This window comes from Micromonospora sp. NPDC047134 (genome assembly GCF_040643455.1).
Lineage (GTDB): Bacteria > Actinomycetota > Actinomycetes > Mycobacteriales > Micromonosporaceae > Micromonospora.
In genome coordinates, this window is record NZ_JBEYUI010000002.1 from 121,415 (window position 1) to 178,317 (window position 56,903).

Annotated in this window: 53 protein-coding genes (1 of these 53 cut by a window edge); 34 read left to right on the top strand and 19 right to left on the bottom strand. The window is 71.2% G+C overall.

The genetic code is table 11. The features are described 5' to 3' along the window. Positions 1 to 32: 32 nt before the first annotated feature. The 4 genes from ABZ795_RS03400 (at position 33) to ABZ795_RS03415 (ending at position 2,152) form a co-directional block, all read left to right on the top strand. Positions 33 to 152, top strand: coding sequence for a hypothetical protein (locus ABZ795_RS03400; RefSeq protein WP_357529003.1), 120 nt, complete (start codon positions 33 to 35; stop codon positions 150 to 152). Continuing rightward, positions 149 to 568, top strand: a complete 420-nt coding sequence (locus tag ABZ795_RS03405) for a DUF4331 family protein (protein WP_357528478.1) — start codon at positions 149 to 151, stop codon at positions 566 to 568. Before ABZ795_RS03400 ends, ABZ795_RS03405 begins: the two co-directional genes overlap by 4 nt. Further along, positions 459 to 1,142 (top strand): DUF4331 domain-containing protein, encoded by a 684-nt coding sequence (locus ABZ795_RS03410; protein ID WP_357528480.1) that lies wholly within the window; start codon positions 459 to 461, stop codon positions 1,140 to 1,142. Before ABZ795_RS03405 ends, ABZ795_RS03410 begins: the two co-directional genes overlap by 110 nt. A gap of 752 nt (positions 1,143 to 1,894) precedes the next feature. Then, a complete protein-coding gene (locus ABZ795_RS03415) occupies positions 1,895 to 2,152 on the top strand; it encodes a WhiB family transcriptional regulator (protein WP_013731688.1) in 258 nt (85 codons plus the stop codon). Between the two features lie 95 nt (positions 2,153 to 2,247). Here the strand turns inward: ABZ795_RS03415 and ABZ795_RS03420 are convergent, their stop codons facing one another. Further along, a complete protein-coding gene (locus ABZ795_RS03420) occupies positions 2,248 to 2,697 on the bottom strand; it encodes a metallopeptidase family protein (RefSeq protein ID WP_357528482.1) in 450 nt (149 codons plus the stop codon). Between the two features lie 151 nt (positions 2,698 to 2,848). Here ABZ795_RS03420 and ABZ795_RS03425 point away from each other — a divergent pair, with 151 nt between their 5' ends. Next, a complete protein-coding gene (locus ABZ795_RS03425) occupies positions 2,849 to 3,223 on the top strand; it encodes a DUF3499 domain-containing protein (RefSeq protein WP_357528484.1) in 375 nt (124 codons plus the stop codon). Between the two features lie 139 nt (positions 3,224 to 3,362). Here the strand turns inward: ABZ795_RS03425 and ABZ795_RS03430 are convergent, their stop codons facing one another. After that, positions 3,363 to 4,739, bottom strand: coding sequence for an FAD-binding oxidoreductase (locus ABZ795_RS03430; protein WP_357528486.1), 1,377 nt, complete (start codon positions 4,737 to 4,739; stop codon positions 3,363 to 3,365). Positions 4,740 to 4,765: 26 nt separating this feature from the next. Continuing rightward, the gene (locus ABZ795_RS03435) at positions 4,766 to 6,112 is read right to left on the bottom strand and encodes an aspartate aminotransferase family protein (protein WP_357528488.1); all 1,347 of its coding nucleotides are present in this window, start codon (positions 6,110 to 6,112) and stop codon (positions 4,766 to 4,768) included. Between the two features lie 300 nt (positions 6,113 to 6,412). Between ABZ795_RS03435 and ABZ795_RS03440 the strand changes: the two genes are divergently transcribed. Further along, positions 6,413 to 7,033: a DUF5753 domain-containing protein gene (locus tag ABZ795_RS03440; RefSeq protein ID WP_357528490.1), complete on the top strand. Its 621-nt coding sequence runs from the start codon at positions 6,413 to 6,415 to the stop codon at positions 7,031 to 7,033. After that, positions 7,024 to 7,221: a DUF397 domain-containing protein gene (locus ABZ795_RS03445; protein WP_357528492.1), complete on the top strand. Its 198-nt coding sequence runs from the start codon at positions 7,024 to 7,026 to the stop codon at positions 7,219 to 7,221. The genes ABZ795_RS03440 and ABZ795_RS03445 overlap by 10 nt, the downstream gene beginning before the upstream one ends. A gap of 69 nt (positions 7,222 to 7,290) precedes the next feature. Here the strand turns inward: ABZ795_RS03445 and ABZ795_RS03450 are convergent, their stop codons facing one another. Further along, a complete protein-coding gene (locus ABZ795_RS03450) occupies positions 7,291 to 7,803 on the bottom strand; it encodes an Lrp/AsnC family transcriptional regulator (RefSeq protein ID WP_327022632.1) in 513 nt (170 codons plus the stop codon). A 201-nt stretch (positions 7,804 to 8,004) separates the two neighbouring features. On the opposite strand from ABZ795_RS03450, the gene ABZ795_RS03455 reads away from it, so the two are divergent. The 6 genes from ABZ795_RS03455 (at position 8,005) to ABZ795_RS03480 (ending at position 14,669) form a co-directional block, all read left to right on the top strand. Beyond that, the gene (locus tag ABZ795_RS03455) at positions 8,005 to 9,189 is read left to right on the top strand and encodes a spermidine/putrescine ABC transporter substrate-binding protein (protein ID WP_357528495.1); all 1,185 of its coding nucleotides are present in this window, start codon (positions 8,005 to 8,007) and stop codon (positions 9,187 to 9,189) included. Between the two features lie 2 nt (positions 9,190 to 9,191). Next, entirely contained in the window at positions 9,192 to 10,343 is a 1,152-nt protein-coding gene (locus ABZ795_RS03460) for an ABC transporter ATP-binding protein (RefSeq protein ID WP_357528497.1), read from the top strand. Beyond that, positions 10,340 to 11,254 carry an ABC transporter permease gene (locus ABZ795_RS03465; protein ID WP_357528499.1) on the top strand — a complete coding sequence of 305 codons (915 nt, stop codon included), beginning with the start codon at positions 10,340 to 10,342 and terminating at the stop codon, positions 11,252 to 11,254. Before ABZ795_RS03460 ends, ABZ795_RS03465 begins: the two co-directional genes overlap by 4 nt. A 55-nt stretch (positions 11,255 to 11,309) precedes the next feature. Beyond that, the gene (locus ABZ795_RS03470; RefSeq protein ID WP_327022628.1) at positions 11,310 to 12,152 is read left to right on the top strand and encodes an ABC transporter permease; all 843 of its coding nucleotides are present in this window, start codon (positions 11,310 to 11,312) and stop codon (positions 12,150 to 12,152) included. Continuing rightward, on the top strand, positions 12,149 to 13,567 hold the full coding sequence (locus ABZ795_RS03475) for an FAD-dependent oxidoreductase (RefSeq protein ID WP_357528501.1): 1,419 nt from the start codon (positions 12,149 to 12,151) through the stop codon (positions 13,565 to 13,567). The genes ABZ795_RS03470 and ABZ795_RS03475 overlap by 4 nt, the downstream gene beginning before the upstream one ends. A 289-nt stretch (positions 13,568 to 13,856) precedes the next feature. After that, positions 13,857 to 14,669, top strand: coding sequence for a DUF559 domain-containing protein (locus tag ABZ795_RS03480; protein WP_357528503.1), 813 nt, complete (start codon positions 13,857 to 13,859; stop codon positions 14,667 to 14,669). 212 nt (positions 14,670 to 14,881) lie between these two features. Here the strand turns inward: ABZ795_RS03480 and gabT are convergent, their stop codons facing one another. Together gabT and ABZ795_RS03490 are read right to left on the bottom strand one after the other, a co-directional pair. Beyond that, on the bottom strand, positions 14,882 to 16,153 hold the full coding sequence (gene gabT / locus ABZ795_RS03485) for a 4-aminobutyrate--2-oxoglutarate transaminase (protein WP_357528505.1): 1,272 nt from the start codon (positions 16,151 to 16,153) through the stop codon (positions 14,882 to 14,884). Positions 16,154 to 16,220: 67 nt separating this feature from the next. After that, entirely contained in the window at positions 16,221 to 17,657 is a 1,437-nt protein-coding gene (locus tag ABZ795_RS03490) for a gamma-aminobutyraldehyde dehydrogenase (RefSeq protein WP_357528507.1), read from the bottom strand. A 141-nt stretch (positions 17,658 to 17,798) separates the two neighbouring features. Here ABZ795_RS03490 and ABZ795_RS03495 point away from each other — a divergent pair, with 141 nt between their 5' ends. Continuing rightward, positions 17,799 to 19,238 carry an aldehyde dehydrogenase family protein gene (locus ABZ795_RS03495; protein WP_357528509.1) on the top strand — a complete coding sequence of 480 codons (1,440 nt, stop codon included), beginning with the start codon at positions 17,799 to 17,801 and terminating at the stop codon, positions 19,236 to 19,238. Between the two features lie 61 nt (positions 19,239 to 19,299). Here the strand turns inward: ABZ795_RS03495 and ABZ795_RS03500 are convergent, their stop codons facing one another. Beyond that, positions 19,300 to 20,532: an SUKH-3 domain-containing protein gene (locus ABZ795_RS03500; RefSeq protein ID WP_357528511.1), complete on the bottom strand. Its 1,233-nt coding sequence runs from the start codon at positions 20,530 to 20,532 to the stop codon at positions 19,300 to 19,302. A 73-nt stretch (positions 20,533 to 20,605) separates the two neighbouring features. On the opposite strand from ABZ795_RS03500, the gene ABZ795_RS03505 reads away from it, so the two are divergent. The 10 genes from ABZ795_RS03505 (at position 20,606) to ahcY (ending at position 32,708) form a co-directional block, all read left to right on the top strand. Next, positions 20,606 to 21,025 (top strand): YbaB/EbfC family nucleoid-associated protein, encoded by a 420-nt coding sequence (locus ABZ795_RS03505; protein WP_327022621.1) that lies wholly within the window; start codon positions 20,606 to 20,608, stop codon positions 21,023 to 21,025. Then, positions 21,025 to 21,363: a hypothetical protein gene (locus ABZ795_RS03510; protein WP_327022620.1), complete on the top strand. Its 339-nt coding sequence runs from the start codon at positions 21,025 to 21,027 to the stop codon at positions 21,361 to 21,363. The genes ABZ795_RS03505 and ABZ795_RS03510 overlap by 1 nt, the downstream gene beginning before the upstream one ends. Positions 21,364 to 21,383: 20 nt before the next feature. Further along, positions 21,384 to 24,554 (top strand): toxin glutamine deamidase domain-containing protein, encoded by a 3,171-nt coding sequence (locus ABZ795_RS03515; protein WP_357528514.1) that lies wholly within the window; start codon positions 21,384 to 21,386, stop codon positions 24,552 to 24,554. Between the two features lie 200 nt (positions 24,555 to 24,754). Beyond that, positions 24,755 to 25,879, top strand: a complete 1,125-nt coding sequence (locus ABZ795_RS03520) for a hypothetical protein (protein ID WP_357528516.1) — start codon at positions 24,755 to 24,757, stop codon at positions 25,877 to 25,879. A gap of 69 nt (positions 25,880 to 25,948) precedes the next feature. After that, positions 25,949 to 27,328 (top strand): phosphomannomutase/phosphoglucomutase, encoded by a 1,380-nt coding sequence (locus ABZ795_RS03525; protein ID WP_327022617.1) that lies wholly within the window; start codon positions 25,949 to 25,951, stop codon positions 27,326 to 27,328. A gap of 62 nt (positions 27,329 to 27,390) precedes the next feature. After that, positions 27,391 to 27,573, top strand: a complete 183-nt coding sequence (locus ABZ795_RS03530; protein ID WP_089001904.1) for a Trm112 family protein — start codon at positions 27,391 to 27,393, stop codon at positions 27,571 to 27,573. Then, the gene (locus tag ABZ795_RS03535; protein WP_357528519.1) at positions 27,570 to 28,766 is read left to right on the top strand and encodes an SIS domain-containing protein; all 1,197 of its coding nucleotides are present in this window, start codon (positions 27,570 to 27,572) and stop codon (positions 28,764 to 28,766) included. Before ABZ795_RS03530 ends, ABZ795_RS03535 begins: the two co-directional genes overlap by 4 nt. 16 nt (positions 28,767 to 28,782) lie before the next feature. Beyond that, positions 28,783 to 29,736 (top strand): cation diffusion facilitator family transporter, encoded by a 954-nt coding sequence (locus ABZ795_RS03540; protein WP_357528521.1) that lies wholly within the window; start codon positions 28,783 to 28,785, stop codon positions 29,734 to 29,736. Between the two features lie 3 nt (positions 29,737 to 29,739). Further along, the gene (gene manA / locus ABZ795_RS03545) at positions 29,740 to 30,903 is read left to right on the top strand and encodes a mannose-6-phosphate isomerase, class I (protein WP_357528523.1); all 1,164 of its coding nucleotides are present in this window, start codon (positions 29,740 to 29,742) and stop codon (positions 30,901 to 30,903) included. A 287-nt stretch (positions 30,904 to 31,190) separates the two neighbouring features. After that, a complete protein-coding gene (gene ahcY / locus ABZ795_RS03550) occupies positions 31,191 to 32,708 on the top strand; it encodes an adenosylhomocysteinase (RefSeq protein ID WP_357528525.1) in 1,518 nt (505 codons plus the stop codon). A gap of 70 nt (positions 32,709 to 32,778) precedes the next feature. On the opposite strand, the gene ABZ795_RS03555 is transcribed toward ahcY, so the two are convergent. Together ABZ795_RS03555 and ABZ795_RS03560 are read right to left on the bottom strand one after the other, a co-directional pair. Next, positions 32,779 to 32,934: a hypothetical protein gene (locus ABZ795_RS03555; protein ID WP_357528527.1), complete on the bottom strand. Its 156-nt coding sequence runs from the start codon at positions 32,932 to 32,934 to the stop codon at positions 32,779 to 32,781. 49 nt (positions 32,935 to 32,983) lie between these two features. After that, positions 32,984 to 33,991 (bottom strand): RDD family protein, encoded by a 1,008-nt coding sequence (locus tag ABZ795_RS03560; RefSeq protein WP_357528529.1) that lies wholly within the window; start codon positions 33,989 to 33,991, stop codon positions 32,984 to 32,986. Positions 33,992 to 34,035: 44 nt separating this feature from the next. Between ABZ795_RS03560 and ABZ795_RS03565 the strand changes: the two genes are divergently transcribed. Next, entirely contained in the window at positions 34,036 to 34,986 is a 951-nt protein-coding gene (locus ABZ795_RS03565) for a stage II sporulation protein M (protein WP_327022610.1), read from the top strand. Positions 34,987 to 35,005: 19 nt separating this feature from the next. Here ABZ795_RS03565 and ABZ795_RS03570 read toward each other — a convergent pair whose 3' ends face one another. From ABZ795_RS03570 to ABZ795_RS03590, 5 genes are read right to left on the bottom strand one after another with little or no spacing between them, the layout of a single operon-like run. Continuing rightward, positions 35,006 to 36,316 (bottom strand): DUF58 domain-containing protein, encoded by a 1,311-nt coding sequence (locus ABZ795_RS03570; RefSeq protein ID WP_357528532.1) that lies wholly within the window; start codon positions 36,314 to 36,316, stop codon positions 35,006 to 35,008. Then, complete coding sequence (locus tag ABZ795_RS03575) at positions 36,313 to 37,299, bottom strand: MoxR family ATPase (RefSeq protein WP_327022608.1); 987 nt, start codon at positions 37,297 to 37,299, stop codon at positions 36,313 to 36,315. The genes ABZ795_RS03570 and ABZ795_RS03575 overlap by 4 nt, the downstream gene beginning before the upstream one ends. After that, positions 37,296 to 38,651, bottom strand: coding sequence for a DUF4350 domain-containing protein (locus ABZ795_RS03580; protein ID WP_357528534.1), 1,356 nt, complete (start codon positions 38,649 to 38,651; stop codon positions 37,296 to 37,298). Before ABZ795_RS03580 ends, ABZ795_RS03575 begins: the two co-directional genes overlap by 4 nt. Then, positions 38,648 to 39,301, bottom strand: coding sequence for a DUF4129 domain-containing protein (locus ABZ795_RS03585; protein WP_357528535.1), 654 nt, complete (start codon positions 39,299 to 39,301; stop codon positions 38,648 to 38,650). The genes ABZ795_RS03580 and ABZ795_RS03585 overlap by 4 nt, the downstream gene beginning before the upstream one ends. Then, positions 39,298 to 40,143, bottom strand: a complete 846-nt coding sequence (locus ABZ795_RS03590; protein ID WP_357528537.1) for a hypothetical protein — start codon at positions 40,141 to 40,143, stop codon at positions 39,298 to 39,300. Before ABZ795_RS03590 ends, ABZ795_RS03585 begins: the two co-directional genes overlap by 4 nt. 214 nt (positions 40,144 to 40,357) lie before the next feature. Between ABZ795_RS03590 and mtrA the strand changes: the two genes are divergently transcribed. From mtrA to raiA, 5 genes are all read left to right on the top strand, one after another. Beyond that, on the top strand, positions 40,358 to 41,047 hold the full coding sequence (gene mtrA, locus ABZ795_RS03595; protein ID WP_013731734.1) for an MtrAB system response regulator MtrA: 690 nt from the start codon (positions 40,358 to 40,360) through the stop codon (positions 41,045 to 41,047). A 12-nt stretch (positions 41,048 to 41,059) separates the two neighbouring features. Next, positions 41,060 to 42,820, top strand: coding sequence for an MtrAB system histidine kinase MtrB (mtrB, locus tag ABZ795_RS03600; protein ID WP_357528540.1), 1,761 nt, complete (start codon positions 41,060 to 41,062; stop codon positions 42,818 to 42,820). Beyond that, positions 42,817 to 44,601, top strand: a complete 1,785-nt coding sequence (locus ABZ795_RS03605; protein WP_357528542.1) for an LpqB family beta-propeller domain-containing protein — start codon at positions 42,817 to 42,819, stop codon at positions 44,599 to 44,601. Before mtrB ends, ABZ795_RS03605 begins: the two co-directional genes overlap by 4 nt. A 7-nt stretch (positions 44,602 to 44,608) precedes the next feature. Next, a complete protein-coding gene (locus tag ABZ795_RS03610) occupies positions 44,609 to 45,307 on the top strand; it encodes a ComF family protein (protein WP_327022603.1) in 699 nt (232 codons plus the stop codon). A 246-nt stretch (positions 45,308 to 45,553) separates the two neighbouring features. Continuing rightward, positions 45,554 to 46,174 carry a ribosome-associated translation inhibitor RaiA gene (gene raiA, locus ABZ795_RS03615; RefSeq protein WP_327022602.1) on the top strand — a complete coding sequence of 207 codons (621 nt, stop codon included), beginning with the start codon at positions 45,554 to 45,556 and terminating at the stop codon, positions 46,172 to 46,174. A 53-nt stretch (positions 46,175 to 46,227) separates the two neighbouring features. On the opposite strand, the gene ABZ795_RS03620 is transcribed toward raiA, so the two are convergent. Beyond that, positions 46,228 to 47,337: a GNAT family N-acetyltransferase gene (locus ABZ795_RS03620; RefSeq protein WP_357528545.1), complete on the bottom strand. Its 1,110-nt coding sequence runs from the start codon at positions 47,335 to 47,337 to the stop codon at positions 46,228 to 46,230. Further along, positions 47,334 to 48,530 carry a GNAT family N-acetyltransferase gene (locus ABZ795_RS03625; RefSeq protein ID WP_357528547.1) on the bottom strand — a complete coding sequence of 399 codons (1,197 nt, stop codon included), beginning with the start codon at positions 48,528 to 48,530 and terminating at the stop codon, positions 47,334 to 47,336. The genes ABZ795_RS03620 and ABZ795_RS03625 overlap by 4 nt, the downstream gene beginning before the upstream one ends. Positions 48,531 to 48,701: 171 nt before the next feature. Here ABZ795_RS03625 and secA point away from each other — a divergent pair, with 171 nt between their 5' ends. After that, entirely contained in the window at positions 48,702 to 51,629 is a 2,928-nt protein-coding gene (gene secA, locus ABZ795_RS03630) for a preprotein translocase subunit SecA (RefSeq protein WP_357528549.1), read from the top strand. A 70-nt stretch (positions 51,630 to 51,699) separates the two neighbouring features. Here secA and ABZ795_RS03635 read toward each other — a convergent pair whose 3' ends face one another. Next, the gene (locus ABZ795_RS03635) at positions 51,700 to 52,311 is read right to left on the bottom strand and encodes an Rv3235 family protein (protein ID WP_327022598.1); all 612 of its coding nucleotides are present in this window, start codon (positions 52,309 to 52,311) and stop codon (positions 51,700 to 51,702) included. A 115-nt stretch (positions 52,312 to 52,426) separates the two neighbouring features. Further along, the gene (locus tag ABZ795_RS03640) at positions 52,427 to 52,654 is read right to left on the bottom strand and encodes a helix-turn-helix domain-containing protein (RefSeq protein ID WP_327022597.1); all 228 of its coding nucleotides are present in this window, start codon (positions 52,652 to 52,654) and stop codon (positions 52,427 to 52,429) included. A gap of 217 nt (positions 52,655 to 52,871) precedes the next feature. Here ABZ795_RS03640 and ABZ795_RS03645 point away from each other — a divergent pair, with 217 nt between their 5' ends. Then, positions 52,872 to 53,390, top strand: coding sequence for a hypothetical protein (locus ABZ795_RS03645; RefSeq protein ID WP_327022596.1), 519 nt, complete (start codon positions 52,872 to 52,874; stop codon positions 53,388 to 53,390). Positions 53,391 to 53,393: 3 nt separating this feature from the next. Here ABZ795_RS03645 and ABZ795_RS03650 read toward each other — a convergent pair whose 3' ends face one another. Beyond that, positions 53,394 to 54,419, bottom strand: a complete 1,026-nt coding sequence (locus tag ABZ795_RS03650) for a hypothetical protein (RefSeq protein ID WP_357528552.1) — start codon at positions 54,417 to 54,419, stop codon at positions 53,394 to 53,396. A 302-nt stretch (positions 54,420 to 54,721) separates the two neighbouring features. Between ABZ795_RS03650 and pruA the strand changes: the two genes are divergently transcribed. Together pruA and ABZ795_RS03660 are read left to right on the top strand one after the other, a co-directional pair. Then, the gene (gene pruA, locus ABZ795_RS03655; protein ID WP_357528554.1) at positions 54,722 to 56,350 is read left to right on the top strand and encodes an L-glutamate gamma-semialdehyde dehydrogenase; all 1,629 of its coding nucleotides are present in this window, start codon (positions 54,722 to 54,724) and stop codon (positions 56,348 to 56,350) included. Between the two features lie 208 nt (positions 56,351 to 56,558). Continuing rightward, positions 56,559 to 56,903, top strand: the 5' portion of a protein-coding gene (locus ABZ795_RS03660; protein WP_327022593.1) for a PadR family transcriptional regulator. It continues 174 nt past the right edge of the window; only the first 345 of its 519 coding nucleotides appear in the window; its start codon is at positions 56,559 to 56,561; its stop codon lies beyond the right edge, outside the window.

Here is a 56,903-nt window from a genome sequence, read left to right on the forward strand (position 1 = left end):
ACGCCTTCGTCACCCCGGACCGTCCGGACACGGTGACCCTGATCGCCAACTACGTGCCGCTGCAACTGCCCTCCGGGGGACCGAACTTCTTCGAGTCGCCGACTCCAGCGACCTGTACGCCTTCGTCACCCCGGACCGTCCGGACACGGTGACCCTGATCGCCAACTACGTGCCGCTGCAACTGCCCTCCGGGGGACCGAACTTCTTCGAGTTCGGTGACGACGTGCGGTACGAGATCCATGTGGACAACGACGGCGACGGTCGCCCGGACATCACCTACCGCTTCGAATTCAGCACCGAGATCACCAACCCGAACAGTTTTCTCTACAACACCGGCCCGATCGAGGCCCTGGACAGCGAGAACTGGAACCGGCGGCAGTTCTACCGGCTGACCCGGATCGCCGGTGGAGAAGGTGCGTCGACGGGCCAGCCGGTACCACTGGCAGGAGCCGGCCTCGGTGATCGGGGTGTGGACCTCGGCCTCCCGGCGTCAGGTCAGGGTGCTCGGGGAACGCGCCGCCGCCGACACCAACGCCGGCCCGTTCACCCAGGTGTCCAGGTTGGGTAACCCGTTGTTCAACGAGGTCATCGTGCCGATGGCGCAGAAGGACCTGTGGAACACCCTGCCGCCCTCGGAGGACAAGCGGTTCGCGCAGTTCGTCGAGCAACCCGAACTGGCCGCCCTGCTGCCGGTGCTCTACCCGGGTGTCTTTCCGAACCTGGAGCGGCTGAACAAGTCGAAGAAGGCGCGGGCGGACCTGGTAGCCATCCTGCTGACCGGCATACCAGAGGGGTTGATCAAGGGCTTCACCAACGCCACCGGCGACACCCGGGCCGACCTGCTGCGGCTGAACACCGCGATCGCGCCGGCCCGCCGACCTAACCGGTTGGGGGTGCTCGGCGGCGATCTGGCGGGTTACCCGAACGGCCGGCGGGTCACCGACGACGTGGTGACCATCGCCCTGCGGGCCATCGCCGGGCTGACCGTGCCGTTGGTGGACCGGAAGTTCACCCCGGACGAGGCCGCCGCCGCGGTGACCCCGGGGCTCACCGAGGCCGACGTGACCGCACCCTTCCTGCGCAAGTTCCCATTCCTCGGTACGCCGTACGACGGGTTGAACAACCTGCTGGTACGAGCCTGATTCGGCACCGGTGCCCTGATCATTCACACCGGACGTGGACTGCTCGGCCGGGAGATCGAGATCAGCCTGGCCGACGGGGGTGGTCAGCGGCGGACCCATGCGGCCGTACGGGAGCGGCAGGTCCTGGACGGCACCTTCCACAGTGCGGTCTACCCGGATCTTCCCTCCGGCCTGTATACCGTCTGGTGGGACGAAACGAAGCCGGCCGGTGCGGTCACCGTAACCGGTGGGGCGGTGGCCGAGTTCGTCTGGCCCACCAGCATTTCTCCTCCCGCTGACTGATTCTGTACGCCCAGCCGACGGCCGCGTTGGTCCACGATGTGGACTCAGCACGGCCGTCGCGCTTGTGGTCGACGGGCAGGGTGGACGAAGTCGGGATAACCTTGCTTCCCAAGATCAATCGTTGTCGTGGCTGGTCTGCCGGAAGCGCTCGCAGATGGCCGGAGGGGGTCGACCGTGGGGCGGACGCCACGGGAGAAAACTCGGGCAACTCGCCGGGAGGGGCGTTACTCGGCCGGGGTCTGAATCGATAGGGCAGGGCGAGGCCGGGTGGTCCGCAGGGCCGTCCGGGAGCGTGTCGGGAGGGCGACTCCATTATCAAGTTTGGCTTGACGGCGCACGCATTACACGCGTGTAATTTGAATGGGGTTGTTCACTCGGAACGCAACAAAACGGGGCCGGACGGACAAACACGCCTTTCGCGTGGGGGGTTGCAGCGGCGATGACGCCGGTGCGCGACAAGGAGGCAACTGATGGACGGCCAACTCGAGGCGGCCGACCTGCTCGGAAACGCGCCGGAGTGGCAGGAGCGGGCGTTGTGCTCGCAGACCGACCCGGAGGCGTTCTTCCCCGAGAAGGGCGGCTCGACCCGCGAGGCGAAGCGGATCTGCTCGCGGTGCGAGGTCAAGACCGAGTGCCTCGAATACGCTCTCGGACACGACGAGCGGTTCGGGATCTGGGGCGGACTCTCCGAGCGGGAGCGTCGCAAGCTCAAGCGACGCGCCGCCTGATCCGTACTCGGGCCGGGGCGGTTGGGGACCGCCCCGCCCGGAGGCTTTGTCGTCCCGGACGGCCTGTCGCGGTGGGGGCCGCGACAGGGTGAGCGTCAGGCCAGCTCGTCCGGGTCGACACCGAGCAGGTTAGCCACCTGCTCGATGATCACATCGTGGACCAGGTCGGCCAGGTCCTCCCGGTCCATCGCCCGGAACTCCAGCGGCCGTCGGTACAACACGATCCGGGGTGGCACCTCCTGGCGACCGGGCCGTCCCGGCAACAGCCGAGCCAGCGGGACCTCGCCATCCTCCAGCACATCGGAGTCGTAGACGTTGAGCTCGGGTGGGACGTCCTCCACGGCGAACTCGACCCCGGCCAGTTCCTTGGCGAACCGGCGTTCCAGGGTCTCGACCGTGTCCAGCACCAGTTCGTCGAAGATCTCCGCCTTGGTACGGGCCAGCGGCACGGTGGCCCGTACGAGCCGTCCGCGCAGGCCACGACCATGCCGGTCGCGGTGGCCCCGCCGGCTGGCGCCGGGGCGGCGGTTCTCCGGGCTCGTCATGAGCCAAAGGGTAGCCCCCGCCTCTGGCCGGCCACAGCTACGCCGACACCGTGGCGTGCCGGGTCGATGTGTGGGAAATGTGATCACCAAGTCGGGCGTGTCGTAACGCGAAGCAGTGCGCCGGACCCGGTAATGGAGATACCCTGCGCCGGTGAGGTCACCACGGCGCTGCTCCCGCAACGGCTGCCCCCGGCAAGCAGTCGCCACGCTGACCTATGTCTACAACGAGTCGACAGCCGTGGTCGGCCCCCTGGCCGCGTTCGCCGAGCCGCACACCTACGACCTCTGCGAGCCGCACGCCCGCAGCCTCACCGCCCCCCGGGGCTGGGAGGTGGTCCGGCACGAGGGCGAGTTCGAGCCCCCGCCGCCGACCACGGACGACCTGGTCGCCCTGGCCGAGGCGGTACGCGAAGCCGCCCGCCCCGCCCCCCGCCCTCCGTCGGACGCGCAGACCCAGAACGCCCACCCGACCCCACCCCCCACCTCCCGCCGCGGCCACCTCCGCGTAATCCCCCCAACCCACTAACCACCCCACCCGCGCCCGCACCCCCTGCCAGGCGCGTTGATCATGAGGTTAGCGGCGGTCGTCGATCTCCAAACCGCCGCTAACCTCATGATCAACGCGGCAGGAGCGGGTGGGGAGGGGGAGTGGCCGGGGGTGGGGGTTAGTTGCCCAGCAGGCGGGAGAAGGCGTCCGCTCGGCGGGAGGGGTGGCCGGTGCGGGACTCGGCTTCGTCGGCGGAGAACATGATCCGCAGGCCGGCGTTGACGGCCAGCCAGCGTAGGGGCTCGGGCTCCCAGTGGGGGGAACGGTGGTTGACCCAGGGTAGGGCGGTCAGGTCGGTTCGCTCTCCGCGGATCAGGTCGGCCAGGGTGCGTCCGGCCAGGTTGCTGGTGCCGACCCCGTCGCCCACGTACCCACCGGCCCAGGCCAGCCCGTCGGCCGGCTGGTAACCGACCGAGGCGGCCCAGTCCCGGGCCACCCCCAGCGGCCCACCCCAGGTGTGTGACACCGGCACCTCGGCCCCCAGCACCGGGAACAGGTCCCCGAGGGTACGACGCAGCGCCGCGAAGACCCGGGGTTCCCGGTCGTACGCGGTCCGGACCCGGGAGCCGAAATGGTACGGAGCACCCCGCCCGCCGAAGGCGAGTCGACCGTCGGCGGTGCGTTGGCCGTAGACGATGACATGCCGAAAATCGGTGAAGGTCTCCCGCTCGGCCAGGCCGATCCGGGCCCAGGTGGCCGGTGGCAGCGGTTCGGTGGCGAGCATCAGCGAGTAGACCGGAGCGATGGCCCGCCGCTGACCGGGCAACCCCGGGGTGTACCCCTCGGTGGCCCGCACCACCACCGGTGCCCGTACGGTCCCGTGCGGGGTCACCGCCGCACCCCGACGGATCCGGGTGACCGGGGTCCGTTCGTGGATCGTCACTCCGCGTCGCTCCACCGCCCTGGCCAGCCCTCGGACCAGCCGGGCCGGGTGCACGGTCGCGCAGTGCGGGGTGTACGTGCCACCCCGTACCCCCTCGGCGGCGCACCGGGCCTCGGCCTCGTCCGGACCGAGCAGGGCTAGATCCTCGGCGCCGAACCCGAACTCCCGGGCCTCCAGGACGCTCGCGTGGGCCCGCTGAAGTTGCGGTGCGCTGCGGGCCAGCGTGATCGTGCCCGCGTACGACCAGTGGCAGTCGATGTCCTCGGCCGCGACCACCCGACCGACCTCGCGCACGGTGTCGTACATGGCCCGTTGCATGGCGATCGCGGGGTCCCGACCGTGCCGCCGGGCCAGCCCGGTCAGTGAGGTGGGCAGCAGGGCCGAACACCAGCCCCCGTTGCGCCCGGAGGCACCGAAACCGGCCACCTGACGCTCCAGCACCACGATGCGCAACCCCGGGTCGGCCTGCGCCAGGTAGTACGCCGTCCACAACCCGGTGTAGCCCGCCCCGACGATCACCACATCGGCATCGGTGTCACCGGCCAGCCCCGCCCGCGGAGTCAGCGGCTCATCGACTGTGGACAGCCAGTACGACAGGTCGTGGTAGGACACGGCGCCTCCTGATGCTGCCGGCGTCGTCAGAGGCGGGACCAGGCCTCGGTGAGCACGGTGCGCAGGATCTGCTCGATCTCGTCGAACTGCTGCTGTCCGGCGATCAGCGGCGGAGCCAGCTGCACCACCGGGTCACCCCGGTCGTCGGCACGGCAGTAGAGCCCGGCGTCGAACAAGGCGGTGGAGAGGAAGCCGCGCAGCAGCCGCTCCGACTCCGCCTCGTTGAAGGTCTCCCGGGTCGTCTTGTCCTTGACCAGCTCGATGCCGTAGAAGTAGCCGTCGCCCCGCACGTCGCCGACGATCGGCAGGTCGTGCAGCTTCTCCAGGGTGGCGCGGAAGGCGCCCTCGTTGGCCCGTACGTGCCCGATGAGATCCTCCCGGGCGAAGACCTCCAGGTTGGCCAGGGCGACCGCGCAGGAGACCGGATGACCGCCGAAGGTCACCCCGTGGGCGAACATGCCGGTCTCGGTCAGGAACGGCTCCATCAGCCGGTCGCTGGCGATTATCGCACCGAGGGGGGCGTACCCGGAGGTGATGCCCTTGGCGGTGGTGATGATGTCCGGCTGGTAGCCGTAGCGGACCGCACCGAAGTACTCGCCGAGCCGCCCCCACGAGCAGATCACCTCGTCGCTGACCAGCAACACGTCGTACGCGTCGCAGATCTCCCGGACCCGCTCGAAGTAGCCCGGCGGCGGCGGGAAGCACCCCCCGGAGTTCTGCACCGGCTCCAGGAAGACCGCCGCCACCGTGTCCGGCCCCTCCCGTTCGATGGCCCGACCGATCTCCTCGGCGGCCCACCGGCCGAACGCCACCGGATCGTCACCGTGCTCCGGCGCCCGGTAGAAGTTCGTGTTCGGCACCTTGATGCCGCCGGGCACCAGGGGCTCGAAGTCGGTCTTGATGCCGGGCAGACCGGTGATCGACAGGGCGCCCATGGAGGTGCCGTGATACGCGATGTACCGGCTGACCACCTTGTGCTTGGTCGGCTTGCCGACCCGCTTGAAGTACGCCCGGGCCAGCTTCCAGGCCGCCTCGACCGCCTCCGAGCCGCCGGTGGTGAAGAAGACCCGGTTCAGGTCGCCCGGGGTCAGGGTGGAGATCCGCTCCGCCAACTCGACCGCGGTCGGATGCGCGTACGACCAGAGGGGGAAGTAGGCCAGCTCCCCGGCCTGCTTCGCGGCGGCCTCCGCCAACTCGGTGCGCCCGTGGCCGGCGTTGACGACGAAGAGGCCCGCGAGCCCGTCCAGGTAGCGGCGGCCCTGCGCATCCCAGACGTACGCTCCCTCGCCGCGAACGATGGTCGGCACCTCGCCGGCGGAGTAGCTCGCCATCCGGGTGAAATGCATCCAGAGGTGGTCGGTGGCGTTGGCCATGTCAGCCCCATCGGTCTCGGGCCGGTCAGGGGTCACCGGCCGCTCTGCCCACGGTTATCCCACAGTCAAGCGCCGAAAGGCAAGTGCAATCGGTTGACCAGGCGGCCCATAGCAACGAATTCAGCGAGACAGAGTGAGATGGGCAACGGAATCCGCATCTCCGCGGGGAGGTGGGCGAGGTAGCGGGGTGCGGGTTGGGTGAGGTGGTCGGCGGGACTCTTCTGGGGCGTTTTGGGGGCGGTTCGGTGGGTCGCGGACGGGCGGATTCCGCATCCACGGACCAGGGTCGCCGTCGCCACCGTGCTCGGGCGCCAGGCCGAGGAACTCTGGCCGGAGCCGTTTCGCCGCCGCGATCTGCCCTGGTTCCGGGAGTGGGCGGAACTGGAGCAGCGGGCCAGCTCACTCCGATCATATGAGCCGCTGTTGGTGCCGGGGTTGCTGCAGACCGAGGCGTACGCCCGGGGGGTGCTGGCGACCGGCGGCCTGGTGTCGCCGACGGAGGTCGAGGAGATCGTCGCGGGGCGGATGGCGCGGCAGCGGGTGTTGGAGCGGGAGAGTCCGCTTCAACTGGTCGCGGTGATCGACGAGGTGGTGCTGCGTCGGCAGGTGGGCGGCGATCGGGGGGTGATGGTCGGGCAGCTTGCCCACCTGGCCGAGTTGGGTGAGCGGGAGCATGTGCAGGTACGGGTGATTCCGGCGGAGAACCCGTGGCACACCGGGCTGGCCGGACCGTTCGTGCTGGCCCGCACGGCGGACGGCGGCGAGGCGGCCTATCTGGACAATCAGCTGCGCGGTCAGGTGGTGACCGAGCGTGCCGACCTTGCTAGCCTGGGCGCTAGATGGGAGAGCGTCACCGGTGAGGCGCTGCCCCGTCGCCAGTCCATCGAGCTGATCAGGGAAGTGGCGACGACATGGAGATGACCGGCGCCCGTTGGCGCACCGCCACCCGCAGCAGCAACAACGGCGGGGACTGTGTCGAGGTGGCCGACAACCTGCCCGGCCGGATCCTGGTACGCGACAGCAAGGACCGGGTCGGCGGCCTGCTGACCTTCACCCCCGACGCCTGGCGCACCTTCGTCGCGGCCACCCCGCGCCAAGCTGGCCGCTGACTGTCGAGCTCGCCGCGCCGGGCTGGCCGCTGACTGTCGCGGTTCGCCGTGTCGATCAAGCAGGGTGGGTCAGGCGGTGCCCCAGGTGTAGGTCTGTTTGCGGAGTTTGAGGTAGACGAAGGCCTCCGTGGAGACCACGCCGGGGACGGCGCGCAGGCGTTGCAGGATCTCCAGCAGGTGCTCGTCGTTGCGGCAGACCACCTCGGCCAGCAGGTCGAAGGAGCCCGCGGTGATCACCACGTAGTCGACCTCGTCGATATCGGCGATCCGGTCGGCTACGGATTCCAGGTCTCCGTCGGTACGTAGGCCGATCATGGCCTGTCGGGGGAAGCCGAGTTGGAGGGGGTCGGTCACCGCGACGATCTGCATCACCCCGGCGTCCAGCAGGCGCTGCACCCGTTGGCGTACGGCTGCCTCGGAGAGCCCCACGGCCTTGCCGATGGTGGCGTACGGCCGACGGCCGTCTTCCTGTAGCTGCTCGATGATCTGCTTGGCCACGTCGTCGAGCAGGGCGTGACTCGCGCCCTCGCGCACACTGACCCGGCGCCCACCGCTGCCGTTGTCGTGCTGCCGGTTCGTCATCGACCGCTCCCCATGTCCATCACCGACTGAGCCTAACGTTATCGGCGGTTCTGGCGTAATCCGTCGTCCGAAGCTATAGCGACAACGGAATCCCTTGTACGAGAGGGTTCCTCATGTCAGGATCAGTCGTCCATCGCCATTGACCCTCCCGCCGGCGTGTCACCCCCGTCCTACCGCCGAACGAGCAATAGGAGTCGTCACATGCGTAGTACCTTCCGGCCCCTCACCCGGCGTGGTCTGCTCACTGGCACCCTCGGTTCGGCTGCCCTGCTCGCCGCCGGTGGCACCCTCGCCGGTTGTGGCACCCCCGGTGCCCAACAGACCGAGGCCGGCTGCGTCAGCGAGGACCTGTCCGGCACGGAGAAGAAGCTGGCCTTCTCCAACTGGCCGCAGTACATGGACGTCGACGACGATGACACCGCCAAGCGACCCTCGTTGGACGGGTTCGTCAGCAAGAGCGGCATCCAGGTGAGCTACACCGAGGATGTCAACGACAACAACGAGTTCTTCGGCAAGGTGCAGAACCAGCTCGCGGCCTGCCAGGGCACCGGGCGGGACATCATGGTGCTCACCGACTGGATGGCCGCCCGGATGATCCGGCTGGGCTGGATCCAGAAGCTGGACAAGGCGAACCTGCCCAACGTCGAGGCGAACCTGCTGCCCTCGCTGCGCAACCGTCCCTTCGACGCGGAAAACCAGTTGGCCGTGCCGTGGCAGTCCGGCCTGGCCGGGTTGGCCTACAACGGACGGGTCACCGGCGAGCTGCGTACCCTGGACGAACTGCTGACCCGCCCGGATCTCAAGGGCAAGGTGACCGCGTTGACCGAGATGCGGGACACCATGGGGTTGCTGTTGATGTCCAACGGCCACAACCCCTCCGACTTCACCGCCGCCCAGTTCGACGACGCCCTCAACAAGCTCAAGAGGGCCGTCGACTCCGGACAGATCCGCCGGTTCACCGGTAACGACTACGCCCCCGACCTGGCCAAGGGGGACATCGCGGCGTGCATCGGCTGGTCCGGCGACATCATCCAACTCGGCTTCGACGACGAGAAGATCAAGTTCGTCGTACCCGAGTCCGGGGTGATGCTCTGGTCGGACAACATGCTCGTACCGAACAAGGCGACCCACAAGGCCAACGCCGAAGCGTTGATGAACCACTACTACGAGCCCGCGGTCGCCGCCCAACTGGCCGCCTACGTCAACTACATCTGCCCGGTGCAGGGGGCCCAGGCGGAGATGGAGAAGATCGACCCGGAGCTGGCCGCGAACCCGCTGATCTTCCCCGACCAGGACATCCTGGCCAAGTCCCGGGTCTTCATGGCCTTGGATGAGAAGCAGGAGCGCGAGTACGAGACCAAGTTCCAGCAGGTTATCGGAGCGTGACGATGGCCCGGGAGACACCGGCCGGCGACCTGCGCCTGGCCAACCTCACCAAGACCTTCGGTGCCTTCACCGCCGTCGACGATCTGAGCCTGACCATCGCCCAGGGCTCCTTCTTCGCCCTGCTCGGCGCCTCCGGCTGCGGCAAGACGACCACCCTGCGGATGGTCGCCGGGCTGGAGGAGCCGACCAGCGGGCAGGTGCTGCTCGGTGACCGGGACATCGCCGGGCTGCGCCCGTACAAGCGGCCGGTCAACACGGTGTTCCAGAGCTACGCCCTCTTCCCGCACCTGGACATCTTCGAGAACGTGGCCTTCGGGCTGCGCAGGCGCGGCATCCGGTCGGTGGAGGGCCAGGTGCGGCAGATGCTGTCCCTGGTGCAGCTCGACGGGTACGAGCGACGTCGCCCGGCTCAGCTCTCCGGCGGCCAGCAGCAACGGGTCGCACTGGCCCGAGCGTTGATCAACCACCCTCAGGTGCTGCTGCTCGACGAGCCGCTGGGCGCGCTGGACCTCAAGCTGCGGCGCCAGATGCAGATCGAACTCAAGCGGATCCAGACCGAGGTCGGCATCACCTTCGTGCATGTCACCCACGACCAGGAGGAGGCCATGACGATGGCCGACACGGTCGCGGTGATGAACGCCGGACGGATCGAGCAACTCGGCGCACCGGCCGACATCTACGAGTTCCCGGCCACCGCCTTCGTGGCCAACTTCCTGGGCCAGTCCAACCTGATCGCCGGTGAGGTCTCCGGCAGCAACGGGGAGGACACCCTGGTCACCGCGCGGGGGGCACGGTTCTCCGTGCCGTCGGCCCGGGCCCGCACCGACCAGGGCCCGATCTATCTGGGCGTACGCCCGGAGAAGCTGCACCTGGCCGCGGCGGCCGTGCAGGTGCCCGCCGGCAGCCAGCACCTGGACGGGACCATCTCGGACGCCTCGTACGTCGGAGTGAGCACCCAGTATCTGCTGCGTACCAGTTGGGGCACCGAGTTGAGCGTCTTCGTCGCCAACAGCGGGACCCAGCAGCGCTTCGCCGTCGGGGAGCGGGCGGTGGCCTACTGGGACCCTCAGCACGCCTTCCTGCTCGACCGTCGGGCCGGGGAGGACGACCGCACCACCCCCGAACTCGACCAGCCGGTGGGTGCGTCCTCGTGAGCGTCTTCGCTCACGTACCCACGGGTTCCGGGCAGCCGGTGTCACCGCCGCCGGCCGCCCGCTCGACGCGGTACCGGTTCCTGCCGTACCTGCTGTTGCTGCCGGGCGCGGCCTGGCTGCTGCTGTTCTTCGCCGTGCCGCTGGTGCAACTGGCCTCGGCCAGCCTCTACGACCCGGAGGGTTCCCTCTCCACCGGCTACGCGCTGACCTGGGCCTTCGGCAACTATCCGACCGCCCTGCAGCAGTACTGGCCGCAGTTCAGCCGGTCCTTCCTGTACGCCGGTATCGCCCTGGTCCTGGCCCTGCTGATGGGCTACCCCCTGGCTTACGCGATCGCGCAGAAGGCCGGGCGCTGGAAGAACCTGCTGCTGGTCTGCGTGGTGGCCCCCATGTTCACCAGCTTCCTGGTGCGCACCCTGGCCTGGAAGACCATCCTGTCGGACAACGGTTGGCTGGTCGGGCTGCTGCGCGACGTGCACCTGCTAGGCCCGGACGGACGGCTGCTGGCCACCCCGATCGCGGTGGTGCTCGGCCTGACGTACAACTTCCTGCCGTTCCTGGTGCTGCCGCTGTACGCGAGCCTGGAGCGGCTGGACCCCCGGCTGCTGGAAGCCTCCAGTGACCTGTACGCCAGCCCGCTGAAGACCTTCCGCCGGGTCACCCTGCCGTTGTCGATGCCCGGGCTGATCGCCGGCACCCTGCTGTTCTTCATCCCGGCGACCGGTGACTACATCAACGCCGAACTGCTGGGCACCCCGAACCAGTACATGATCGGCAACGTCATCGACTCGGCCTTCCTGGTCCGGCTGGACTACCCCCAGGGGGCGGCCCTGTCGTTCCTGCTGATGTCGGCGATCCTGGCGGTGGTCTTCGTCTACCTCCGTCGGGCGGGCACGGAGGATGTCCTGTGAGCGCGAGGAGTGCAGCGCAGCGGAGCCCCGCAGTCGCGAACGAAAGGTGGGCTCGGTGAGCCGGGTCTCTCGCTGGTTCGCCCAGCACTGGGTGATGGGGGTCGCCCTGCTGGTGCTCGGCTACCTGTTCCTGCCGATCGCCGTGGTCGCCGCCCTGTCGTTCAACCGCCCGTCGAGCCGACTGTCGTACGACTTCAACGAGTTCACCCTCGACAACTGGCGTAACCCGTGCGCCACCTCGGACATGTGCGACGCCGTGCTGCGCAGCGCCCAGATCGGGTTCCTCGCCACCGTGGCCGCCACCGTCCTCGGCACCCTGATGGCCTTCGCCCTGGTCCGGCACCGGTTCCGGGGCCGCTCCGGGCTCAATGTGCTGATCTTCCTGCCGATGGCCACCCCGGAACTGGTGATGGGCACCTCCCTGCTCGCCCTCTTCGTCGCCGGTGGGGTGCCGCTGGGCTTCTGGACCATCGTCATCGCGCACGTCATGTTCTGCCTGTCGTTCGTGGTGGTGACGGTCAAGGCGCGGCTGGCCGGGATGGACCGGCGGCTGGAGGAGGCCGCGATGGACCTGTACGCCAGCGAGTGGCAGACCTTCCGCCGGATCACCCTGCCGCTGGTGCTGCCCGGCATCGTGGCCGCCGCCCTGCTGGCCTTCTCCCTGAGCTTCGACGACTTCATCATCACGAACTTCAACTCCGGCACCACGGTCACCTTCCCGATGTACGTCTGGGGTGCCGCCCAGCGGGGCATCCCCCCGCAGGTCAACGTGATCGGTACGGCCATGTTCGCGATCGCCCTGCTGCTGGTGCTGGCCACCATGGCGCGGGGGCGGCGGGCCCGCCGGGCGGCCCTCATCGCGGCCGTGCCGGCCCCCCGGGCGGGCGACCGGCCATGAACGGGCCGCCCCCCGACCGGGCCCTAGCCGAGGCGGTACGCGCACCGTACTGGCTGGACCGGCCGGAGCGGCCTGATCCGCTGCCGCCGCTGGCCGGGCCGACCAGCGCCGATCTGCTGGTGATCGGTGGTGGGTACGGCGGGTTGTGGTCCGCCCTGCTGGCCAAGCAGGCCGACCCGGGGCGGGACGTGCTGCTGGTGGAGGCGGGCACCTGCGGCTGGGCGGCCTCCGGACGCAACGGTGGTTTCTGTGCCGCCTCGCTGACCCACGGGCTGGCCAACGGGGTGCAGCGGTTCCCGGACGAGATCGACGAGTTGGAGCGGCTGGGCCGGGAAAACCTGGACGCCATCGCCGCGACCGTGGCCGGGTACGGCATCGACTGCGACTTCGAACGCACCGGCGAGTTGTCCGTGGCGGTCGAGCCGTACCAGGTCGACGGGTTGGCCGAGGACGTCGCGTTGGCCCGGCGGTATGGCCACGACATCAGCGTGCTCGACGCCGACGAGGTGCGGGCCGAGGTGAACTCACCGACGTACCTCGGCGGGTTGTGGGACCGCGACCGGGTGGCGATGCTCGACCCGGCGCGACTGGCCTGGGGACTGCGGCGGGCCTGCCTGGACCTCGGGGTACGCATCCACGAGCACACCCGGGTGACCGGGCTGCGCCGGGCCGGCGGGGCCCTGCTGGCCCGGACCACCGGCGCCGACGGCCTCCCCGGGGCGGTGTGCGCCGACCGGGTGGTGCTGGCCACGAACGCCTTCCCGCCCCTGCTGCGCCGGCTGCGCGCCTGGGTGGTGCCGGTGTACGACTACGCGCTGATGACCGAACCGCTGACCACGGCCCAGCGGGATGCCATCGGCTGGCGTAACCGGCAGGGGTTGGCGGACACCGGCAACCAGTTCCACTACTACCGGATCACCGGCGACGGCCGGATCCTGTTCGGCGGGTACGACGCGGTCTACCACTACGGCAACCGGGTGGCCCCCGCCCTGGAACAGCGCGAGGCCACCTTCACCGCCCTGGCCAGCCACTTCTTCACCACCTTCCCGCAACTGGCCGAGGTGCGGTTCAGCCACCGGTGGGGTGGGGTGATCGACACCTGCACCCGGTTCTGCGCCTTCTTCGGCACCGCCTACGACGGCCGACTGGCGTTCGCGGCCGGCTACACCGGGCTGGGGGTAGGGGCCACCCGCTTCGGCGCCCGGGTGCTGCTCGACCTGGTCGCCGGGGCGGACACCCCGCTGACCCGACTCGCCCTGGTGCGCGACAAGCCCCTGCCCTTCCCACCCGAACCGGCCCGCGCGATCGGTATCGGACTGACCCGCTGGTCCCTGGCCCGCGCCGACGCCCGACAGGGCCACCGCAACCTCTGGCTCCGCACCCTGGACCGCGTCGGCCTGGGCTTCGACTCCTGACCCCCGTCCCCCGCCGCGCTCTTTCGCCCCTCGCCCCCTCGCCCCGCCCCTCGCGCCGCCGATCTTGCACTTTTGGTCGGGGCATAATGGGATGAAAGCCGTGAATCGGCGACCGAAAGTGCAAGATCGGCGGGGTGGGTGGGGGTGCCTAGCACGAAAGAGGGGGTGGGTGGGGGTTATCCACAGGGCGGTTGGTTGTCCACAGGGGAGGGGTGTGGGGCGGGGGTGAAGGGTGGGGGCGGGGCAGGGTGCGGGGGTGACTGCTCAACTGTGGCGAGTGGAAAGCTTGATGCGTACCCTGACCGCCCGTCGGCTGCGCACCCGACTCAGTCGGGAGGAGTTGCGTCGGGTGCGCCGGGGTGTCTACGCCGAACAGCCTGTCGATGACGAGGACGAACTACGGGCTCTCCTGATGTGTCTGCCGGCGGGCGCCATGTTCGCCAGGCAGACGGCGGCGCGGCGGCACGGGTTCGGGGTACTGCGCGACGATCTCGTGCACGTCCAGGTGCCGCCCAGCGTGCCGAAACCCCGGCTGCCCGGGCTGATGGTGCACCACAGCGTGTTACCGGTGCAGCCGGTGCTGGTACGCGGGCTGCCGTGCGTGCCTGCGGCACGTTGCGCGGTCGACCTGGCGCGTACGGTGCCTCGGTTCGATGCACTTCCCGTGCTGGACTCGGCGCTGCGATCCGAGGCGGTGACCCCGGACGATCTGCTCGCCGAGGTCGGCGCACATCGGGCGCTACGCGGCGTACGCCAGGCGCGAGAGCTGGTGCCGCTGGCCGACGGTCGGGCGGAATGCCGCCAGGAGAGCCAACTACGGTTGGTGCTGTTGGACGGGCGACTGCCGCCACCCGAGCCGCAACTGTGGGTCGCGGACCGCTACGGCACCCTGCGGTACCGCCTCGACCTGGGCTACCGGGAGCGCAGGGTCGGCATCGAGTACGACGGCCTCTCCCACCTGGACCGGGATGCCCTGAGGTACGACCGGGAGCGGGTCAACTGGCTAGACGCGCAGGGCTGGCGGATGCGCTACTTCACCGACCGCGACCTGTACCGCCGCCCCGCCCACATCATCGCCACCATCCGAGCAGCCCTCTCCTAACCACCCAACCCCACCCCACCCCACCCGCGCACGCCCGCGCCCCCACTGGCCCGCCCTCCCCGACCCGCGATCTTGCACTTTCTGTCGGTGCAAAGAGTGCATAGAGGGACGAATGAGCGACCGAAAGTGCAAGATCGCGGAGGGCTGGAGGCCCTTCTCACCGAAGCGAGGGCCTGGCAGCACTTTCCCCGATGTTGTAGGGATGGTCAGGGTTATCCGAAGGCGGCGTCGAGGATGTCCATGGCACGGGACAGGTCCTCGTCGGAGATGACCAGCGGGGGCAGGAAACGCAGCACGTTGCCGTAGGTGCCGCAGGTCAGGATGAGTAGGCCGGCGGCGTGGCAGGCCGCCGAGACCGCTGCCGTGGCGGCCGGGTCGGGAGTGAGGGTGCCCGGCTGCACGATCTCCACGGCGAGCATCGCGCCGCGACCGCGTACCTCGGCGATCGCCGGATCCCGTTCGGCGATCGCCCGCAGCCGGGCACCCAGTACGGCCTCGATCCGCCGGGCCGCACCCGCCAGGTCCAGCTCGTGCATGGTGTCGATCGAGGCGAGGGCGGCGGCGCAGGCGATCGGGTTGCCCCCGTAGGTGCCGCCGAGCCCGCCGACATGCACCGCGTCCATCAGCTCCGCCCGGCCGGTCACCGCGGCCAGCGGCAACCCACCGGCGATGCCCTTGGCCAGGGTGATCAGATCCGGCTCGACCCCCTCGTGCTGGCAGGCGAACCAGTCGCCGGTGCGGCAGAACCCGGTCTGGATCTCGTCGGCGATGAAGACCACCCCGGCCGCCGTCGCCCACTCGCGCAACGCCGGCAGGAAACCCGCCGCCGGTACGACGAAACCCCCCTCGCCCTGGATCGGCTCGATCAGCAGCGCGGCCACGTTCTCCGCGCCGACCTGCTTCTCCACCAACTCGATCGCGCGGGCCGCGGCGGTGGCCCCGTCCAGGCCACCGTCGCGCAGGGGGTACGACATCGGCACCCGGTAGATCTCCCCGGCGAAGGGCCCGAACCGGTGCTTGTACGGCATGTTCTTCGCGGTCAACGCCATGGTCAGGTTGGTCCGGCCGTGGTATGCGTGGTCGAAGACCACCACCGCCGGTCGACCGGTGGCGTGGCGGGCGATCTTGACGGCGTTCTCCACCGCCTCGGCACCGGAGTTGAACAACGCCGAACGCTTCTCGAAGCCGCCCGGGGTCAGCTCGTTGAGCTGCTCGCAGACCGCCACGTACGACTCGTACGGCGCGACCATGAAGCAGGTGTGGGTGAAGCGCTCGACCTGGGCGCGCACCGCCTCGACCACCTTGGGGGCGCTGTTGCCCACGTTGGTGACCGCGATGCCGGCGGCGAAGTCGATCCACTGGCGGCCCTCGACATCGGTGAGGGTGCCGCCGGAGGCGGTGTCGACATAGGAGGAGATGACGCTGCCGACACCTCGCGCGACGGCCGAACCCCGCCGCTTGTGCAGCTCCGCTGAAGACGTCATGAGATGGCTATGCCTTCTTTCGTTCGCGACTGCGGGGCTCGCAACCCCGGCTCACTCCTCGCGCTCACTAGCCCTCGATGTTGTGCATGACGTGCTTGATCCGGGTGTAGTCCTCCAGGCTGTAGATCGAGAGATCCTTGCCGTGCCCGGAGTGCTTGAACCCGCCGTGCGGCATCTCGGAGATGAACGGGATGTGGGTGTTCACCCAGACACAGCCGAAGTCGAGTCGGCGGGTCATCCGCATCGCCCGGCCGTGGTCACGGGTCCAGACCGAGGCGGACAGGCCGTAGTCGACCCCGTTGGCCCAGCGCACCGCCTCGTCCTCGTCGGAGAACCGCTGCACCGTGATGACCGGGCCGAAGACCTCCTGCTGAATGATCTCGTCGGCCTGCTGCAGGCCGGAGACGACCGTGGGGGCGTAGAAGTAGCCGCGCTCGCCCACCTGGGAGCCGCCGGTCTGGAGGCTCGCGTGGTCCGGCAGCCGGTCCACGAAGCCGCGTACCCGGGCCAGTTGGTTGGCGTTGTTCAGCGGGCCGTAGAGCACGTCCTCCTCGTCCGGCAGGCCGGTCCTGGTGTTGCGGGCCTGCTCGGTGAGGGCGGCGACGAAGTCCTCGTGGACCCCGGGGGCGGTCAGCACCCGGGTGGCGGCGGTGCAGTCCTGGCCGGCATTGAAGTAGCCACCCATCGCGATCGCCTCGGCCGCTGCCGCGATGTCCGCGTCGTCGAAGATCACCACCGGGGCCTTGCCGCCCAGTTCCAGGTGGGTGCGCTTGAGGTCGGGCGCGGCGGCGGCGGCGACCTCCATGCCGGCCCGGGTGGACCCGGTGATCGACACCAGCTGCGGGGTGGGGTGCGCGACCAGGGCCCGGCCGGTGTCCCGGTCACCACAGACCACATTGAACACCCCCGGCGGCAGGACCTCGGCGGCGATCTCGGCCAGCAGCAGGGTCGACACCGGGGTGGTGTCCGAGGGCTTCAGCACCACGGTGTTGCCGGCCGCCAGGGCGGGTGCGATCTTCCAGACCGCCATCATCAACGGGTAGTTCCAGGGGGTGACCTGGGCACAGACCCCGATCGGCTCACGCCGTACGTAGGAGGTGTGCCCGGCCATGTACTCACCGGCCGAGCGGCCCTCCAGCAGCCGGGCGGCACCGGCGAAGAAGCGGAACTCGTCCACCGCGGGCGGCAACTCCTCATCCGCGGTGAGCTGCCGGGGCTTGCCGGTGTTGCGGACCTCGGCGTCGACCAGGTCGGCGGCCCGGGCCTCTACCGCGTCGGCGAGCTTGAGCAGGGCCTTCTGCCGCTCGGCCGGAGTGCTGTCCCGCCAGCTCTCGAAGGCGGTGGCGGCGGCCCGCATCGCCGCGTCGACATCGGCGGCCCCGGAGACCGGGGCCTGGGCGAAGACCTCCCCGGTGCAGGGGTCGATCAGGTCGGCGTAGCCACCGTCGACCGGCTCGACGTACTCGCCGTTGACGAAGTTGCGCAGCTTCTGCTGGTCACTCATGACAGGATCACTCCGAAGGGGTCCGGGGGTGCGCTGCGGCGGTTATCGCAACCTTCGTGCCATCTTGGCTACTGAATTCGCGGCAGACAAGGGTCTAGGCGACCGTTTCCGTCGGCCTGTCTCTGGATTAGGCTGCGGAACGTGGAGCTCACACCGTTCTTCGTCGCCGGTCGACCTAGCCACGGCACCGAGGAGGTGACCCTCCACCACCCGTACGACGGGCGCCCGGTGGGGCGTACCACCCTCGCCACCGCCGAGCAGGTCGAGGCGGCCGTGGCGGCGGCGGCCGAGGTGGCGGCGGAGGCCGCCGCGCTGCCCGCGTACGCCCGGGCGGCGGCCCTGGACCACGTCTCACGTCGGCTGGCCGAACGGGCCGAGGAGATCGCCACCCTGATCACCGCCGAGAACGGCAAACCGGTCAAGTGGGCCCGGGCCGAGGTGGGCCGGGCGGTCTCCACCTTCCGGTGGGCGGCCGAAGAGGCCCGGCGCTACTCCGGGGAACTGCAACGGCTCGACACCGATCCGGCCGCCACCGGCCGCATCGCCCTGGTCCGGCGGGTGCCCAAGGGGCCGGTGCTGGGCATCACCCCGTTCAACTTCCCGCTGAACCTGGTGGCCCACAAGGTGGCCCCCGCCATCGCGGTCGGCGCACCCATCGTCGTCAAGCCGGCCCCGGCCACCCCGCTGTCGGCGCTGCTGCTCGGCGAGATCCTGGCCGAGACCGAACTACCCGCCGGAATGTTCTCCGTGCTGCCGCTGCCCAACGAACGCGCCGCCGACCTGGTCACCGACCCTCGGCTGCCGGTCGTGTCGTTCACCGGCTCCGGGCCGGTCGGCGCGGCAATCCGCCGATCCGCACCGGACAAGCACGTGACGCTGGAACTGGGCGGCAACGCGGCGGCGTTGATCTGCGAAGACTTCTCCGGCGACGAGGACCTGACCTTCGCGGCCCACCGGATCGCCACCTTCGCCAACTACCAGGCCGGTCAGTCCTGCATCGCCGTGCAGCGGGTGTACGTGCACGAGTGGCTCTACGACGGCTTCCTGCCCCGCCTGGTGGCGGCCGTACGGGAACTGCGCACCGGCGACCCCGGCGACCCGCTGACCGACGTCGGCCCGCTGATCTCCGTCGAGGCCGCCCGCCGAGTCGAGGCCTGGGTGGAGGAGGCCGTAGCGGCCGGGGCCACCATCGAAACGGGTGGCCAGCGGGAGGGGGCGACCTACCCGCCCACCATCCTCAGTGGAGTACCGGACGACGCGAAGGTGTGCGCCGAGGAGGTGTTCGGTCCGGTGCTCGTGGTGGCCCGGGTCGAGAACGACGCTGCCGGGTTCGCCGCCGTCAACGATTCGGCGTACGGCCTGCAGGCCGGGGTCTTCACCCGCCGCCTGGATGTCGCCTTCGCGGCGGCCCGCACCCTCGAGGTCGGCGGGGTGATCGTCGGAGACGTCCCCTCGTACCGCGCAGACCAGATGCCGTACGGGGGCGTGAAGGGCAGCGGCGTCGGTCGGGAGGGCCTGCGCAGCGCCATGGACGACTACACCGACCCCCGCGTCACCGTCCTCACCGGCCTGGCGCTGTAAGGAAGGGCACCTTCTTAACGTATGCGGTAGAGGAAGGGCCCCTTGTTAACGCCGAGAGGGATCACCAACTGCCGTCGTCGCGCACCCGGGCGGGGGCGCGACCCAGTAGCAGGGTGACGAGCGCCTGGTCGATGTCCGCGCCGAGGAACCATTCGCCGGCCTGATCGAGGGCGAAGATCCGACCGTGCTCGTCGACCGCGATGATGCTGTGCTGGTTCTCCGTGCCGATCGGGAACAACCGGGCCCCGATCACCGCCGCGAAATCGGCGAGGGTGTCGGCGGTGTGCGCGATGGTGTGCGGTCGGATGTCAAAGCGTGAGATCCAGACTTGCTCACCAGGTCCGAGTCGTGCGCCCACCAGGCTGGGAAAGGCGGTCAGCGCTTGGAAAGCGGCCGGAAAGGCTATGTGCGAGTGGGCTTTTCCTGGCACGGCGACGACATCGCGGACCCCAGCGGCCGCCATGACCTCGTCACCGAAGTGAGGGCGCCAGCCAGCGGCGACAAGAGCGTTGGTCACATCCGGCGAGAAGCGGCCGGGCTCTGGGTCCGCTGCGGGCTGTGGATACCACGGTGACGTCCAGCCTCGCTCGGACCAGGGGAGGAGGTTGAAGTGGACGAGCATGTCGATACACGAGTCGCAGGGGCGTTCGGCGGGCCCGCCGTGCGGATCGCCCGGCTCACGGATGCGGAAGACCTCGAAACGGGCGGAAGCCAGCAGGTCTCGTGCGTCATCCAGGGTCAACGGGGCGAGGCCGTCCGCGGCGCGGCGGTGGTCGTACTCGTGCAGGACGTCGGAGACGACGACGAGTTCGGCGTGCCGGTCGCCGCCGCGGACCAGGTGCCCCGCGGGTAGCTGGTCGAGGTAGGCCCGGACCAGCCGATGGTGGTTGAGCTGCACATCGCCCTTGACACCGTGGGCGATGAAGACCCGGCCCCCGATGGTCAGATGTGCCGCCGTCGTCGGCGTGGGCAGCCGATGGATCTCCCGCAGCAACTGGCTGGCCGGATCGACCGTACGGGGCGCCGGTGGCCCGGTGGGTCGACTGCGGCGAAAGAGCTGCTCCACCGTCTCCGGCGGAACCCGGGGCCAGGTGGTCACCTCGCCGGTCTCCTTGTCGACCACAGTGGTCGGCAGGTCGCCGGGCATCGCTCTGACCTCGGTGGACACCGTCGAGGTGATGACGTATCCGAGGTCGAATTCGGTGACCATGGGCCGGCACTCGTGACCCAGACGCTGGGAGTCGCGGCGGGCCCAGGCCGCCGCAATCTGCTCAGCCTGCTCGCGGTCAATCACAACCGTGAACCTACCGGACAACGCGAATCCGTGGCAGCCGGTATGGTTCGGCTTACCTACGGTGACGAGAGGGATGGCGTTGACCGACAGCGCGAACCGTGATGCCAACCGTGCCCTCCGGGCCCGTTTCGACGAGGTGTACGGGCAGTACCAGCAGCTCCGGTCCGGTTTGGACGAACTCCAGACCAGGCTCGCGCAGTTGCGGGTGACCCAGCGCTCCGACGACGGTCAGGTGACCGCGACAGTGGGTGCCCAGGGGGAGCTGATCTCGGTGGAGTTGAGCCCTGCGGTCTATCGCGACCAGGATCCCAAGGCGCTGAGTGCGAAGATCACCGCTACGGTCCGTCGGGCCGCCGCCGCGGCGACCACGGCCACCCAGGATCTCGTGAGCAGCTACCTGCCGGCCCGGTCCGGGACGGCAGACTTCCTGCGTACCGGTGATTTCGACACCCTGCTCGGCCGGGCCGACGCGGTGTTGCGGCGGAGCGAATGATGGCGGGGCAGCTCTGGCTCGACCCGTCACGGGCCCGGCGCGGCGGGGCGGACCTGACCCGGGCGGGCGAGGCGGTGACCGGTCGACACACCGAAGCCGGGGCCGCGATATCGGCGGCCAGCGCCCGGCGTCCCTGGGGCCGTGACGACATCGGCACCGCCTTCGAGCGGCAGTACCGCGGCTACGAGGACATGGTGCTGCGGGTCTGGGCGGGGGTGGGGCGGCGACTGACCGACCTGGGCGCCGACGTGGTCCACTCGGTCGAGGCCAACCAGCAGACCGACACCGCCAACGCCGCCCGGTTCAACCGGATCTCCGACCCGCACCCCCGGTCCTGAACCGGGCCGAAAGACCTCCGATGACGGTGTTACCCAGCCCCATCCCGCACCCGTTGAGCTACTCCCCGTGGGACCTGCCCGGTTGGATCTACGAGGCCCTCGACTGGGTGGTCGGCATGGAATGGCCGGAGGGCGACGAGCGCGCCGTCTGGGATCTGGCCGACAAGTGGTACGCCGTGGCTGCCTCCCTCGCCGGGCCACAGACGGACGCGAGCACGGCGGCCGGCGAGGTGCATCAGGGCTATGGCGGGGTCGGCGCGGTCGCGGCGGCCTTCGGCGACGCCTGGCGGCGGGTGGCTGACGGCGAGCAGACCCCGTTGCCGGTGCTGCTCGCGGTCAGTCACGACCTCGGGCGGGTGGTGGAGGAGTGCGGGTGCGACATCGAGGCAGCCAAGCTCGAAGTCTGGATCGAGCTGGGCATCCTGGTGGTCGAGTTGCTGGCCTTGGCCGTGGCGGCGGTGCTCACCGCCGGGGCGGCCTCCCCGGCCGCCGCCGGGGTGATCGCCGCGACCCGGTTCCTGGTCCAGCAGATCTTCCGGCGCCTACTGGCCCAACTGGCGCGTAAGTCCCTCAAGCCGGGCCTCAAGGAGGTCGGCGAGCGGGCGGCGAAGCAGGTGACCACGAGCGGTGCCCGCAGCCTGACCCGCCACCTGGCCAAGGAGGGGGCGACGGAGGCGGCGCAGGAGGCCGGGATCAACCTGGCCACCCAGGCGTACCAGCAGAGCACCGGCCGTCGGCACGAACTGAACGTCTCCGACCTGGGTGCCGACGCCCTCGGCGGCCTGGCCGGTGGTGCGGCGGCTCCGCTGGCCGGTCTGGGCCGACACGCCACCGGGCGGGGCGCGCGGATGGTCGAACACCTGGGGCGGGAGATGACCGGCGAGGTGATCGCCGACCAGGCCGCCAGCCTGGCCACCGGGCAAGGCCTGACCTCGCTGGAGGACGCCGCCCGGGCGGCCGTCTCGGGGGCCCGTGGCTCGGTCACCGGCCAGGCTGACCACGCCTTGCAAGCCCGCCTGGACGGGCAGTTGGCAGCGTTGTCCGGCTCGCCCCTGCTGCCGCCGGTGATGCCCGGGCCGACTACCCCGGGGGTGCCGCAGGGCGGCGGCGCCTCGATGCCTCCGTCGCCGGTGACGGAGGGCATGATCCCGGCCCAGCGGCCCCCGACCGAACCGTTCTTCACCGGGCCGACGGACTCGACCACCCTGGCTGGCACGCCTGCCTCGCCCTCGTCGGCTGGCGACCTGGGCTCGCTCTCGTCGGCTGGCACCTCCGGGTCGCTCTTGTCGGCCGGGACCCCTGGCTCGCTTTCGTCGGCTGGGGAGGGTGGCTCGGGCCGGGTCGAGGCCGTCGACTCGCGGCAGGGCAGCCCGGACCGGCTGGTCGCGGGTGGCGAGCCGCCGAATCCTGTCGACCTGGATGCCGCAACGAATCGGCTGACCGAAACGGCCGAGCATCCTCAGCTGGCCCCGCCGAGCCGCGAGGCATCTGTGGGGGAGCGGCACCGTTCGGCCGAGGAAGCGGGCCCGGCTGCGGCCGATGTCCGGCCAGTCGCCGGGTCCGGTGGGCCAGCGGTCGAACCGGGTCCGGCATTGTCGACGGTCGGTCCGCAGTCGGTCGTGTCGATGCCCGCCCCAGCCGTCCTCACCGGTCTGGAAGGGGCGGGAACGGGCGGCACCCCGGTCTCGACCGGCCCGGTGAGTCAGTCGGTGACTACCGGCAGCCTGCCTGCGGCGAGCGTGTCGACAGCTACCGGACCGGCTGTGGGCCCGGTGCCGGGTACCCCGACGGTGGCCAGGCCGGAGACAGGCCCCGCCCTCGGTGTGCCTGGGCGAGCGGAGCCGCCACCCGGACCGCCCCGCTCCACCCTGGTCGACGCGCTCGCCCCGGCCTCTCGGGCGACCGACCCTGCGGAGCGCGCCACCCCGCCGACCCGGCCGCCGGGGCCCGACGATCGGGGACCTGACCGGTTCGCTGCCGAGCGGGAGGCCCTCGAACGACGCCGCTACCAGGGGTACTTCGAGGCGCAGCGGGCGCACCACGAGGAAGCTCGCCGCTCCCGCGAGGTCACCCGGCTCCGAGGGGCAGCGGCTGAGCACTATCGCAGGGCGGGCGAATATGCCGCCCACGCGCGCCAACTTTACCGATCGGGCCATCGGGAGCTTTCCGATGGCTGGCAGCGGGCTGCTAATGCGGAGGCCCGGGCGTACGGGCGGTGTCTGGATCTGGCGGATGCGGTGGCCTCGGGTGCGGTCGTGCCCGACGTGGTGGACGTCGAGCGGCCGGAGGATTTCCACCGGATCAACGACGACGTCGGTGAGTTGGCCTCGGGTGCGATCGGCACCGGCGACCGTTCCGTCCTGACCGGGGACGACGACCATCCGCCGCCGATCGACCGGTCCCGCCGGTACGGTCAGCCGGGCGGGCTCCGCCCGCCACTGGCCCTGCACCAGTTGGATGTGGAGCAGCGGGTGCCCCGGGACGAGGCCGGCAAGGTGGTGCGGACTCCCGATCCCCGGGTCGGGGGCTGGTTCGGGTTGATGAACGACGGCGGGCCGCGCGCGGATCCGACCCGGGGCATCAACTGCCTGGACTGCACCCTGTCCCTCTACGACACCTGGGTGCACGGCCGCCCCCGGGTCTCCGCGCCCCGTACCTTCGACGCGTACCAGGCCGGTGACGTGACTCGGCCGCTGCACGGTGAGCAGGACGGCACCGGGCGGGTCGAGGATGTCACCGGGGGTCGCTTCCAGCGGCTCTGTGACGGCACCGCGACCACTCCGGCCGAACTGCAACGGGCGCTGGACGCCGGATACCGCAATCTGCGTGACCAACTGGTGCTGGGGGGCCACGGCAGTTTCGCCTTCGTGGTCAACCATCTGGAGCAGGGCGGTTCGCACATCTGGGTGGCCGTGAACCAGAACGGCACCGTGCTCTACCTGGATCCGCAGGTCGGGCTGGTCAGCGACCAGCCGCTGTACCGGCATCACGGGGCCGCGTACCCGTTCAACGCCATCGACGCGGACGTGCTGGTGCTCGACGGCGGGGCCCGGCCGATGCCGTTGGCGGGGTTGCGTCGGGGCATCTACAGCCAGCGACCGGATCTGCCCGCCTACCCGCCCGCCGAGGAGTTCCAGGGGTACGGGGAGCCGTACCTCAACCGGGTGCACCTGCTGGGGGAGAGCAGCTGACGCACCCGGACCGGGTGGGCCGGTGAGGGTCCGAGAAGGTGAGTGACCCAGGCCGGCGATCGGCGCAGGCCAGGGGTGTCGCGTCGGCCTGGCTCAGTGGCGGGTCGCACATGCGGGCTGCTCGATGACGAGCCGAGGGAGGGCACCGGTAGTAGCCTGACCGGCGATTCCCCGACCGGGGGAGGAACGGTGGGAAGCTCATGTCGGTACCTCGCCGCGTGCTGCGGCTCGCGACCCTCTGCCTGGTCCTCGGCGGGCTGGTGACCCTCGGTGGCGCACCGGCGTACGCCGACGAGGACCGGGTGCGGGTGCGCTCGGCCGGCAGCTTCGCCGCGGGCCGTTCGGCTCAGGAGGTCCGGCTGGAGGTACGCAAACGTACCGATGGCTGTGTCCGGGTACGGGGTGCGCTGGGGCTGAGTCTGCCCGGGGTGCGACCTGAGCAGGTCGCCGTCCAGGCCCAGGTGGACCGCCGGTGGGTGACCGTGCCGGTCTCCGGCGCCGAAGGGCTGGTGACCACCGCGCCGGTCGCCCCGGCCAAGGACGAACTCTGCAAACGCAAGGGTGCGGCGATCCGGTACCGGGTCGCCTTCGGTGCCGATGCTCCCAGCGGGCGGCTGATCGTTACCGGTGAGGCGGTCACGGCCCGGGGGATCGTGCTGGGGCGGGCGGTGGCGGAGTCGCGGGTGACCGGCGGCCGGGCAGCCCCGTCGCCGTCGCCGTCCCGGTCGCCGTCGCCCAGCCCCACCCCGGACGAGGTGAGTGTGGAGACGCCGCCGGTGGCCACCTCGACGGTGGCTCTGGCGGCGGAGCCCGCCGGTGACCTGGGCCAGACGGCCGGGCAGTCCGGTGGTGTCCCGCCGGTGATGTATGCCGGGGTTGCGATGGTCGCCGCCGGGGGCCTGATCATCGGTCTGCTGGTGTACCGCTCGCGCAAGGATCGGCGAGAGCGTGGCGAGCAGGTCGAGCTTCCGCCGGGTAATCCGGGCGGCACGACCTACCGTTCCAGCCGTTCTCCCGCCCCGAGGTCCGCCGGCCCGCGGGTGGTGCCCCCGGCCGCGCCACCCGGTCAGGTGTACGGCACCGGTAGGCCCCCGGCCCCCCGGGTGTACGGGGCCCCGCTGGCCGCCCGTGGCACCGGGGGCCTGTACGGAGCCGATTCCGCCGATCAGACCCGGGCCATGCCGACCGGGGCTCCCGAGGGGCGGGCCGCCGATCCCCGGTCGTCCGCTCAGCCCGGCCCCGGGGTGCCGTCGCCACGCCAGGACCCCCTGCCGCCTGCGGCGACGGGTGAGGAGCCGGGGCAGGGCGGTGGGCTCCCCGGCTGAGCCGGGGCGGGGACCTTCCCTCCGATACGCTCAGGTTTGTTGAGGAACTGCACCCGAGGAGTGGAACCGGTGTCTGATCTGTCCCAGATCGTCAAGGCGTACGACGTCCGTGGGACGGTGCCGCAACAGTGGGACGAGGCGGTAGCCGCCGCTCTGGGCTCGGCCTTCGCGCAGATGCTCGACGCCACCGGCGCGGCGGGCAAGGCCGTGCTGATCGGGCATGACATGCGCGCCTCCGGCCCCGGCCTGGCGGAGGCCTTCGCCACCGGGGTACGCGCCGAGGGGCACCCGGTCATCGAGATCGGGCTCGCCTCGACCGACATGATCTACTACGCCTCCGGTGCGCTGGATCTGCCCGGGGCGATGTTCACCGCCAGCCACAACCCGGCGCAGTACAACGGCATCAAGATGTGCCACGCGGGTGCCCGTCCGGTCGGTCAGGACAGCGGGCTGGCCGAGATCCGGGAGCGGGCCCAGGCCCTGCTGGACAAGGGCGAGCCGGTCGGTGAGCCGACCGCGCCGGTGCACCGGCGGGATCTGCTGGCCGACTACGCGGCGCATCTGCGTACCTTGGTGGACCTGTCCGCCATCCGGCCGCTGACCGTGGTGGTGGACGCGGGCAACGGCATGGCCGGGCACACCGTGCCCAGCGTGCTCGGTGACGCCGCCCTGGCGGCTCTGCCGTTGCGGATCGTGCCGATGTACTTCGAGTTGGACGGCACCTTCCCCAACCACGAGGCCAATCCCCTGGACCCGGCCAACCTGGTCGATCTGCAACGCGCGGTGGTGGCCCACGGTGCGGACATCGGCCTGGCCTTCGACGGGGACGCGGACCGTTGCTTCGTCATCGACGAGCGGGGCGAGCCGGTCTCGCCGTCGGCGATCACCGCCCTGGTGGCGGCCCGGGAGTTGGCCAAGCACCCCGGCTCGACGGTCATCCACAACCTGATCACCTCGCAGGCGGTGCCGGAGATCATCCGGGAGCATGGTGGCACCCCGATGGTGGCCCGGGTGGGGCACTCCTTCATCAAGGCGGAGATGGCCCGTACCAACGCCGTCTTCGGGGGTGAGCACTCCGCCCACTACTACTTCCGGGACTTCTGGTTCGCCGACACCGGCATGTTGGCCGCGATGCACACCCTGGCCGCTCTCGGGGAGCAGCCGCAGCCGCTGTCCGAGTTGGCCGCCGAGTACGAGCGGTACGTGGCCTCCGGCGAGATCAACTCGACCGTGGCGGACCAGGCGGCCAAGGTCGCCGAGGTGCGGGCCGCCTACCCGGAGGCCGAGGCCGACGAGCTGGACGGACTCACCCTGCGCTTCCCGGACGGGGCGTGGTTCAACCTGCGTGCCTCGAACACGGAGCCGTTGCTGCGGCTCAATGTCGAGGCCCCCACGGTGCAGCGGATGACCTCGCTGCGCGACGACGTACTCGACCGGGTGCGCCGTTAAGATCGCTCGCGCCGTTCGGTGCCGCCGATCGGTGAAACCGCATACGTGGAAGGAGCCGCGCCGTGGCCCTCGACCCGCAGTTGCTGGAAATCCTCGCCTGCCCGGACACCCACCATGCCCCGCTGGACTATGACGCGCAGGCGCAGACCTTGACCTGCACGGAGTGCGGCCGGATCTTCGAGGTTCGTGACGACGTACCGGTGCTGCTGCTGGACGAGGCGCGCGGCCCCGCGGAGCAGTCATGATCGACGGGACGGCCGGGGTCAGCGGCCACCGCCACGCCGACGAACAACTGCTCGACGACCCCAAGGCCCTGGCCGAACGGGATCCGGGCGGCATGTTGCGGCACACCGCCTCGGCCGGCGCCCAGGTACGCGAGTCCGCCGCGCTGGCCGCCGAGGCCAATCTGTCCGTGCTGGCCGATGACGGTCGTCCCCGGGCGGTGGTGATCGCCGGCATCGGTACCGCCGGGCGTACCGGTGACGTGTTGGCCACGGTCGCCGGGCCGCGCTGTCCGGTGCCGGTCATCGCGCACCGCAGCGCGGGGGTGCCGGGCTGGGTGGGTGCCGCCGACGTGGTGATCGCGGTCAGCGCCTCCGGCCGCAGTCCGGAAGCCCTCGGTGCCGCCGAGGCGGCGCATCGGCGGGGGGCCCGGCTGGTGGCCGTGGGCCCGGCCGACTCCCAGTTGCAGTCGACGGCCGAGCGGGCCCGTGCCCCGTTCATCCCGGTGCCTCGCCGGGCCCCGGCCCGGGCCAGCCTCTGGGCCCTGACCGTGCCGGTGCTGCTGGCGGCCCGGGCCCTGGGCCTGGTGAAGGTCAACGAGGCGGATCTGGCCGAGACGGCGGCCCGGCTGGACGCCGACGCCGACCGCTGCCGGCCCACCGCGGAGTCCTTCGTCAACCCGGCGAAGTCCCTGGCCCTCGGCCTGGCCGGGTCGATCCCGATCGTGTGGGGCTCCTCGCCGCTGGCCTCGGTGGCGGCTCGCCGGTTCGGCGACACCCTCTCCGCCAACGCCCGCTATCCGGTGGTCACCGGGGCTCTGGGTGAGGCCGGTCGGGGGCGGGTCGGTCTGCTCGACGGTGTGTTCGGCGGTCTGGCCGAGGGGGAGCGGGACATCTTCGCCGATCCGGAGGAGTCCACCGGCGAGGGCACCCGGTTGCGGCTGGTGCTGCTGCGCGACGGCGGCCTGAACCCCGAGGACGACGCCGACGAGCCCCTGGCGGTCGAGGAGCGACGCGCCGACGCGGTGCAGACCCTGGCCGAGCGGCGGGGCGTACGGTGCGATGTGGTGACCGCCGAGGGCGGTTCGGCGTTGGAGCGGCTGGCCTCCCTGGTGGCGGTGCCGGACTTCGCCTCGATCTATCTGGCGTTGGCACACGGGCTGGATCCGATGGCGGTGCCGGCGATCACGGAGATGAAGGAGCTGGCCAACCAGTGACCGGCGGAGCGGGGGCATGAGCGCCGGGGGCGGCACCAAGGCGATCGTCGCGGCCTTGCTGGCCAACCTCGGCATCGCGGTGACGAAGTTCGTGGCGTACCTGCTGACGATGTCGTCGTCGATGCTGGCGGAGTCGATCCACTCGGTGGCCGACACCGGCAACCAGGCCCTGCTGCTGCTCGGTGGCAAGCGGGCCCGGCGTGCCCCCACCCCGCAACATCCCTTCGGCTACGGCCGGGAGCGTTACGTCTACGCCTTCATCGTCGCGATCGTGCTGTTCAGCCTGGGCGGGGTCTTCGCGCTGTACGAGGCGTGGCACAAGTGGTCCGATCCACACGGGATCACCAGTTGGCAGTGGGTGCCGGTGGCCGTGCTGCTGGTGGCGATCGTGTTGGAGTCCTTCTCCTTCCGTACCGCGATCCGGGAGTCCAACCTGGTCCGAGGCCGGGAGTCGTGGACCAGGTTCATCCGCCGGTCGAAGGCTCCCGAGTTGCCGGTGGTGCTGTTGGAGGACTTCGGTGCCCTGGTCGGTCTGATCTTCGCCCTGCTCGGGGTGGGGATGACCCTGGCCACCGGCGACGGTCGGTGGGACGCGGCCGGTACCGCGATGATCGGTCTGCTGCTGGTCACGATCGCGGTCGTGCTGGCCTTGGAGACCAAGAGTCTGCTGCTCGGGGAGGGCGCCGAACCGGCGGAGATCTCGGCCATCGAGCGGGCGATAGTCGGCGGGCCGGAGGTGGAGCGGATCATCCACATGAAGACCCTCTACCTCGGCCCGGAGGAACTGATGGTGGCCGCGAAGATCGCGGTGCCGCGTTGGGAGACCGCCGAGGATCTGGCGCGGGACATCGACGCGGTGGAGGCACGGATCCGGGCGGCCGTGCCGGTCGCCCGGGTGATCTATCTGGAACCGGACATCTACCGGGTGAAGACCGGGCCGGCGGAGGCTTCCGGTCGATCGGGGAGCTGACCGGTGGAACTGCTGTACGGGCCGATCAAGGCCTACGCGTGGGGGTCCCGCTGCGCGCTCGCCGAGTTGCAGGGGCGTCCGGTGCCCAGCGAGGGCCCGGAGGCCGAACTGTGGCTGGGGGCGCACCCGGGTGCACCGGCCGCTGTGGAACGTGCCGGTGAGCGGGTGGCCCTGACCGAGGTGCTCGCCGCCGACCCCGCCGGCTGGCTGGGTGAGGGGGTCCTCGACCGGTTCGGCGCCCGGTTGCCCTTCCTGCTGAAGGTGCTGGCCGCGGCGGCTCCGCTGAGCCTGCAGGCCCATCCGGACGCGGAGCAGGCCCGGGCGGGCTACGCCGCGGACGATGCCCGGGCCGACGGGCACCGCAACTATGTGGACCCCTTCCACAAGCCGGAGCTGCTGGTGGCGCTCGGGCCGATGGAGGCGCTGTGCGGTTTCCGGGATCCGGCGATCTCGGCCGAGGTGCTGGCCGGCCTGGGGGTACCGGAGCTGAAGCCGGTGCTGGACGCGCTGGACGCCGGTGTGGCCGGGCTGGCCGAGGCCGTGCGCCTGCTGCTGACCTGGCCGTCGGCGCAGCGTGCCGGGCTGGTGGCGGCGGTGCGGGCGGCGGCGGTGGCCGGGCCGGACGCGGATCTGGTCGAGCTGTTGGCCGAGGCCTACCCGGCCGATCCGGGGGTGGTGGTGGCCCTGCTGCTCAACCGGGTGCGGTTGGCCCCGGGGGAGGCCATCTGGATGCCGGCCGGAAATCTGCACGCCTACCTGCGCGGTACCGGGGTGGAGGTGATGGCGGCCAGCGACAACGTGTTGCGGGGCGGGCTGACCCCCAAGCCGGTGGACGTGGCCGAACTGCTCCGGGTGCTTCGTTTCGAGGTGCTGGACCAGCCCGTGGTGGCCCCCCGACCGGTCGGGGAGGGGGTGGTGACCTGGCCGGTGCAGGTGCCGGACTTCGCGTTGCACCGGGTGCGGGTGAACGACCGGCGGCCGGAGGTCACTCTGGCGGTGCCGGGGCCCTGGGTGGTGTTGTGCACCTCCGGGCAGGTCACCGCCGCCGACCTCGTCGATACGGTGACCCTTGACGCCGGTGGGGCGGCGGTGGGCGCGGCGGCCGGTCGGGTCCTCACCCTCAGTGGTGTGGGTGAGGTGTACGTAGCCTCGCCCGGCCCATGCTGACCTGGCAGCTCAAGGCGGAGAGTCCGGCCGACACGAGTCCGACTTTTCCGAAATAGCTTGACTCGGCTTCCGCGGAGTGTGACTCTATGAGTGCGCAGCGTTATCGCGACGAAGGTCCGAGAACGCGCGGGGGAACCAAACCGGGGGGATGTGCGGGGCGGCTGGGGGCGGACGGTGAAACGTTCGTCACTGGCCGCCCCGTGCGCTGTTCGTCATCACGGCAGCCGTCGGCGGGCAGTCGCGCGTAAAGTGAGAGACCGCGCTGCAATCGTCCGACAGGAGCTTTTATGACCAGCACCCTCCCGGCGTCCGCCACCGGCACGTCGTCCGAGGTACGGCCGCGCACCCTCGCCGAAGGCGACTACCGGGTGGCGGATCTGTCGCTCGCCGAGTTCGGGCGCAAGGAGATCCGCCTCGCGGAGCACGAGATGCCCGGCCTGATGGCGATCCGTCGCGAGTTCGCCGAGGCGCAGCCTCTGGCGGGGGCGCGGATCACCGGGTCGCTGCACATGACGATTCAGACCGCCGTCCTGATCGAGACCCTGGTCGCGCTCGGCGCCGAGGTCCGCTGGGCCTCCTGCAACATCTTCTCCACCCAGGACCACGCCGCCGCCGCGGTCGTCGTCGGTCCGGAGGGCACCCCCGAGGCCCCCTCCGGAGTGCCGGTGTACGCCTGGAAGGGCGAGACCCTGGAGGAGTACTGGTGGTGCACCGAGCAGGTGCTGACCTGGCCGGAGCCCTCGGCCGACGGTTCCGTCGTGGGTCCGAACATGATCCTCGACGACGGCGGTGACGCCACCCTGCTGGTGCACAAGGGTGCCGAGTTCGAGAAGACCGGTGCCGTACCCCCGGTGGAGTCCGCCGACTCGGAGGAGTTCGCGGTCATCCTCGGCGTGCTGCACCGCTCGCTGGCCGAGGACAACCAGCGGTGGACCCGGATCGCCGCCGGCATCAAGGGCGTCACCGAGGAGACCACCACCGGTGTGCACCGGCTCTACGAGATGCACCGGGCCGGCACCCTGCTCTTCCCGGCGATCAACGTCAACGACTCGGTCACCAAGAGCAAGTTCGACAACAAGTACGGCTGCCGGCACTCGCTCATCGACGGCATCAACCGGGCCACCGACGTGCTGATCGGCGGCAAGATGGCGGTCGTGCTCGGCTACGGCGACGTGGGCAAGGGCTGCGCCGAGTCGCTGCGTGGCCAGGGCGCCCGGGTGGTGGTGACCGAGGTCGACCCGATCTGCGCCCTCCAGGCCGCGATGGACGGATACCAGGTCGCCACCCTCGAAGACGTGGTCGAGATCGCGGACATCTTCATCACCGCTACCGGCTGCTTCGACGTGATCACCAACGAGCACATGGCCCGGATGAAGCACCAGGCCATCGTCGGCAACATCGGCCACTTCGACAACGAGATCGACATGGCCGGTCTGGCCAAGCGCTCGGACGTCACCCGGGAGAACATCAAGCCGCAGGTCGACCTCTGGAAGTTCGACGACGGCCACGCCATCATCGTGCTCTCCGAGGGACGTCTGCTGAACCTGGGCAACGCCACCGGGCACCCGAGCTTCGTGATGTCGAACTCGTTCGCCAACCAGACCATCGCCCAGATCGAGCTGTTCACCAAGACCGAGGAGTACCCGATCGGGGTCTACGTGCTGCCGAAGCACCTGGACGAGAAGGTCGCCCGGCTGCACCTGGCCGCCCTGGGTGCCAAGCTCTCGACTCTGACCAAGGAGCAGGCCGCCTACCTCGGCGTCGCCGTCGAGGGCCCCTTCAAGCCGGATCACTACCGCTACTGATCGCCTGTCGAACCGGGTCGACCCCCTGGGGTCGGCCCGGTTCGCCATGTCCGGGCCAGGAAGGCGGGGGTCAGTGGGGGCGACCGCGACGGCTGGGGCGGACCCAGGTCCACACGCAGTAGATCAGCCAGCCCACGGACACCAGGGCCGCCAGGGTGCGCAGCCGCAGCGCGCTGAGCAGCACCACCACCGCCAGTACCGCCAGCCACGGCCCGAAACCCCTCACCACTGCCTCCCCGGTCTGCCCTCGACACCGGCGGCGTCGTTTCGCCTGTTCAGTGTCCGGCATCGCGGTCGGCCCCAACCTGGCGGCCCGGTGCTGCGGGGCGCACCCCGACCGGTGGGGGTGACATGCCCGGGGCGGACTCGACCGGCGTCGGGGCCCGAGTGGCCGGAGGGATCGGCACGGGGAGCGGGTCGGCCGTCGGCGAGCCGAGCTGCGGCCACAGCGCGGCGGTCAGGCCCCGTTCAGCGGCCAGCCGGTGGCGGGCCCGCCGGTGCCGCTCGTACAGGACGGCGGCCAGATAGACCGGCTCCGGCAGCCCCGGTGGTGGTGCCGGGGCGATCCGCGCGGAGACCTCCCGCCACAACTGCCGGGCCAGGTCGCTGCGGGCCGGCTCGGCGAACTGGTGACCTCGGGTCAGATACTGCCGGACGGCCAGGGCCAGATCCGGCTCCAGCCGGCTCAGATCCAGGGTGCTCGCCCAGCCGACCAGCACCGGCACGGGTGCCGGCACGGGGCGCCACCTGGCCGCGGTCCGGGTGTGCACGACCAGGGTGCCGGCCACCAGGTCACCCAGTCGCCGTCCCCGGGGGTCGGTGAGCATCACCGTGGTACCGGCCACCCAGGACAGCAGCGGCAGCACCAGGCCCGGCCACTCGACGGCCACCCCGACCAGGGCCCGGGTCAGCGACTGCCGTAGCCCCACCGGGGCGCCGTCCAGGCTCACCACCCGCAGCCCGACCGCCGCCTTGCCCGGGGTGCGCCCGTCGTTGAGCCGTTCGAAGCCCACCGGGTAGCCGACCAGCAGCAGCACGACCCCGAGGGTGAACAGGGCCCGTTCCAGGGCCGTGTCCACCATGCCGTACGGCAGGGCGGCCAGGGTGAACACGGCGATCACGGCGAGCACCAGGGCGAACACCAACTGGAGCAGTACGTCGATCAGCAACGCGAGCACCCGGGAGCCGATCCGGGCGGCCCGTACGTCCAACCCGACTGCCTCACCGCTGACCAGACCGGCGTCACCCCAGGCCGAGGCGGTGCCCCCTGCTGCTGCACTCACCCGGACAGTGAACACTATGATCGCGCGGACGGGGGTGGCTGGCGGTGGATCTCGACGCGTACGTCGCGGAGCATGGCGGAGAGTGGCGCCGACTGAGCCAGCTCTGCGGCCGGCGGCGGCTGGACCCCACCGAGGTCGACGAGTTGGTGGCGCTCTACCAGCGGGCCAGTACCCACCTGTCGGTGCTGCGCAGCCGCTCTCCCGACCCGGCCCTGCTGGGCGAGCTCTCCCAGGTGGTGCTCCGGGCCCGCGCCCGGCTGACCGGTCGACCCCGGCCCTCCTGGACGGCGGTGGGGGAGTTCCTGCTGGCAGGCTTCCCCGGGGCGGTGTGGCGGGCGGCCCCCTGGTGGTGCGCGGTGGCCACGGTCTTCACCCTGCTCACCTTCACCCTCATCGGTTTCGTCGCGGACAACCCGGAGACGGCGGCGGCCTTCATCGGTGAGGAGGAGGCCGCTCATCTCGTGGAGTCCGGGTTCGCCGGCTACTACACAGAGTTCTCCGCCCCGACCTTCGCCTTCCACCTCTGGACCCACAACGCCTGGCTGGCCGCGCAGTGCCTGGCCGCCGGGGTGCTCATCGTGCCGGTGGCCTACCTGTTGTGGCAGAACGTGGTGAACATCGGGGTGGTCGGTGGGGTGATGGTCTCCTACGATCGGGCGGACGTCTTCTTCGGCCTGATCACCCCGCACGGCCTGCTTGAGCTGACCGGCGTGTTCGTGGCCGCCGGGGTGGGGCTGCGGGTCGGCTGGGCCTGGATCGCCCCGCCGGAGCAGTTGACCCGGGGGCAGGCGGTGGCCCGAGCCGGACGTGACGCCATCCTGGTGGCCCTGGGTCTGGTCGGGTTGTTCGCGGTCTCCGCGGTGATCGAGGCCTTCCTCACCCCCGCGGCCCTGCCGGTGGCCGTACGAGTCGGTCTCGGCGCCGCCGTGTGGCTGGCCTTCCTGGCCTATGTGGTCCTGCTGGGCTCCCGGGCCAGAGCCGAGCCCGACACCTGACCCGCTGCCGCTCAGACGCTCAGAGTCGGCCGGTGGCCTTGAGGGTCAGGTAGGCGTCGGCCAGGGCGGGAGCCAGCCTGGGGGCGCCGACATCGACGACAGTCACCCCGTAGCGGGCCAGCGCCGCCGTCAGTCGGTCACGTTCGGCGAGGGTACGCCAGGCCGCGGCGGCGGCGTAGGCGTCGCGGGGGTGGCGGGGCGGGGTCTCGGTGAGCTGGGCCAGCACCGGGTCCTGGGAGGTCGCCACCAGCACCCGGTGCCGGGCGGCCAGCCGGGGCAGCACCGGCAGCAGCCCCGCGCCGAGGGCACCGGGCTCCAGGGCGGTCAGCAACACCACCAGGCTGCGCGGCCGGTGGCGGCGCAGCAGTTCCCCGGCGATCAGCTGGAAGTCGGTCTCCACCAGGGCCGGTTGCAAGGGGGCCAGGGCATGGGCCAGCCGGGGCCACTGGGCCGGCCGCTCGGCCCCGACGACCGAGGCCCGCAGCACGGCATCGGCGGCCAGCACGTCCACCCGGTCCCCGGCCCGCGCCGCCAGGGCCGTCAGCAGCAGGGCGGCGTCGATCGAGGTGTCCAGGCGGGGTTCGTCCCCCAGGCGTACGGCGGCGGTACGGCCGGTGTCCAGCACGCACACCAGTCGCCGGTCCCGTTCCGGTCGCCAGGTGCGCACCAACACCTCGGCTCGTCGGGCGCTGGCCCGCCAGTCGATGGACCGCACATCGTCACCGGGCACGTACTCGTGCAGGGTGTCGAACTCGGTGCCCGCCCCACGGCCCTGGCCGACCTGGGTCCCGTCGAGCACCCGCAGCCGGGACAGCTTCTCGGGCAGGTGTCGGCGGGACTCGAAGCGGGGCAGCACCCGCAGAGTCCAGGGTGGCGTCGGGGGTAGGCCGGTGCGCTGCCGGAAGGCCAGTCCCAGGGGTCCCAGGGACCGGACCGTCAGGGCCACCGCCGCCCGGTCCCCGCGACGGGTGGGGGTCAGCCGGCTGGGCAGGGCCGCAGTGTCCCCCGGGGGCACCTGCACCATCTGCTCCGGGGGCACCTCCGGTAGGGCTCCGGCCGAGGGCACCCAGGCATCGCGGACCTGGGCGTGCAGGGTCCGGCCGGAGCGGTTGTGCAGGTGCAGGGTGACCGTGGCGGTCTCACCGAGCCGGACACTCCGGTCGCCGTCACGTTCTACCGTGAGCCCCTTCAGGGGTGCGGCCAGCCTGAGGTCCAGGGCGCACAGCAGCAGGACCAGACCGGTCATCACCGCCACCCCGACGAAGGGCGCGGGCCAGGCGGGCACGGTGAGCGCACCGGCCGCGAGCAGCGCCGCCGCCCGCCAGGTCATCGTGGTGTCGGCACGGTGGCCAGCACCGTGTCCAGTACGGCGTCCACCCCGACACCCTCCAGTTCCGCCTCCGGGCGTAGCCGCAGGCGGTGCCGCAGGGTGGGCCGGGCCATCACCTTCACGTCGTCGGGCACCACATGGTCGCGCCCGGCCAGCCAGGCCCACGCCTTGGCGGTGCCGAGCAGGGCTGTCGCGCCGCGTGGTGAGGCCCCCAGTTCCAGGGCGGGGGTGGTGCGGGTGGCCCGACACACATCGACGATGTACCCGAACAGCGGCTCGGCCACATGGACCCGGCCGACCGCCGCCCGGGCCACCGCCAGGTCGGTGGCGTCGGCCACCGGGCGTACCCCGGCGGCGGCCAGGTCCCGGGGGTCGAAGCCGGCGTGGTGGGCGCGCAGCACCCCCATCTCCTCCTCCCGGGCGGGCAGCGGCACGGTGAGTTTCAGCAGGAACCGGTCCAGCTGTGCCTCGGGCAGGGGGTAGGTGCCCTCGTACTCCACCGGGTTCTGGGTGGCCGCGACGATGAAGGGGTCGGGCAGCGCATGCTGCTCCCCCTCGATGGTGACCTGCCGTTCCTCCATCACCTCCAGCAGGGCCGACTGGGTCTTCGGGGGAGTCCGGTTGATCTCGTCGGCCAGCAGCAGGTTGGTGAAGACCGGCCCTTGCCGGAAGGTGAAGGCCGCGGTACGGGCGTCGAAGATGGTGGAGCCGGTGACGTCGCCCGGCATCAGGTCGGGGGTGAACTGGACCCGGCGGGTAGACAGATCCAGCGCCGCGCCGAGGGTCCGGACCAGGAGGGTCTTGGCCACCCCCGGCACCCCTTCCAGCAGTACGTGGCCACGGCAGAGCAGGGCGACGATCAGCCCGGTGACCACGGCCTCCTGCCCGACGACCGCCTTGGCCACCTCGGTACGCAGTCGGTGCAGGGCGGCCCGGCTGGGGTCGGCGGCCAGGGGGTCGCTGAGGGTGGCGGGTCGGGTCACCGGAGGTCTCCTTCGGAGGATCGGGGCAGCGGGGGCCGAACGGTGGGCGGGTGTGGGCCGCGGGCCACCCGGTCCAGTTCGTCGGCCAGGGTCAGCAGTTCGCGGTCGGTCTCCGGGGTGTCGCCGTCCAGCAGCTCACGAACGGTGTCCGGGGACTGCCCGGTCTCGGCCGCCACCACGGCGGCGGCCTCGGGGGAGTCGGCCGGCAGGTGCAGTCGGCGTCCCAGCCGGGCCTTCGCGGCGGCCCGGAGCACCTCGGCGCTGCTCTGCTGGGCCTTGGCCCGTTGATAGAGCCGGCCCCGCCCGTACACCGTCTCCGCCCCCGTGACGGCCACCGGCAGGGGTTCCGGGGTGGGCGGACCGAAGCGGCGGGCCCGGGCCGCGGCGACCAGCAGGGCGGCCAGCACCAGCTGTGCCAGCAGGGCCCAGAACCAGGGTGGGAAGGCGGACCAGAGGGGGTTGGGGGATTGTTCCCGGCCCGGTCCCCCGGAGCCGGAGGCGTTGCCCGGGGACGCCTCACCGGCGGGGCTCTGGGTGCTGCCTCCGGCACCCAGTTCCTCCTGATCGTCATCGGGTTCGCCGTAGAGGCTCTCCTCCGGTTCCGGCGGTGGTGAGGCCTGCACGGTACTGGGGGTGGGGGGTGCGGGGGCCGGCCCGTCCAGGTCCAGCCAGAGCACCCGCCCGGTGGTGGCCAGCAGAGCGGTGGCGAAGAGTTCGTTGTCCCACTCGTCGATGCGGCTGTTGCGGAAGGGGTCGCTGGCCCCCACCACGACGCTCTCGGCGGGGCCGGGCAGCCGAGCCAGCCCGGCCGAGTAGCAGAGGTCCACTGAGCCGGGTGCCCCGGTGGGGGCGTACCGCTGCCGGGCCACCGCGGCCGTAGCGCCGGTGACCTCGGGCAGCGCGCAGGGGCCGGGGAGGTGGGGGTCGACGGCCCGTGCCGCCCACCGCCGGCCCGCCGGGCGCAGCGGCATCCCGGCGGCGGCCAGCACCCGCCGGGGCGGATCGACCAGCACCAGCCGGGTGCGTTCCGGCAGCAGGTTCAGATAGTCGAGGGTCTGTGGGTGCAGCAGTTGCGGGGCCGGGATGAACAGGGTGGCCGGACCGGATCGGGTGGCCCGCAACGCCGTCAGGGTGTCGGTCTCCCGCCGCACCTCCACGCCCCGCCCGGCCAGGCTGGCGGCCAACCGGCTGCCCCCGTCCTCCCCGGTCGCCAGGGGGGACAGGAAGCCCGCCTCGTCCGGGTCCGGCTGGTCGACCGCGCGGGTGACCAGGGTGATGGTGATGATCAGCGTGCTCAGCAGCACCGGGATCAGGATGCGGTGACGCCGCCACCGGACCTTCGGGGTGTTCATCGGGCGGACTCTCCCTGGCCCTCGACCGGGCCGTCGCCGGCCGTGGCCGATGCCGCCGCAGGGCGGTCGGCCGATGGATCGGTCAGCAGGCGGCGCAGGGTCACGGCGTGCTCCCGCAACCGGTGGTCCTGCTCGGCCGTGGCGGGGCGTTGGGCGTACCAGACTCTGGTGAAGATGGTGGCGGCGGCGCTCAGCGGCGGGTCCAGCGGTGGCCGGCGGGCGGTGGCCGCCGTGACGATCTCGGTGACCGTCATGCCGGGGCGTACCCGCACCACCTCGCGGTCGGACAGTTCGCGGACCATGCCGCGCAGCCGTTCCCGGATGGCCTCGTCGTAGCGTCCCTCCGCGGCCAACCGGTCGGCCAGGGTCAGATGCTGCCCCGGTGTTCCGGTGGGCTGCGGCAACGGCAGGTCGAGGGCGTCGTCCGTGTCGACCGGGGCCGGGCGTCGCGGCCGTCGCCTGAGTCGCCGACGGAGGCGGGGGAGCCGCCAGCGTGGTCGGGGGAGTCGGCGGGGCACCCAGGCGGGGTAGGTGTACCAGCCGACGCAGATCAGCGCCGTCACCAGCACCAGCAGCAACGCGACCAGCGGGAGCGGAATGTGATCACCGAGGGCGGCGGTGGTCTCGGTCCACCAGCGGGAGAAGCTCATCCCCGCACCGCCAGCAGGGTGGCCGGCGACGCCTCGACCGGTGCCCGGGAGAGGTGGATGTCCAGCCCTTCGGTGCGGATCCGGGTCTCCAGGTGCAGGACCGCGTCCAGGCAGGCCAGCGCGGCGTAGGCGACCGTGTTGACCAAGGCCCACAGCAGTACGGCCACGGGTACGGCCCACTCCGCCACGATCAGGTCCAGCGTGGTCAGTCCGGTGAACAGACCCCAGGCCAGGCCGACCCGCAGGATCCACCAGACGAGGTAGCCGAGCAGCCGCAGGCCGGCGGCGCGCCCCTCGACCCGCAGCGCCAGGTTGGCGGATCGGCCCGGCGCCCGCCCCGCCTTGATTCCGTCCAGGGCCAGTGCCGGGGCCATCGCCCCGAGTAGCGCGAAGGCGGCGAACCAGGTCGGGCCGAGCAGGGAGGCGACCAGCATCGTGACGCCGACGACCGGGCAGAGCAGCAGGGTGGCACCCCACCGGGCGTTGCCGGGCCGCAGCAGGTCCCGGGGCCCGATCGGGCGGCCGACCAGGGCGGCACCGGCTGCCCGGGCGGCCGGGTTGCCGAGCAGCATGATGATCATCGCCTCGGTCGCCGCGCCGACCGCCAGCAGGAACAGCATGGGGCCCAGATTGCCGAGGAAAGGTGCCCACCACAGCGGCGGGTGCACACCGACGGCGCTGCGCAGGGGCAGCAGCAGAAGTTGTTCGAGGAGGGCGAGCGCGGCGGCCATGGGAAGCAGGGCCCCGGCGTGGCCGCGGAGCAGCAGCACTGCGGAGTCGAGCAGTTCACCGACGGTGAGCGGTCGCCTGGGGAGTACGGCGATCGAGCCGGCGTGGGGCACGCGCACTCCTGTCGAAGGCGGGGGCGGTGGCGCGCGGGGACGCAGCCAGGGATCATGTTGACACGCGCGGGCCGGACGCGTGGAGCCCCGGCCGGTGGGGCGGCTCGTGCGACTGATGTACCGGCTGATGCGGGGCACGGCGTGGGTGTGGGCAGTAGCGTGCCGGGATGACGCCCGAACCCCCTGAGTTGGACGGGATGGAAACATTAACCCCATGAGAGCCCGGGTACTGGTGGTCGACGACGATCCTGCGCTCGCCGAGATGCTTGGCATCGTGCTGCGTAGCGAGGGATTCATGCCTTCCTTCGTGGCGGACGGGGAGCGCGCTCTGGCCGCATTCCGCGACAATCGTCCCGATATCGTGCTGCTGGACCTGATGCTGCCCGGCATGAGCGGCATCGACGTGGCGCGGGCGATTCGCGCCGAGTCCGGCGTACCGATCGTGATGCTGACCGCCAAGAGCGACACCGTGGATGTGGTGCTCGGCCTGGAGTCGGGCGCGGACGACTACGTGGTCAAGCCGTTCAAGCCCAAGGAACTGGTGGCCCGGATGCGGGCCCGGTTGCGCCGGGGCGAGGACGCGGCACCGGAACTGCTCACCATCGGTCCCCCCGGCAACCAGATCGCCATCGACGTGCCGGCGCACACCGTCAGCCGCAACGGCGAGGAGGTGAAGCTGACCCCGCTGGAGTTCGACCTGCTGGTGGCGCTGGCCCGCAAACCGCGTCAGGTCTTCACCCGGGAGGTCCTGCTGGAGCAGGTCTGGGGCTACCGGCACGCGGCCGACACCCGGCTGGTCAACGTGCACGTGCAGCGCCTACGGGCCAAGATCGAGCCGGATCCGGAGCGACCGGAAATCATCCTCACCGTGCGGGGCGTGGGCTACAAGGCGGGTACGGGATAGCCTGGTCGCACTGTGACCACCTCCCCGACTCCGGACCCAGACGCCACGTCCCGCCGTTCTGGCGCGGGGCGGGAGGTGTGGCGTCGGCTCAGCGGTCGGGCCGCCCGCGTGTTCGCCGGCCTGCACCACACCTGGCGTCGCTCCCTGCAGGTGCGGGTGGTCACCATCACCCTCGTGGTCTCCAGCCTGCTGGTGGGCGGCTTCGCCTACCTGATCGCCGGCAACATCACCAGCATCCTGCTGGACAACGCCAAGACCGACGTGCGGCTGCGGCTGACCAGCGGAGCGGAGTACGCGGCCAAGCAGTTCAGCCTCTACAGCCAGCCGCAGGAGGCCCAACTCCAGGAGACCATCGACGGCACGGTCAACTACCTGGCCGGGGGTGACCCCCAGCAGACCAGCGGGGTGGTCGTGGCGCTGACCGCGGACAGTGTCGGCGGCATGATCCTGCCGCGCAGCTCACCCGCGGTGGATTTCCGGCCGTTGATCAGCCCTGAGCTGCGGACGGCGGTGGCCGGGGGCAATGTGGCCAACCAGATCCAGACTGGTCGGCTGACCGGCGATCGGAACACCAAGTACCTGGTGTACGGCTCGCCGGTGCCCACCCGTTTCGGCCAGGTGGAGCTCTACTACTTCGTACCGTTGACCTTGCAGGACGCCACCGCCAGCCAGGCGCGGGCCACCGTGGTGGCCACCGGGGTGGCCCTGGTGCTGCTGCTCGGACTGCTGGCCGCGCTGGTGACCCGGCTGGTGGTGACACCGGTACGGGTCGCGGCCCGCACCGCCCAGCGGCTCTCCGCCGGGCTGCTCGACCAGCGGATGGCCGTCAACGGCGAGGACGATCTGGCCCTGCTGGCGGCCTCCTTCAATCAGATGGCCACCAACCTGCAACGGCAGATCCTGCGGTTGGAGGAGATGTCGCGGTTGCAGCGCCGGTTCACCTCGGACGTCTCACACGAGCTGCGTACTCCGCTGACCACGGTACGGATGGCAGCCGATCTGATCTTCGCCGAGCGGGAGGGGTTCGAGCCCTCCGTGGCCCGCAGCGCGGAGTTGTTGCAGGCCGAGTTGGACCGGTTCGAGGAACTGCTGACCGACCTGCTGGAGATCAGCCGGTTCGACGCGGGCTTCGCCGTCCTGGACGCCGAGCCGACCGACCTGGTGCCGGTGGTGCACCGGGTGGTGGACCGCCTCTCCGGCCTGGCCGAACGGGTCGGTGTGGAGATCGAGCTGGACCTGCCGGCGACCCCGGTGATCGCCGAGATCGACCCCCGCCGGGTAGAGCGGGTGCTGCGCAACCTGGTCGGCAACGCGGTCGAACACGGCGAGGGCAGGCCGGTGCACATCACCCTGGGCATGGACGAGACCGCGGTGGCGGTGACCGTCCGGGATCACGGTGTCGGGCTCAAGCCCGGCGAGGAGAAGTTGGTCTTCAACCGGTTCTGGCGGGCCGATCCCTCCCGGGCCCGGCAGACCGGCGGCACCGGGCTGGGGTTGTCGATCAGCCTGGAGGACGCGCGGCTGCACGGCGGCTGGCTGGAGGCGTGGGGGGCACCCGGGCAGGGTGCCCAGTTCCGGCTGACCCTGCCGGCGCGGGCCGGTGACCGGCTGATCACCTCGCCGCTGCGGCTGGTGCCGGCGGACGCCGCCCTGCCGTTCGGTGCCTCGCCTGCGGAGGACCTGCTGGCCATCGGTCCCGGACCGGACGGGGCCCTGACGGTCGGGCCGGCGACTCCGCCGGCCGCCGAGCAGCGCGCGGAGGTGGGGTCGTGAAGCGGCGGGTGCTCAGCGGTGCGCTCGGGGTGGTGCTGGTGCTCACCGGTTGTGGCATTCCGGACCGCTCCGAGGTGCAGACCGAGCAGCGTGGGCCGGCGGCAGAGGCCAGTTGGTCGCTGGGGCGGGGCAGCGAACCGCCGCTCCGGGAGGCCAGCGGAAGCGACGCCGAGGCCTTCGTCCGCAACTTCCTGGCCGCAGCGGCCGGCGAGCCGGACCGGGCCTACGAGCGGGTCAAGCAGTACATCGCGGCCTCCGAACGGGGTGGCCTTCAGGTCAAGCAGGGCAGCGAGGTGGCCCTGTCGGTGGTACGCCTCATCGACGACCCGGTGATCGAGCCGGACGTCGACAGCATGAAGGTCACCATCAGCGTGCAGCAGGTCGGCCTGCTGCGGGCCAACGGCATGCTCGTCCCACCCCTGGCCACCGAGACGACCTACGAGTTCCGCCTGATCAACGCCGGTCCGGCGGGTCAGGACGACGCCGGCTTCTACGTCAGCGAGCCACCGAACATCCTGCTGCTCAGCGACGAGGCCCTGCGCCTGTACTACCAGACCGAATCCATCTACTTCTGGAACTCCGAGCGGACCCGTCTGGTGCCCGACCAGCGGTACCTCTCCTCGGCGGTGCCCGCCGAGCGGCGGGTCAGTGAGGTGGTCCGCTGGTTGACCGCAGGCCCCTCGGACTGGCTGCGGGTCGGCGTCTCCGGGCTGCCCGACCGCACCGAGATGATCAACAATGCCACCGGCTCTGACGGCCGGTGGGAGGTCAATCTCGACATGCCCGGCGCCGACGACGTCCGGTTGGAGCAGTTCGCCACCCAACTGGCCTGGTCGCTGCTGGAGCTGGACGGCATCCTGGAGATCAAGATCCTGAACCAGTCCCGCAAGCTCGTCGACCTGGGCGAGCAGCGCACGGCGAACCAGCTCTACCAGTTGGAGGACAACGGCCGACGCTTCTGCGTGTACGAAGGCGCGGTCCACGCCCTGGCCGTGGCCAACGAGCCGATCGGCCGGGTGCCGGTGGTGGCCGAGGCGAACCGCGGGGTGTTCTCCGCGGGGCTGCGTCGGGCCGGCGACGACGTGCTGGCCGCCCTGGTGGTCGGTGCATCCGGGGGCCGGCAGCGGCTCAGTGTCGGCCGGGGCCGCGAGGTGGTGGAGAGCTTCACGGCCGGCCCCACCCACACCGCGATCGGTCGGCCGGTCTGGTTGCGCACCGACAGCGATCAGCCGGCCGGTCTGGTGGTCGCCGACGGCGAGCTGCACCGCTTCGACGACCGGGCGGTGATGCGCCCGGTGCAGCTCGGCCTGCCGGGTCGGGTCGAGGCGGTGGCCGCCGCCCTGGACGGGCACCGGATCGCCCTGATCGTCGGCGGCGCCCTGTACGTGGCCGCCATCAGTTGGGAGGGCGGGGTGCCCACCATCGGGCCGGCCCGACGCCTGACCACCTCCCTGACCCGGCTGACCGCGGTCGACTGGTGGGCCGAAGGCCGGCTGCTGGTGGCCGGGGCCGCCGGTCGGCCGGCGATCTACGACGTCAGTGTCGACGGGGCCCTGGAGACCCGGCTGCGGGACGACGCCGGTGCCGAGGTCACCCACCTGGCCGCCCACCCCGCCACCCCGACCTCCCCGCTGGCCGCCAGCTTCATGTACGAGGCCAACGGGGTGACCTACCGCAACAACCCGTTCGAGCGGATCGTGCGGGAACAGGTCCAGGAGGTCACCGCCCCGCCGACCGGGGTCCGTCCGGGCAATCCCACCGCACCGGTCTTCCTCTACTGAGCCGGCAGTGCTGGGCGGGCTGTGGGCGGATCTGGCCGATCTGGCCCTGCCCACGGAGTGCGCCGGCTGTCGGCAGCGTAGCTCCCGGCTGCGGCAGGGGGTCTGTCCGGAATGTGTGACCGTGTTGCGGGCCCTGCGTCCCGGGGCGGTCCGACCGGTTCCGGCCCCGCTGGGGCTGCCGCCCTGTCACGCCCTGGGCAGCTACGCCGGGCCGTTGCGGGAGACTCTGCTCGCGTACAAGGATCATGGCCGGCACGGTCTGGCCCGGCCCCTGGGAGCGTTGCTGGCCGAGGTCGTGGCCGCCGCGGTCGGATCGGTGCGCCCCCTGGTGCTGGTGCCGGTGCCGGACACCCCGGCGGCGGCCCGGGCCCGCTACGGCGACCATCTGGGGCGGCTGGCCCGGCACTGCGCCCGCAGGCTGGGCGCGGCGGGTTGGCCGGTACGGGTGCAGCGGCCGGTGCAGGCGAGGTCCCGGCCCGATTCGGTCACCCTGGACAGCGCCGGCCGGGCGGCCACCGCCCTGGGGGCCTTCCGGGTCCGGCCGGGTGTCGGCCCGACCCCGCCCGGGGTGACCGTGGTGCTGCTCGACGACATCATCACCACCGGGTCCACCCTCGCCGCGATCAGTCAATTGCTGCGCGTACCAGGAATGTCGCCCTCGGTGGCGGCGGTTCTTGCGGCTACCGAAAAAAGGCACAAGCGGTAACCGATTGTGTTTCCGTTCACCCCTTCGTGTGTGATCTCTGCAAAATTCCGGCCCGGGTCGGCGGCTGGGGATGACGAGGGAGCAAATAAGAGTTAGCGTTTGCATGTCGAGGGTAGGAGATCATTAGCCCACCCCGGCGGTGAGAGGAGGCGTAGCCGTATTGACCGGTCGACGCCGAGCGGGACCCCTCCCCGGACGTGCGACCGGAGTTCTCGGAGCAAAGACCGTCCGAACGAGGGAGGTCACGTGGACATCGTGGTCAAGGGCCGTAACGTCGAAGTGCCGGATCATTACCGGGTGCACGTAGCCGAAAAACTGGCGAAGATCGAACGTTACGACCACAAACTTATCCGGGCCGAGGTGGAGCTTTTCCACGAGCGCAATCCGCGCCAGGCCGACCACTGCCAGCGAGTGGAAATCACCTGCTTCTCCCGGGGCCCGGTGATCCGGGCCGAGGCCTGCACGAGCGACTTCTACAGCGCGCTGGACACGGCCATCGCCAAGCTCGACGCCCGCCTGCGCCGCGCCGCTGACCGGCGTCGCGTACACCGGGGCCGCCCGCCGGTATCGGTCGCCGCCGCCACCGCCGGCCTGCCGGTCGCCGACATGTTCTCCGCCGCCCTGAGCGCACCGGGGGCCACCGCGGTCGCCGAACGCGCCGAGGAGGACGAGTACGACGACCAGCCGTGGCACATCGCCCGGGAGAAGGTGCACCCGGCCCAGCCGATGACCGTCGACGAAGCGCTGTTCCAGATGGAACTCGTCGGCCACGACTTCTACCTGTTCCAGGACAAGGAATCCGGTCGCCCCAGTGTCGTCTACCGACGGCACGCCTACGACTACGGCATCATCTCGCTCGACATCTGACCGAGGTCGGCGCGGGTCGGGGCAGCGCCCCGGCCCGCGCCGCGCTCAGGCGCTCAGTCCACCAGTTCGCCGGGGAGCAGCCCGTACACGGTCGAGTCCCGCCGGTCGCCCTCCACGCCGGGTAGCAGGGAGCGCAACAGCCCCTCGTACTGGAAGCCGGCCCGTTCCAGCACCCGCCGGGAGGCCAGGTTCTCCGGCAGGGTGCCGGCCCACACCCGGGCCAGGCCGACCTGCGCGAAACCCCACCGGGCCAGCAGCCGCACCGCCCGGGTGGCGTAGCCGCGCCCCCGCCACTGCGGGAACAGGCTGTAGCCCAGCATCCCCTGCCCGGCGCGCTGGTCGTGCAGCAGCATGCAGGACCCGGCCACCGTCCCGGAGGCCGCGTCGAGGATGGTCATCGCCGCGACCGTGCCGACCAGCCACTGGTGGGCCGCGCCGAGACCACGCCCGGCGATCTCTTCCCGGGTGGGCGGGCCCGGTGGCACCCGGGAGGACACCACCCCCGGGCTGGTGTTCAGGCGGTACATCTCGTCGGTGTCCTCGGGCTCCAACCGCCGGAGCACGATCACCCCGTCGGTGAGTCGCCCCTCGGGCAGGTCGGGCAGCGGGCGGGGGTACGGCCCGGGCGGATCGTCGGCCAGCCGCGCCCAGACCGCCAGGTCGGGCCGGCTGCCACCGGGGGCCAGGCCGCCACGTCGGCGTACCCCCTCGGGTCGGAAACCGGCCGCCACCGCGACCCGCTGGCTGGCCACGTTCTCCAGCCTGGTGAGCAGTTCCAGCCGGTCGATGCCGTCGGCGAAGGCGTGTTCGGCCAACGCCCGGGTGGCCGCCGTGGCCACCCCGCGACCCCGTGCCCCCGGCCGCACCCAGTAGCCGATCTCGGCCTGCCGCCGCTGGGGCAGCGGGTTACTCAGCCCCACCGAGCCGAGCAGCCGGTCGGTGGCCGGATCGGCGACGGCGTACGCGGCACCACCCGAGGCGGCCAGCGCCGGGGCACCCTCGGTGATCCAGCGCCGGGCGTCGGCCTCGGTGTACGGGCGGGGCAGCCCGTCCAGGAAACGTTGGGTCACCGGGTCGGCGCAGCCGGCTACGACATCGGCCAGGTCGTCCAGACGGTACGGCCGCAGCCATACCCCGTGGGCCTCGATGGACTCGGCGGTCATGCCGTCACCCGGCCCGGTCGACCGTTGCCGCGTGCCGCACCGCCGGCTGTGGCCAGATCCTCGGCCAGCAGAGCACCGATCCACGCGTCGGCCCGGGTGCCACGGTGGTTCAGCAGACCCCGGGCGGTGCCCTCCATGGTGAAGCCGGCCCGCTCGGCGACCCGGCGGGAGGCCAGGTTGCCGACGTTCGCCCGCCATTCGATGCGGGCCAGCCCGAGGGTGGCGAAACCCCAGGTGGCCAGCGCGGCCAGCGCCGCCGTCTGGTAACCCCGGCCCCGGGCATGTGGCGCGGTCATGAAGCCGACGTCGGCCAGCAGGGGATCGGTGGGGGACAGCCGCAGGTCGATCGAGCCGGCGTAGTGATCCTGTTCGTCGGCGATCACATAGTAGGCCGCGGTGCCGCCCGCCCAGCAGTCCTGGCAGTGGATCAGGAAGGACTCGGCCGCCGACCGGTCGTAGGGATCCGGGACGGTGGTCCACCGCAGGGTCTCCGGGTCCTGGCAGGTGATCACCAATGCCGCCAGGTCACGTTCCTCCATCGGACGGAGCCGCAGCTCGCGCCGTGGGGTGCTGGCGAAGATCGTGGGCTGGGGGCGACCGAAGACGGTGGCCCGGCGGGCCTCCAGGGTGCCCGGGCCGGCCGGACCGATCTCGTCGGGGGCCGGTACCTCGCCGGGCAGCAGCGAGCCGAACCACTCGTAGCTGCCGCGTGCCGGGTCGGCCGCGCGCAGCCGCCCCTCGATCCGGAAACCGCTGCGCAGGGCGACCAGCCGGGCGGGGTAGTTGCCGGCGAGGGAGGTCCAGAGCAGCCGGCGCAGGTTCAGCTCCGTGAAGGACCATCGGGCCAGGGCCCGTACGGCGCGGACGGCCACGCCCTGACCGCGCGCCCACGGGGCGGTCCAGTAGCCGATCTCGCTGAGTTGGTGGTCCTGATCGATTCTCTGCAGGTCGCAGGCGCCCAGGAGTCGACCGGTGGCGGGGTCACAGACCGCGAAGGCGGCTGCCGTGCCCTCCGCCCACTGGCGCGAGCGGCCCGCTATGAACCGTTGCGCGTCCTGCGGCCGGTAGGGTCGGGGGACGTCGATCCAGCGCTGGATCTCCGGATCCTGGCAGGCGTGATACAGGTCGTCGGCGTCGGTAGGCCGCCACGGCCGGAGGGCCAGTCCGGCCTCGGTGATCTCCACGGGGTCCATCTGACCCATCGTGCCGGATCGTTCGCCCACGGCGTAACGGGTAAACCGGGCGCGTAGCCTGGAGCGTCGCGCGTTATGTCGGTTTCGCGATGGCCGAGGGTCGCCACCAGTGACCATTGGCCCGATGAAACGCCTACGATGGTTCGAGACTGTCTAGGGGAGCGTTGATCCGTGTCGATTCTGGAAAAGGTCCTTCGCGCGGGCGAAGGGCGCATGGTGCGCCGGCTGAAGGCGATCGCCGCTGCCGTCAACTCGATCGAGGACGACTACGTCAACCTCACCGACGAAGAGCTGAGCGGCATGACCGAGCAGTTCAGGGAGCGGCTCGCCGAAGGCGAGACCCTGGACGACCTGTTGCCCGAGGCGTTCGCGGTCTGCCGGGAGGCGGCGGCGCGGGTGCTCGGCCAGCGGCCGTACGACGTCCAGGTGATGGGCGGCGCGGCGCTGCACTTCGGCAACATCGCCGAGATGAAGACCGGTGAGGGTAAGACCCTGACCTCGGTCATGCCGGTCTACCTCAACGCGCTGTCCGGCAAGGGCGTGCACGTGGTCACGGTCAACGACTACCTGGCCCAGCGTGACGCGGCCTGGATGGGTCGGGTGCACCAGTTCCTCGGCCTGACCGTCGGTGTGGTGCTGCCCAACCGCCCGGCCGCCGAGCACCGCGCGGCGTACGAGTGTGACATCACCTACGGCACCAACAACGAGTTCGGCTTCGACTACCTGCGCGACAACATGGCCTGGTCGAAGGAGGAGCTGGTCCAGCGGGGCCACAACTTCGCCGTGGTCGACGAGGTCGACTCCATCCTGATCGACGAGGCCCGGACCCCGCTGATCATCTCCGGCCCGGCCGAGCACTCCGCCCGCTGGTACGGCGAGTTCGCCGCCGTGGTGGCCCGGCTCCAGGCCGGCAAGGACGGCGAGGGCGACTACGAGGTCGACTACGCCAAGCGCACCATCGCGGTCACCGAGCGCGGTGTGGCCAAGGTCGAGGACCGGCTCGGCATCGACAACCTGTACGAGTCGGTGAACACTCCGCTGGTCGGCTACCTGAACAACGCCATCAAGGCCAAGGAGCTGTACAAGCGCGACAAGGACTACATCGTCAGCGACGGTGAGGTCCTGATCGTCGACGAGTTCACCGGCCGCATCCTGCACGGTCGCCGCTACAACGAGGGCATGCACCAGGCGATCGAGGCCAAGGAGGGGGTGGAGATCAAGCAGGAGAACCAGACCCTGGCCACCATCACCCTCCAGAACTACTTCCGCCTCTACGACAAGCTCTCCGGCATGACCGGTACGGCCCAGACCGAGGCGGGGGAGTTCAACAAGGTCTACAAGGTCGGTGTGGTGACCATCCCGACCCACCGGCCGATGGTCCGGCAGGACCGGGCCGACGTCATCTACAAGACCGAGAAGGCCAAGTTCAACGCGGTCATCGAGGACATCGCCGAGCGTCACCAGGCCGGGCAGCCCGTGCTGGTCGGCACGGTCTCGGTGGAGAACTCCGAGATCCTCTCCCAGCTGCTGCGCCGCCGGGGCATCCCGCACTCCGTGCTGAACGCCAAGTTCCACGCCCGGGAGGCGGAGATCGTCGCCCAGGCCGGTCGCAAGGGCGCGGTCACGGTGGCCACCAACATGGCCGGTCGAGGCACGGACATTCTGCTCGGCGGCAACGCCGAGTTCCTCGCCGCCAGCGAGCTGCGCCAGCGTGGTCTGGACCCGGTGGAGAACGCCGAGGAGTACGACAAGGCGATGGAGGAGGTCCTGCCGAAGTGGAAGCAGGCCTGCGAAGCGGAGGCCGATGAGGTCGCCGCCGCCGGTGGGCTCTACGTGCTGGGCACGGAGCGGCACGAGTCCCGACGCATCGACAACCAGCTGCGTGGTCGGTCCGGCCGGCAGGGTGACCCGGGTGAGTCGCGCTTCTACCTGTCGCTTCAGGACGAGTTGATGAAGCGGTTCCGCTCCGGCGCGGTCGAGGCGGTCATGGAGCGCTTCAACATCCCGGAGGACGTGCCCATCGAGTCGAAGATGGTCACCCGCCAGATCAAGAGCGCCCAGGCCCAGATCGAGGGGCAGAACGCCGAGATCCGCAAGAACGTCCTCAAGTACGACGAGGTCATGAACAAGCAGCGCCAGGTGATCTACGCCGAGCGGCTGCGGGTGCTCAACGGAGAGGACCTCTCCGAGCAGGTCCGCAACATGATCGACGACGTGATCGAGGCGTACGTTCAGGGCGCCACCTCGGAGAACTACGCCGAGGAATGGGATCTCGAGCAGCTCTGGACCAGCCTCAAGCAGCTCTACCCGGTGGGCATCACCATCGAGGAGATGGAGGAGGAGGCCGGCGGCTCCCGGGCCGGCATCGACGCCGACTTCCTGGTCTCCCGACTGCGGGCGGACGCGCACGCCGCGTACGACCGTCGGGAGGAGCAGCTAGGCGCCGAGGGCACCCGGCAGTTGGAGCGGATGGTGCTGCTCCAGGTCATCGACCGCAAGTGGCGTGAGCACCTCTACGAGATGGACTACCTCCAGGAGGGCATCACCCTGCGGGCGTACGCCCAGCGGGACCCGGTGGTGGAGTACCAGCGCGAGGGCTTCGCGATGTTCGCCACCATGATGGACGGCATCAAGGAGGAGACGGTCGGCTTCCTCTTCAACCTCGAGGTGCAGGTCAACGAGCCCGAGGCTGAGGCCGAGGAAGTTCAGCTGCTGGACAAGCCGGTGGAGATCCGCGCCAAGGGTCTGGCTCGCGCCCCGCAGCAGCAGGGCCTGCAGTACTCCGCCCCGACCATCGACGGTGAGGCCGGTGCCGGTGGGGTGGCCGTGCAGCGCGACGACCAGCGGGCCCCGGCCCTGGGCATCGGTGGCCCGGTGCCCGGCGCACCGGCGGCTCCCGGGCAGACCGCCCCGGCGGCTCCCCAGCGTCAGGCCGGCGGCCTGCGGGGTGCCGGGGTGGCCTCCAGCACGGCTCGGCAGACGGCGGCCAACGGGCAGGCCTCGGCCGGCAACGGCCCCTCCCGCAACGCGCCGTGCCCCTGCGGCTCCGGCCGCAAGTACAAGCGCTGCCACGGTGCCCCCGGCGGCTCCGCCGACTGAGAGGCACTGAACGAAGCCCCGGCAACCGCGTCAGCGGTGGCCGGGGCTTCGGCGTGCAGGCCCCCGGTGGTCAGAGGATCCGCAGGTCGGTGCAGAGCCAGGTGCCGCGGCGGTGCTCCAGCCGCAGGGCCATGGCCCAGCTGGCGTCGACGACCCCGGTGAGCACGGCGGCGGCCTCGATGGCGTTCGGACGGGGTTCGCAGACCCGCAGGCGGCGCAGTCGCAGACCGGGGCGGGGGGTGCGGCGCCGCGTCCCGACCGCCCGGGCGCTGCCGCGGGCCAGTTCGGGCAGCAGGTGGGCGCAGCGCGCGGGATCGAGCTGACGGCGCAACTGCACCGGGGGACGGAAGCCGTTGAACACCTCGATGCAGCTGGCCACGAAGCGGTGGGCCACCCGGGTGGCTCCCGGAGTGGCGGTGGTCAGGGCCCCCGGCGGTAGTTGCCGGACCGGATCGCGGCCGGGCCGGGCCGGGGTCGGGCGGACGGTGACCCGCTGGTGGGGTGGGCGTGCCGGGCCGCTGCCAGGGGACCAGTGCGGGGCGGAGAAGAGGTCCAGGGCCAGTTGACCGTCAGCGGGTCCGGGCCATTCGCTGCCCTCGTCGACGAAGGGTGGGTCGTACGCGGGGGCCGGCCGCAGCCGCACCGGGGGTCGGCTGGGCCCAGGTCGCCGGGGATCGATCATCGCCTGCCCTCTACCTCTCAGCGCCAAAAACCCTACGTTTGCCTTCGTTTGCTTTCGATGGGCCTCATTCTTGAGCAAGGCAGAGCCCTCGGTCAATGGCTGGAGGGTGATGTGGTTACTCCGGGTCGCGCTCGGCCAGCGGATTGCCACGCACCCACTCGGCGGTCTCCGCGTACTTCTGCTGGATGTACTCCTCCAGCCGGGAGCGCTCGACCCGCCACTGGCCCCGGCCGCCGATCTTGATCGCGGGCAGCTCGCCGCTGCGCACCATGTGGTAGACCTGCGAGTCCGACACGTTCAGCTCGGCGGCCACGTCGGACAGGAGCAGGAACCTGGGCTCCACGAGAACTCCCCGGGTTGGTGTCGTTTGCTTTAGTTTGCCATCGAGGACTGACTTCGAGGCGACCTCTGAGCATGCCATCGGAGATGCCGACTCCGACACACCGGGCCCCGCCGAGCTTCCACCGGGCGGGTCCGGGGTGTATGACGTTCAGGGCGTACGGGTGATCGTGCGCCCTTCGCGGCGGAGTCGCCGACCGGAGCAGAGCGGGAGACCAACGGTGACTGACGAGCTTGTCCGGGTGTACCTGCCGGCGACCGTACCGATGCTGACCATGCTTCCCGAGCACGGCCTGGCCGTGTCGCAGGCGCACGCCGTGACCCCGATGCTGCGCGAGTGGTACGCCGAGGGCGACGAGGAGGAGTTGGAGTACGTGGCCTTCACCCGCGCCGCCCAGGACGCCCTGCAACTGCTCCGCCACGATCCCGCCGCCCCGCGTCGGCGGGTGGTGGTCTCGGCGGACCTGCCCGCCTCGGCGATCGGCCGTGGCGAGGGTGAACTGGGTTCCAGCGTGGTGGAACTGCACGGGGCGGTGCCGGTCAAGGCCGTGGCGGCCCTGCATGTGGACGGTGCCGACGCCGTACCGGATGTCGCCGCCGCGGTGCAGGTGGTGGAGGAGGCCCTGGCCGGCGATCCGGACGCCCAGTTCACGGTCGACGGGGCCGAGGACCACGAGCTTGAGTGGTACGACCCCAGCGAGTTGGATCTCCTGCTGCGCGACGCCACCGACCAGGGGTGACCCTCAGCGCACCGCGTCGGCCTCGGCGGGGTCGGTCTCCGGGGTCGGGCTCAGGGTGCGGCCGAAGACGATCATGGCGGTGAGGGCACCCACGAACAGCACCCAGATCCCGTTGTCGACCCGGGAGGTGCCCATGGAGGTCTGGGCCACCGCGTCCGCCTCGCTCAGGGCGGCGGCCAGGTCGATCAGGGAACGCCCACCGACCCGGATGATCACCTCGGCGACCAGCAGCAGCAGGCCGGGGCCGGCCCCGGCGATCAGGTACACCGGCCAGCGCAGGGCGGTGACGGGGGTGTCGCGGCGGGCGGCACGCCGTCGGGCCCAGGTCAGATAGCCGAAGGCCAGGAACCCGGCGAGCAGACCGGCGAGCAGCGACTCCGTACGCGAGACCCAGGTGGCGGCGGTGATCACCGACTGCTGGCTGTCTCCCGCACCGAACAGGTCGAACAGCGGAGCCCGGGCGACACTGAACCCCACGACGAAGACCAGGGTGCCCAGAGCGGCGGAGGCGACGGCACCGACCACCGCGCCGTTGCGGGCACCGGCCAGCGCGCCGCCGATGACCGCCGCGGCGGCGGTCGTACCGGCGATCGTGCGGGTGGTGGTGTTGTCGGCGTAGCTGAGGCTGATGGCCAGGGCAGCGGCGAGCCCGACCAGCAGGCCGGCGCCGACCGCCACCGCGAAGCGCAGGGTGGCCCGATCGCCCCGGCGGGTGACCGGCTCGCCAGCTGCCAGGCCCACCGCGGCACCTGCCACCAGGGCAGCCGAGATCACCCCGGGCAGGGCGAAGGCGGACAGGCTGATCGCGGTGACCCCGGCGGTGGCCGAGCTGATCGCCTCCCGGGTGGACCAGAGCATCGCGGCCAGCCAGCCGGCCGCCAACAGGGCCAGCACCAGGGTGCCCGGCGCGGAGGGCGGCGATCCGGCGGAGTCGTCGGCGGGAAGGGCCTGCTCCTCGGCCGCCGTGGGGTCGGTGGCCTGCGGTCGTTCGGGCTGCGCGGCGGTCGGCCCACCGGGCTGCTTGCTCATGGTCTCCCCTTCGCCGCCGGACCCGGCGACCTGGCCCGGGCACCTCACCGGCAATCCAGCGTACGCGGCCCGGTGGGGGAGGGAACCGACCCCTGCGAATCGCAGAGATGATCTAGCTTCCTTCGGTCTGCCCGGCCCTGTGGGTACGAATCACTGTCAAATCGTCTCAACAGCCTCCAGATCTATGGTGGGGTGCTGGCCGGGGGAGGATCCGGGACAGCTGGGCGTGGAAAGATGGAATCCAGGTCCCGCCAACCCTGGGACCGGCTTCGCCACCGTCGTCGAGATCGCCAGGAGCCCTGATGGACGCCGTGTTCTCCGTACCCGAGCCGCACAACGAGCCGGTGCGCACCTACGAGCCGGGCAGTGCCGAAACCGAACGGCTCCGCCGGCGCCTCACCGAGCTGGCCGCCGAGCAGATCGAGCTGCCGATGACCATCGCGGGCGAACAGCGGATGGCCGGCGGCGAGTCGATCCAGGTGGTGCAGCCGCACCGGCACGCCCACGTACTGGGGGTCACCGGGCACGCCACCCACGACGACGCCCAGGCCGCGGTCAAGGCCGCCAAGGACGCGGCACCGGGATGGCGGGCGCTGCCCTTCGAGGAGCGGGCCGCGGTCTTCCTGCGCGCCGCCGAACTCCTCGCCGGCCCCTGGCGCGACACCCTGAACGCGGCCACCATGCTCGGCCAGTCGAAGACCGTTCAGCAGGCGGAGATCGACGCGGCCTGCGAGTTCATCGACTTCCTGCGGTTCAACGTGCACTTCGCCCGCAGGCTGCTCGCCGAGCAGCCGATCTCCTCCCCCGGGGTGTGGAACCGGTTCGACCACCGCCCCCTGGAGGGCTTCGTCTACGCGATCACCCCGTTCAACTTCACCGCCATCGCGGGCAACCTGCCCGCGGCCCCGGCCCTGATGGGCAACACCGTGGTCTGGAAGCCGGGCCCGACCCAGCAGTTCTCGGCGCACTTCACCATGCGGCTGTTCGAGGCGGCCGGCCTGCCCCCGGGAGTGATCAACATGGTCACCGGGCGGGGCGAGGAGGTCTCCGAGGTGGTCCTGGCCGACCCCGACCTGGCCGGCATCCACTTCACCGGCTCCACCCGGGTCTTCCAGCACCTGTGGCGCACGGTGGGCGAGAACATCGCCCGCTACCGGGGCTATCCCCGGCTGGTCGGGGAGACCGGCGGCAAGGACTTCGTGGTGGCGCACTCCAGCGCCGATGTCGACGCCCTGCACACCGCCCTGATCCGGGGGGCCTTCGAATACCAGGGGCAGAAGTGCTCCGCGGCCTCCCGGGCGTACATCCCCCGGTCGATCTGGGAGGGGGGCCTGCGGGACCGGCTGGCCGCCACCGCGGACAGCCTGACCTACGGCGACGTGACCGACTTCCGCAACTTCGGCGGGGCGGTCATCGATGACAAGGCCTTCGCCCGGCACACCGCCGCCCTGGACCTGGTCTCGAACGACGACAGTTGCCGGGTCATCGCCGGGGGCACCGCGGACGACTCGGTCGGCTGGTTCGTCCGTCCGACGATCTTCGAATGCGACGATCCGGCCCACGAGACCTTCACCACGGAGTACTTCGGGCCGATCCTCGGCGTGCACGTCTTCGACGACAGCCGCTTCGACGAGGTGATCACCCAGGCCGAGTCGATCGCGCCGTACGCCCTGACCGGGTCGATCTTCGCCACCGACCGCCGGGTGGTCGACGCGGTGGCCGAGAAGATGCGGTACGCGGCCGGCAACTTCTACATCAACGACAAGCCGACCGGCGCGGTGGTCGGGCAGCAGCCCTTCGGTGGTTCCCGGGCCAGCGGCACCAACGACAAGGCCGGCTCCTGGCACAACCTGCTCCGGTGGACCTCCCCCCGGACCATCAAGGAGACCTTCGTACCCCCCACCGACCACACCTACCCCCACATGCACTGAGGTGTAAGGAAGGGCCCCTTCTTAACGCCTGGTGCATAGGAAGGGGTCCTTTTTAACACCGCCGCTGCCGGAATGGGGCTCATGGTGGGGTCCGCGCCCGGGCCACCGGTGGACCGTCGCGCACCGACAGTGCACATAGGAAACCCCATTGGGTGGCGAAACGGTGAAATCCTGGACGGCGGCCCGGCAAAGTGGCAGCGTGAAGGGCATGGCGGATTCCGGAGTCAACCCCACGGCGGCGGCCCTGCTCGGGCTGCTCCACGAGGGCCCCATGACAGGTGGCCAGTTGATGGCCGCCGCCGAGCGCCGACTGGCGCCGTACTGGTCGATGACCCGCAGTCAGGTTTACCGCGAGTTGCCGGTGTTGGCCGAGAAAGGCCTGGTCCGGCTGGGTAAACCCGGGCCGCGGATGAGCCAACCGTACGCGATCACGGCAGCGGGAAAGCGGACCTTCTCCCGATGGTTGGCCGAGGACCCGGGGCGGGACACCATCCGCAACCCGATCGCCCTGCGGATCGCCTTCGGGCAGCTGCACTCCGCGACCCAGCTGAAA

Bases quoted from the DNA above. Each gene is read 5' to 3' on its own strand.
- ABZ795_RS03450 (WP_327022632.1), bottom strand. From the start codon at position 7,803: ATGACGAACCGGCAGCACGACAACGGCAGCGGTGGGCGCCGGGTCAGT.
- ABZ795_RS03625 (WP_357528547.1), bottom strand. From the start codon at position 48,530: ATGGACCCCGTGGAGATCACCGAGGCCGGACTGGCCCTCCGGCCGTGG.
- ABZ795_RS03505 (WP_327022621.1), top strand. From the start codon at position 20,606: ATGGCGTTGACCGACAGCGCGAACCGTGATGCCAACCGTGCCCTCCGG.
- gabT (WP_357528505.1), bottom strand. From the start codon at position 16,153: ATGACGTCTTCAGCGGAGCTGCACAAGCGGCGGGGTTCGGCCGTCGCG.
- ABZ795_RS03520 (WP_357528516.1), top strand. From the start codon at position 24,755: ATGTCGGTACCTCGCCGCGTGCTGCGGCTCGCGACCCTCTGCCTGGTC.
- ABZ795_RS03535 (WP_357528519.1), top strand. From the start codon at position 27,570: ATGATCGACGGGACGGCCGGGGTCAGCGGCCACCGCCACGCCGACGAA.
- ABZ795_RS03455 (WP_357528495.1), top strand. From the start codon at position 8,005: ATGCGTAGTACCTTCCGGCCCCTCACCCGGCGTGGTCTGCTCACTGGC.
- pruA (WP_357528554.1), top strand. From the start codon at position 54,722: ATGGACGCCGTGTTCTCCGTACCCGAGCCGCACAACGAGCCGGTGCGC.
- ABZ795_RS03480 (WP_357528503.1), top strand. From the start codon at position 13,857: ATGCGTACCCTGACCGCCCGTCGGCTGCGCACCCGACTCAGTCGGGAG.
- ABZ795_RS03460 (WP_357528497.1), top strand. From the start codon at position 9,192: ATGGCCCGGGAGACACCGGCCGGCGACCTGCGCCTGGCCAACCTCACC.
- mtrA (WP_013731734.1), top strand. From the start codon at position 40,358: ATGAGAGCCCGGGTACTGGTGGTCGACGACGATCCTGCGCTCGCCGAG.
- ABZ795_RS03475 (WP_357528501.1), top strand. From the start codon at position 12,149: ATGAACGGGCCGCCCCCCGACCGGGCCCTAGCCGAGGCGGTACGCGCA.
- ABZ795_RS03620 (WP_357528545.1), bottom strand. From the start codon at position 47,337: ATGACCGCCGAGTCCATCGAGGCCCACGGGGTATGGCTGCGGCCGTAC.
- ABZ795_RS03570 (WP_357528532.1), bottom strand. From the start codon at position 36,316: ATGACCTGGCGGGCGGCGGCGCTGCTCGCGGCCGGTGCGCTCACCGTG.
- ABZ795_RS03490 (WP_357528507.1), bottom strand. From the start codon at position 17,657: ATGAGTGACCAGCAGAAGCTGCGCAACTTCGTCAACGGCGAGTACGTC.
- ABZ795_RS03585 (WP_357528535.1), bottom strand. From the start codon at position 39,301: ATGAGCTTCTCCCGCTGGTGGACCGAGACCACCGCCGCCCTCGGTGAT.
- ABZ795_RS03445 (WP_357528492.1), top strand. From the start codon at position 7,024: ATGGAGATGACCGGCGCCCGTTGGCGCACCGCCACCCGCAGCAGCAAC.
- ABZ795_RS03435 (WP_357528488.1), bottom strand. From the start codon at position 6,112: ATGGCCAACGCCACCGACCACCTCTGGATGCATTTCACCCGGATGGCG.
- ABZ795_RS03415 (WP_013731688.1), top strand. From the start codon at position 1,895: ATGGACGGCCAACTCGAGGCGGCCGACCTGCTCGGAAACGCGCCGGAG.
- ABZ795_RS03650 (WP_357528552.1), bottom strand. From the start codon at position 54,419: ATGAGCAAGCAGCCCGGTGGGCCGACCGCCGCGCAGCCCGAACGACCG.
- ABZ795_RS03540 (WP_357528521.1), top strand. From the start codon at position 28,783: ATGAGCGCCGGGGGCGGCACCAAGGCGATCGTCGCGGCCTTGCTGGCC.
- ABZ795_RS03515 (WP_357528514.1), top strand. From the start codon at position 21,384: ATGACGGTGTTACCCAGCCCCATCCCGCACCCGTTGAGCTACTCCCCG.
- ABZ795_RS03420 (WP_357528482.1), bottom strand. From the start codon at position 2,697: ATGACGAGCCCGGAGAACCGCCGCCCCGGCGCCAGCCGGCGGGGCCAC.
- ABZ795_RS03510 (WP_327022620.1), top strand. From the start codon at position 21,025: ATGGCGGGGCAGCTCTGGCTCGACCCGTCACGGGCCCGGCGCGGCGGG.
- ahcY (WP_357528525.1), top strand. From the start codon at position 31,191: ATGACCAGCACCCTCCCGGCGTCCGCCACCGGCACGTCGTCCGAGGTA.
- ABZ795_RS03635 (WP_327022598.1), bottom strand. From the start codon at position 52,311: ATGATCGATCCCCGGCGACCTGGGCCCAGCCGACCCCCGGTGCGGCTG.
- ABZ795_RS03580 (WP_357528534.1), bottom strand. From the start codon at position 38,651: ATGAACACCCCGAAGGTCCGGTGGCGGCGTCACCGCATCCTGATCCCG.